A 55168-nucleotide genomic window follows, 5' to 3' on the forward strand; every position below is an offset into this window, starting at 1 on the left:
GGTCACGCCGTCCTTGTCCTGAATGATCGACGAGACCGGGGAGCTGGTCTTGATGGTTTTCAGCTGTTTGACCAGGGCCTGGGCCAGCACCGGGCTGCCACCGACCAGGCGCGAAGCACGCAGGTCACGATCGGAGACGCCACGGTAGACGCGGCCCTGCTGCGCGAAGTACAGCAGCGACAAGCGCGAAGGCTCGTCGTAGCGGGTACGGATCTGCTGGTTGATCAACTGGCGGGCGGTGGCCGGCAGGTTCTGCTTGTCGAGCCAGCTCGACACGTTCATCTGGTCCAGCGCATGCAGCGTGTTGTTGGCGGCCGGGTTCTGCGGGTCGTCAATCGAGCGCGCCAGATCGTCCACGGTCTTGTCGAAACGCTTGAGCGCCTCGGCGGTGGCCGGCTGCTTGGTCGCCAGGTCGGCGGCGGAGAAATACTCGCCATCGATCAGGTAGCCTGGGGTCCGCACGAACTCAGGGGCTGGCGTGGTGCTCAGCTTGAAGGTCGATACGTACTTGTTCAGCACCGGCTGGACCTTGTCGTTGCCGATCCACTCGCTGGTGGCCATGCCGGAGCGACCGCCCAGGCTCGACTTGGCTTCCAGCAGGGTGACCTGCCAGCCCTTGTTCTGCAGCTCATACGCGGCAGTCAGGCCCGACAGGCCGCCGCCGATCACGATCGCGGTTTTATCCTTGGCCAGCGCAGACACGCTGAACAGCCCCAACATCACCAGCGCACAGGCGCGCAGCCAACCGACAGACATTCAGCGAACTCCGGAATCACACGAGGAAAACAGCAGTTTTTGCGAGCCAGACGGCTCAAGAACCGCGAAGGATACGTCAGCCTTCAGACGCCCGCCAGCAACGTCTATCGGCCTGTACAAAGTAGCTCATTCGACACAATGGGTTGTCCCCGTGGCACGCATTGCATAGGCTTGCGCGATTGTTTGTCCGCGCTTGTCTCGGACCGCCTCCAGGAGAGTGAAAATGGGCCTGAATAATCAGTGGATGCAACGCGATCTCGCCGTGTTGTGGCATCCCTGCACCCAGATGAAAGATCACGAACAACTGCCGCTGATCCCGATCAAGCGTGGGGAAGGCGTGTGGCTGGAAGACTTCGAAGGCAAGCGCTACCTCGATGCGGTCAGCTCCTGGTGGGTCAATGTGTTCGGCCACGCCAACCCGCGGATCAACCAGCGCATCAAGGACCAGGTCGACCAGCTCGAACATGTGATCCTTGCCGGCTTCAGTCATCAACCGGTGATCGAGTTGTCCGAGCGCCTGGTGAAGATGACGCCGGAAGGCCTGACCCGGTGCTTCTACGCCGATAACGGGTCGTCCTGCATCGAAGTCGCGCTGAAAATGAGCTTTCACTACTGGCTCAATCGCGATCAGCCGAACAAGAAGCGCTTCGTCACCCTGACCAACAGCTACCACGGCGAAACCATGGCGGCGATGTCTGTGGGTGACGTGCCGCTGTTCACCGAGACCTACAAAGCGCTGTTGATGGACACCATCAAGGTGCCGAGCCCGGACTGCTACCTGCGCCCCGACGGCATGAGCTGGGAAGAACACTCGCGCAACATGTTCGCCGCCATGGAGCAGACCCTGGCCGAAAACCACGACACGGTCGCGGCGGTGATCGTCGAGCCGCTGATCCAGGGCGCCGGTGGCATGCGCATGTACCACCCGGTGTACCTCAAGCTGCTGCGAGAAGCCTGTGACCGCTACGGCGTGCACCTGATCCACGACGAAATCGCCGTCGGCTTCGGCCGCACCGGGACGATGTTCGCCTGCGAACAGGCCGGCATCCGCCCTGATTTCCTGTGCCTGTCCAAGGCCCTGACCGGTGGCTATCTGCCGCTGGCGGCGTGCATGACCACCGATGAGGTCTACAGCGCCTTCTACGACGACTACCCGACCCTGCGCGCCTTCCTGCACTCCCACAGTTACACCGGCAACCCGCTGGCGTGCGCGGCGGCCCTGGCGACCCTGGATATTTTCGAAGAAGACAACGTCATCGAGAACAACAAGGCCCTGGCCCAGCGCATGGCTTCGTCGACGGCGCATCTGGTCAACCACCCGAACGTGTCCGAAGTGCGCCAGACCGGCATGGTGCTGGCCATCGAGATGGTCAAGGACAAGGCCAGCAAGGAAGCTTATCCGTGGCAGGAACGTCGCGGCCTGAAGGTGTTCCAGCACGCCCTGGAGCGCGGTGCTTTACTACGTCCGTTGGGCAGCGTGGTGTATTTCCTGCCGCCGTATGTGATTACCCCGGAGCAGATCGACTTCCTTGCCGAAGTGGCCAGCGAAGGGATCGACATTGCAACCCGTGACAGCGTCAGCGTGGCAGTGCCGAAGGACTTCCACCCGGGGTTCCGTGATCCGGGTTGATACCCGATACCGTTCCCTCGCCACAAATGCGATTCCGATCCAATTTTTAGAGACCCAGCATGAGACTGTCCCGCTTCTTTATCGACGCCCCCCTGAGCATCGGCGAGCACGAGTTGCCCGAAGCCCAGGCCCATTACATCAGCCGCGTGCTGCGCATGGCCGAGGGCGATGCGTTGCAGTTGTTCGACGGTTCGGGCCAGGAGTTTCGCGCCAGGCTGGTCGACGTCGGCAAAAAACGCGTCGTGGTGCAGATCGATGAAAGCTTCGCCGGGCAGGTCGAGTCGCCGCTGCAAATCCACCTCGGCCAGGGCCTGTCCCGGGGCGAGCGCATGGACTGGGCGATCCAGAAAGCCACGGAACTGGGCGCCACTGAAATCACCCCGATCTTCACCGAGCGCTGCGAAGTCCGGCTCAAGGACGAGCGCGCCGACAAACGCCTGCTGCACTGGCGCCAGGTGGCGATCAGCGCATGCGAACAGTGCGGTCGCTCGCAAGTGCCGGTGATTCATCCGCCGCTGTTGCTGGCCGACTGGTTGAAGCAGACGCAGGCTGAGTTGAAGCTGGTGCTGCATCCGGTGGCTGAGCCGCTGGTGAGCCATGCCAAACCTTCAAGTCTGGCATTCCTGATCGGTCCGGAGGGTGGTTTGTCCGATGCCGAAGTCGATCAGGCCAAGGCCGGCGGCTTCCATGCCGCCCGCCTCGGTCCACGTGTATTGCGCACTGAGACTGCGCCGGTAGTGGCATTGGCGGTGGCCCAGCAGCTTTGGGGTGATTTCTAAGGCCTCATCGCGAGCAGGCTCGCTCCCACATTGAAATGCATTTTCCTGTTCGCGATGGCAGCACCCAGGTCTGGCGCTACTGCACCGGATCACTCACCGGCTTGGCAATGATCGCCTTGAGTTCGCTGGTCATCGGGAACTCAAGGTTCAAACCCTTCGGCGGGATCGGCTGCTCGAACCAGCGCTTGTAGATGCCATTGATCTCGCCCGAGCTGTACAGATCCGCCAACGCGCCGTTGACCAGCGCCAGGAACTGCGGGTCGTCCTTGCGCACCATGCAACTGTAGATCTCCCGCGATTGCTCCTCCCCGACCACCACCCACTTGTGCGGGTCATTGGCCTTGGCACGCTCACCGTAGAGCAGCGCGTCGTCCATGTAGAACGCCACCGCCCGGCCTGATTGCAGCATCTGGAAGGCTTCGCCGTGGTCCTTGGCGCTGATCACGAACATGTCGATCTTGTGATCGACGTTGTAGCTTTTCAGGAAGCGCTCGTTGGTGGTGCCGGCGGTGGTCACCACGTTCTTGCCGCGCAGGTCGGCGAAGCTCTTGATCCCGCTGTCCTTCGCCGTCAGCAACTGGCCTTTGACGTAGATGAAGCCATAGGAGAAAGCCACCTGTTTCTGCCGTTCGGCGGTTACGCCGGTGGAGCCGCACTCCAGGTCCACGGTGCCGTTCTGCACCAGTGGAATGCGGGTCTGCGAGGTCACCAGGTTGTAGTTCACCTTCAAGTCCGGCAGCGCCAGTTGTTGCTGGATGCGCTCGACGATCTTGCCCGCCAGATCCACCGAGTAACCCATCGGCTTGCCGCTATGATCACCCACGTAGGAGAACGGCACCGAAGCATCGCGATAGCCCAGGGTGATGCTGTTGGCGCTGGCGATCTTGCTCAGGGTGCCGGTCAGCGGCGCTTCATTGGCCTGAACCTGACTGCCGAGCAACAGGCCAAGCGTACAAGCGAGCAACGTGATTTTTTGCATTGTTATTCTCCGTTGTGGGTGTTGGTTTATCAGACGCGTGCAGCGATGACGGTGATTTCCACCAGCACCTGCGGTCGGGCCAGTTCGGCCTGCACGGTGGTGCGGCTCGGTGCCTGTCCCGGCGATAGCCAGGCCGACCAGACCTCGTTCATCGCGGCGAAATCCTCGGTGATGTTCTTCAGGTAAATGGTCGCGCTGAGCAGATGATCCTTGTCGCTGCCCGCCTCGGCCAGCAAGGTATCGATTTTCGCCAGCACTTCACGGGTCTGGCCGCCAGCATCCCGGGCATCGCCCGGCACCTGCCCGGAGAGAAACACCAGGTCGCCAAAGGTAACGGCGCCAGACAGACGCGGGTTGCTGTGCAGTCGGGTAATGGTCATTGCAATGTCCTCTTCAGAAATCAGTATTCAGGCGGCCCGGTGGTTGAAACCACGCAGGTCGATGGAAGGCCGGCGCTCGCCGATCAGCTCGCTGAGCAAGCGCCCGCTGCCGCATGCCAGGGTGAAACCCAGTGCGCCGTGGCCGAGGTTGAGCCACAGGTTGCGATACACCGTCGCGCCCAGTAGCGGCACGCCGCTGGGAGTGGCCGGGCGCATGCCGGCCCACTCGACGGCTTCGTCATAGGCGCCGGCATTTGGAAAGGTGTCATGGGCCTGACGTTTGATCAGCGCCAGGCGCTTGGGGTCCAGCGCAGGGTCGAAGCCGACGATGTCGACCATCGCCGCCACTCGCAATTGCTTGCCGATGCGGGCATAGACGATCTTGCGGTCGTAGTCGGTGATGCTCACGTCCGGCGCCCGGTGACCGGCGCCGATCGGCACGGTCAGGCTGTAGCCCTTGAGTGGATAAAGCGGCAGTTGCAGCCCGGGCAGCGCCAACAGCGGACTGCGGTGACCGGCGGCGATCACCAGTTGATCGACCGGTAGCACGTGTTCGCCCAGTTCGATGGCGTTGACGCTGCCGTTGCTGTGGCGAATGCCGGTCACCGCTTGCCCGAGACGAAACTCGCAACGGCCGGACGCTTGCAGCCGGGCGGCCAGTTGCCGGCAAAAGCCATGGCAGTCGCCCACCTCTTCGTCCGGGGTGTAGATCGCCCCGACAAAGGGCGCATCGATCAGCGCCGGTTCCAACTGCGCACATTCGGCCGACGACAACACCTGCTGTAGCTGCGGGTCGGCCAGGCCCTGGCGTGCATGCTCGAAGCTGCTGATCTGGCGGAAAGTCACCAGTTTGCCATTGCGCCGCCACTGGAATCCCGCCAGTCCATCGTCCTCGCGCCAGGATTTCAATGTGTCCTGGCTCAACAGCGCCAGGCGCAGCAAGTGCGCGGCGTTCTCGCGGTTGACCGAGCGGCGGCAGGCGCCGAGGAACGACGCCATCCAGCGCCACTGGGCCGGGTCGAAGCGCGGGCGCAGCTTCAACGGTGAGTCGCCGCGCAGCATCCAGCCGATGGCTTGTAAAGGCACACCAGCGTCGGCCAGGGGCGCGACATAGCGATAGGACAACTGGCCGCCGTTGGCGAAGCTGGTTTCGCTGCCCAGCGAGTCCCGAGCCTCGACCACCGTCACCTCGAAGCCGTCGCGCACCAGCGCATAGGCCGTTGCAAGGCCAATCACGCCGCCACCGATGATGCACACATGCTGAGCCATGTCCGTCCTTAAAACCGTTGTGAAGACAAGGCCAAGGTTAGAGCCAGGTGACAGACGTTGAACAATGCATAAAGATGGCAAACACATAAACAAAGGTTATGGACTTGCCATGCGCCTTCGCCATATCGAAATTTTCCAGGCCATCCGCCAGACCGGTTCGATCAGCGCTGCAGCACAATTGCTGCACGTCTCGCAGCCCGCGGTGAGCAAGGTGTTGCAGCACGCCGAGCAACAATTGGGTTTTCCGCTGTTCCTGCGGGTGCGCGGCAAGTTGCAGGCGACGCCGGAAGCGCTGGAACTGGAGCGCGAAGTGGACAAGGTCAGCGAAAGCCTGAAAGGCGTGCGACGCCTGGCGCAGAGCCTGCGCCGCGAGCCCGGCCACAGTCTGCGTATCGGTGCCACCCCGGCGCTGGCCCTGTCATTGCTGCCGCCGGCCATTCACGAATGGACCGGGCGTTACCCGGACATCGTTTGCGAACTCTCCAGCGCCCACAGTCGCGAACTGGTGCAGAACCTGTTGATGCGCGAGGTGGATGTCGCCCTGACCCTGCAACGCCCGGATCACCCGGGGCTCAAGGCCCAGGCGCTGGCGTCCGGCGTGCTGGTGGCGCTGGCGCCGAGTGGTTACTGGCCTCAGGAAGACGTGGGTAAACCGTTGCCGCTGATGGCGCTGGCGGATGCGCCGCTGATCGGTTTATCCAGCGCCGATCCACTGGCCGCGCGGCTCGACAGTTACCTGGAAGCGGTCGAACCGCCGCCCCGGGTGCACATCGCCGTGCAAACCTACTCACTGGCACGGGCGATGGTGGAATCCGGCGCGGGCCTGGCGGTGATCGATCCGTTCACCGCCCTTGGCGCTTCTCCCGCCACCACAGCGATCCGCCCACTGGCACCACCACTACCCATCACCCTGTACGCAGTGACCCGCGCCGCCGAACCACCGCCCCACACCTTGAACGACCTGTTGCAGGTATTCAGCCGTCGAGCCCGGGAGCAGCTGGATCGCCTGGTCCCGGTACAGTCTTAAAGGACATAAAAGAAAATCGCCACAAAGTGCAGCAAACTCCCGGCGATCACGAACAGATGCCAGATCCCGTGGGCATGGCGCAGGCGATGATCGAGGGCAAAAAAGATAATCCCCACGGTGTACAGCACCCCGCCTGATGCCAGCCAGGCAAACCCGGCACCGCCCAGCGCCGCGAGCAGCGGCTTGACCGCCACCAGCACAACCCAGCCCATCACCGCATAAATCACGATCGACAGAATCCGCGCTTCCGAGCGCGGCTTGATCTCCTGCAGGATGCCGATCAGCGCCAGCCCCCAGACAATCCCGAACAAGGTCCAGCCCCACGGCCCGCGCAGGGTCACCAGGCAGAACGGCGTGTAGCTGCCGGCGATCAACAGGTAGATCGAAAAGTGATCGACCTTTTGCATGATCGCTTTCTTGCGCCCGCGCACGCTGTGGTACACGGTCGATGCGCTGTAGAGCACCAGCAAGGTAAAGGCGTAGATCGCCATGCTGACGATCTTCCACGGGCTGCCGTCGAGACTGGCCAGCACAATCAGCCACACCCCGCCGATAAACGCCGCCACGGCCCCGAGCAGATGCGTCCAGGCGTTAAGTCTTTCCCCGTGATACATGCGTTGCTTACCTCGCATTTCATTGCCGCAGAGCGCAAGGCTCAGGCTTGGAGCGTAAAAGCGCAATGTTTCTGTACGACGGGCCCGGCGTAATTGGGCACAATCGAGTCATTCCAAAAAGAGTCCGCCCCATGCTGATCGATGAAGAGTTGACCCTGAAAAAACTCGAGGTGTTCCTGGCCTTCATGCGCACCGGCAACCTGGCGCGGGCCGCTGCCGAGCTGCAGACCAGTAACGTCAGCGTGCATCGGGCGATCCATTCCCTGGAAAGCGCCCTGCGCTGCCCCTTGTTCAAGCACGAAGGTCGCAGCCTGACGCCGCTGGAAAGCGCTTATGTGCTGGAGGAGCGGGCGCAGAAGCTGATTCAGGATGTCGTCGAAAGCGTGCGCCTGACCCGCGAAGCCGCCGGGTTCTCCGCCGAACGTTTCAAACTGGGCTCGTTGTATTCACTGACGGTGAAGACCGTACCGCAGCTGATCATGGGTTTGAAGATCCGCCGCAGCGAGCTCAACATCGACCTGATTCTGGGCTCCAATATCGACCTGCTCTACAAGCTCAAGAACATGGAAGTCGATGCGGCCCTGGTGTCGCTGGACGACAGTGTCAACGATCCGGATTGCGAGCATATCCCGCTGTTTTCCGACGACATCTTCCTCGCCACGCCCGCCGACTCCAAGTTTGCCCAGCGCACCGAAGTCGACCTGGCCGAGGTCCGCGACGAAACCTTCATCACCCTGACCCAGGGCTTCGCCACCCATCAGGACGGCAAGCGGGTATTCGAGCAGGCAGGGTTCGAACCGAAGGTGGCGATGCAGGTCAACGACATCTTCACCCTGCTGAGCATGGTCAGTTCGGGTGTGGGTTATGCGTTGCTGCCGGGGCGGATTGCGGCGGTGTACGAGAACCGGGTGAAGCTGATCCCGTTGCAGGAAAAGTACCGGTTGCAGCAGCACATTGGCGTGGTGTTCCTGAAGGCCAAGGAGCGTGATCCGAATCTGCTGGCGTTGCTGGCGGAGTGTCGGATGTATGCCAATCGGCAGGTTTGAAACCGTGTCGCGCCCTTCGCGAGCAGGCTCGCTCCCACAGGAGAATACATTCCAATGTGGGAGCGAGCTTGCTCGCGATGACGTCAGTACAGTCAGCGAAGATCCCGAGACTTAGCCGACAATCCCGCGAACAATGAAGAACAACAGCGAAGGCCCGAGCAGACAGCCAAGCCCGGTATGGAAGGTCGCAGTCAACGCACCATAAGGCACCAGGCGCCGATCCGTCGCCGCCAGCCCGGCGGTCACGCCACTGACAGTCCCGGCCAGCCCACCGAACACCATCGCCGAGCGCGGGTTATCCAGGCCCATCCAGCGAGCCGCCATCGGCGTGCCGACCATCACCAGAATCGCCTTGATCAGGCCGGTGGCAATCGACAGCGCCACCACATCGGAACTGGCGCCAATGGCCGCTCCGGTCACCGGCCCGACGATATAGGTCACCGCACCCGCGCCAATGGTGGTCATGCTCACCGCATCGCGGTAACCGAAGGCCCAGGCCATGCATGCGCCGACAATAAACGGCAGCACCGTGCCCAACAGCAGCGCGATAACGCCGATCAAGCCGGCCTTTTTCGCTTCTGTGGCCTGCACCTCAAATGCCGTGGCGACAATGGCGAAGTCCCGCAGCATGGCGCCGCCCATCAACCCGATGCCGGAAAACAGCGTCAGGTCCGCCAGGCCTTTTTGCCCGCCGGTCATCGTGCCGCCGACCCAGGCCAGTACCAGGCCGATGACGATGGCAATCGCCGAGCCGTGGATACGCCCGAAGGTCAGGCGTTTGGAGATCACCACTGACACCCACATGATCACGCCGACAAAGGCGAATGCGGTGACCAGACCGTTGTGCTCCAGACCGTTCTTGATGAGATCCCACATATCAGCGACCTCCTGCCGGTGCGCCAACCGGCGTTACATCCACCGGTTCATCGGGCAAGGGTTCGCCTTTGTGCGTCCGGCTGATCAGGGCAATGGTGCAGCCGCAGATCACCACCGAACCGATCGCCGCCAACACCGCCACCGGACCACCGTGCAGCGCCGTGACCACGTTTTGTTGCGCCGCCATCGCCACCACCACCGGGATGTACATCGCACCCCAGAAGCCGACGCCCAGCTCGCAATCCCTGGTCATGCCGCCACGCCTGTGCATCCACAACCGTGCGCAGATCAGCAGGATCATCGCGATCCCGACACCGCCGACGTTTGACTTCACGCCCAGCAACACACCGAGCATGTCACCCATGATCACCCCTGCCAGCGTACAGATCGCCAACAGCGCCACACCGTAAATAATCATTGTTGTAGTCCTCAATGTGCGTTTCGAATGTTGTTTTTGTTGTTCGAAGCCTGAGTCGGTTTTAGGAGTGGCGACTTCCCTCCTCACGCATCAGCGCCTGCAAGGTATCGAGCCGGGCACCGTCGAAGGCAATCACGGTGCCCTGCTCGAACACCCGGCGCGCCAGCCCGGTCAGCACCGCACCGGGCGGCAGTTCGATCTGTAGACGTACGCCGCGCTCGTAGGCACTTTGTACCGTGCCGCGCCAATCGACGATGCGACACATGTTGAAGGCCAGGTCGTCACGCAAGGCTTCAGGCTTGATCAGCGGACGCGCGCGACTGCCGCTCAGGTAACCGATCTTCGGGGTGTGCAGCGGTACCTTGGCGAAGGCTTCGGCCAACTGTTGCGCGGGCGCCTCAAGCAATGGGCAGTGGGATGGCACGCTCACTGCCAGACGCTTGGCCAGGCCAGCCCCGCAACCTTTCGCCAACTCGGCCACCGCTTTCATCGCCGCGTCGCTACCGGCAATCACCACCTGGTTATCGGCGTTGATGTTGGCCAGATATACAGGCATTTCTGCACTGTGCACCCGGGCCAGTAATCCTTCCACCGCGGCCAGGTCCAGGCCGATGATCGCGGTCATGCCGTAGCCCTGTGGATAAGCCTGCTGCATCAACTCACCGCGCAGGCTGACCAGATGCAATGCATCGCTGAAATCCAAGGCGCCAGCCACCACTGCTGCCGGGTAAGCGCCGATCGACAAGCCAGCCACGTAGTCCGGGGCCATGGCCAGCTGGCGTGAAGCGGCGACGCCGGCGATCAGCAGGCAAAGCTGCACCGCCCTCGTCGACTGCAACGCCTCGGCAGAGTCCAACTGCGTCACATCCTCACCGAGCAAGTCGCTCGCCTCGTTCAACGTTTCCCGAGGCAAACGCGCCAGCATCCCGGGTTGTTGCGCACCCTGACCGGGGAACACCAGCAAGCGGCTCATGCTGCTTGCTCCTGCGGATTCCACGGGTCGGTCACCAGAGTGGCTTGAATAGCATTTTTCAGCAGGACCCGCGACGAAGCACCGGCCCATTCGCGCAAGGCAACGGCGCCCGAAGGTGTCTGCAATTGCAGGTCCACGCGGCACACAGCTGCGTCGAGAACGGCCACCAGCGCCTGGGCGTCGACACGACTCAACGGATGTGGAGTACGCAGGATCAGATCGAGGTCGCTACCCTCATGCAAAGCGGCAAACCCACTGGCCAACTCGAACCCGGCGCTGCCGCTGACACCCCAGACCCAACCACTCTCATCGAGGTGCGAGCGCAGCTGCGCCAAGGCCCGCAGCGCCGGAAAATCACGCTGGCCTTGAACATGGCAAAGTTCTTCCGGCCGCACCCGCCGCGTGACGGCAGCGACTTCCATCACCGCTGCAAATCGCTGTTCGCGCAACGGCCCGCGCACTCCAACCGCCACCTGCCCCGCCGCGCTCAAGGCACGACGGACCACCACCGGCTGACCGGCACTGATCGACTCGATCACCCAGGCAGGCGCATCCATAGGCAACTGCTGCGGGGTCATGCCCCACAGCAGGTCGTGAGCCAACAGCGTGCTCACCACTGCGCTCTCAGCAGTTGGCGAACCTTGCTCGACGCCGCCCGATTGGCCGCACCCAGGCGACCGCTCAGATCACGGCCAGCGGCGACCACATCGCCAATCGCCTGATGCAGGCACTCGGTCACCCGCGCCAGATCCGCCGCAGTCGGCTGATCGATCTTCTCCACCGACAAGGTTTCCCACAGCAGCCCGAGGCTGGCATAGCTGTCGATGTCATAGGCCATCGGCGGCACGCTGGCAGCCAGGGCTTCAAGCTCTTCGACGCTGCGCAAAGTCACCCGCGCCGCCGACGCCTTGCCCATGGCATGCACCATTACCCCCGGATCGCGCAGGGCGATCAAGCGGTTGGCCTGATAGCCGTGGGCCAGAAACGCCCCGGACATCGCCTTGCCCACCAACAAGCCGATCACCGCATGACCGGCCAGACGGGCACGGGCATAACTGCCCGCCGCAGCGGCAAGCGCCTGATGAATGCCGAGGGCTTCCTCCCGTCGACCGTAAGCCTGGCTCGGCACGTCGACGATGGCGATCAGGGCGCGTTTGTGTGCCTTGTCCTGATCGGCAGCGATGACTTCATCCACGGCCTTGGCCAGGCCCCAGCCTTCGAGCAAACCCACCTCGCCGTTGCGGGCACGGACGAAGCGGTTTTCCGGGTCGGCCACCACCGCGATGAAACGCACGGGCTGATCGCCCAGCGAACCGTCGGCGACCTTCAGCGAAGCCGGCAAACCCTCGACCGCTTTCGCCCCGGCACTCAAGGCGTTGAACCAGTTCAAGCCTCGCAGGGAATACGAACTCATGGGCGTTCTCCTTGGTACAGATCGCGAACCACAGACGGCTCGATTTGCGGTTCGGCGTCCAGACGCGCCAGGCGTTGCAGGAACAACTCGGCCTGACGACTGCGTGATTGCGCCGGCAAACCTTGCTGGAGTAACTCACCCACCTGTTGGCGGATCTGCGCCACATCGTCATCGACATAACGGTCCACCAGACCACTGGCGAAACGCTGCTCGCCACCGGTCAGGCTCCAAATGAAGGGCCGGTCGCGGGAGTCGTATTCCTCGAGTCCGGCTTCCTGTTCGATCACCTGCGGACCGTTCAGGCCGAGTCGCGCCTCCTGGGTCACCAACAGATAGCTGCACAACCCGGCGGCAATCGACATGCCGCCAAAGCAACCGACGCTGCCCGCCACCACACCGACCACGGGTTGGTACTGCTGCAAGTCGACAATCGCTGCGTGGATATCGGCAATGGCCGCCAGGCCGAGGTTGGCTTCCTGCAAGCGCACGCCGCCGGTTTCCAGCAGCAGCACGGCGCGGGTCGGGATGCCGTTGCGGTTGTCTTCGGCGGCCAGTTCCAGTGCACCGGCAATTTTTGCTCCGCCGACTTCACCGAGGCTGCCACCCTGGAACGCCCCTTCGATGGCCGCGATCACCACCGGCAAACCATCGAGATTGCCCTTGGCGATCACCACGCCGTCGTCGGCTTGTGGCACCACGCCCTGGCGCGACAGCCACGGCGACATGATCCGTTGAAAGGGGTCGAGCAGTTCGCGGAAGGTGCCGGCGTCGAGCAACGCCTTGGCCCGGTGCCGCGCACCGAGCTCGACAAAGCTGTGCTTGTTGAGCAAGGCTGCACTGTCAGTCATGGCCGATCTCCTCGAAGCCCTGTTCCAGACGCAAGCGCACCACGCCGGGTGTCGCGCCGAAATCGTGGATATCAATGTCCATCGCCGGCGGCGTCTGGCCGTCGAACATCCGTGCGAACAAATGCTGCCAGCGTTGTTCGCTGCCATTGACCGAGGTCTGCACATTGATCGTCAGCTTGCCGGCCTGGCCCGGTTCGATCAGCACTTCCAGATCGCCAGAGCCAACACAACCCACCAGGGTACGACCGCGTGGCGGCTGCCCGGCGGGGAATTCAAAGGATAAGGTTTCCATCAAAACACTTCCCTTCTTGAATGGCAGAGGATAAGGCCGTCGCCAGACCCGATACGGTCGATGAACAGGCAGGCTGCGAGCAGGTCGGCAGCACCACCGGGCGAGGCATTCAACGCGATGAGTTGTTGGTCCAGCTCATGCAGGCGGCGACGTCCGCCGAGGCTGGCACTGCCACCCGCATCGAGCACCGCCCGGGCGCCCAGTTGCATGGTGTTCAGGCCTTCTTCACCGGCGCGATAAAGCACACAGGTGTCGGCCAGATTGGTCATGATCGCCAGCAGCGCATCGAGCCGGGCGTTCTGTTCGCCATGACCGGCGGCGCGGCTGCGCAGCAGTTGTGGCAGTGCACGTTGGGTCACCGCCGGAAAACCCAGTTGCGCTTCTTCACGGGCACCGCGAGCGCCGTAGCGTTGGGCGACTTGCGCTCCGTGACTGAGCGGACGTGGTGCAAATCGGTCGTCGAGCAAGGCCAACCGCGCAGCCCGTAACGCCACGCTATTGGCGCTGCAGGATTGAGGTTCCAGTGCAGCGGCAGTGATCAACAAGCCCAAGGCCCAGATCGCCCCGCGATGGGTGTTCACCCCGCCGGTGGTGTCGAGCATCGCTTGCTCGCCTTCGCGACCGATGCGGCCCACGGCTTCGCGCAGGGGCAAGCCGATCTCGCCGAACTCGATGGCGGCTTCAGCCATTTCCTTAAAGGCCGACCACAAGGACAGCGCCGATGCGTGCATCAGCCCCAGGTGCAAATCGGTGTGGGCGCCATTGCCGCGACGGTCGACCAGTGCCGGTTTTGGCGACAGATCAGCCTCGTCGATCAGCGCGTCCACCGCCAGATCCGCCAGCCGTTCGGCCAGGCTCAGGTTCTTGGGTTGCAGGTTAAGTGCGTGCATTACCAGCTCCTGAACTTGGCGGGCGGGTTGTAGAGGCCACCGGACCACTCCACCAGATCGGCCACGCTTTTCGCCGCGAGCAGTTCGCGGGTGGCGTCGGTGCGGCGGATGCCGAGATCTTCGGGCAAAGCGATCAAGCCTTCGCGACGCATGCGCGCGGTGTCTTTGGGGTTGTGGCGCAGGCCGATGGCGGTCACCCCGGCGACGGCGGCGATCATCGCCTGGCGTTCTTCCAGCGAGCGCGCCTTGTACAGGTAGGCGATGCCTTCTTCGGTCAACAGGTGGGTCACGTCGTCGCCGTAGACCATGATCGGCGCCAACGGCATGCCGCTTTTCTTCGCCACTTCGACCGCATCGAGGGTTTCCACGAAAGTCGGTTTGCCGCCCTCCTGGAAGGTTTCGACCATCTGCACCACGAGCTTTTTACCGCGCTCGAGCATCGGCTCGGCCACATCGGTATTACGCATGTCGAGCCAGGCCGGTGTGCTGTGGCGACGACCGCGCGGGTCGTGGCCCATGTTCGGTGCCCCGCCGAAACCGGCCAGGCGCCCGCGGGTCACGGTGGAAGAGTGACCATCGCCATCGACTTGCAAAGTCGCGCCGATGAACAAGTCCACGGCGTATTGCCCGGCCAGTTGGCTGAACATCCGATTGGAACGCAGAGAGCCGTCGCGCCCGGTAAAGAACACATCCGGCCGCGCCGCAATGTAGTTTTCCATCCCCAGTTCGGTGCCGAAGCAATGCACGCTTTCGACCCAGCCGCTTTCAATCGCCGGAATCAACGTCGGGTGCGGGTTGAGCGTCCAGTTGCGGCAGATCTTGCCTTTGAGGCCGAGGGACTCGCCATAGGTCGGCAGGATCAGCTCGATGGCAGCGGTATTGAAACCGATACCGTGGTTGAGGGACTGCACGTTGTGTTTTTCGTAGATCCCGCGAATCGCCATCATCGCCATCAGCACGTGCACGGGCTTGATGTGCCGAGGGTCGCGGGTGAACAGCGGTTCGATATAGAACGGCTTGTCGGCCACCACCACGAAATCGACCCAGGAGGCGGGAATGTCGACGCGCGGCAGGTCGCTGACGTCGTCCACCAACTGGTTGACCTGGACGATGACGATGCCGTCGCTGAAGGCCGCCGGTTCGATCAGCGCCGGGGTGTCTTCGGTGCTCGGCCCGGTGTAGATGTTGCCGGCGCGGTCGGCCATGAACCCGGCCGAAAGCACGACGTTGGGAATCAGGTCCACCACCAGTCGTGCGTAGAGTTCGATGTAGGTGTGGATCGCGCCGATTTCCAGCAGGCCGTCTTCAAGCAACTGGCTGATGCGCAGGCTTTGGGTGCCGGCGAAGGAGAAGTCGAGCTTGCGGGCGATGCCGCGTTCGAACAGGTCCAGGTGCTCGGAGCGCCCGACGCTGGGCATGATCATGTGCAAGTCATGCAGCTTCGCGGGGTCGGCCTTGGCCAGGGAGCGGGAAAGGAAATCCGCCTGCTTCTGGTTGTTGCCTTCGAGCACCACGCGGTCGCCGGGCAGGATCAGCGCCTCCAGCGCCGCGACGATGTTGTCGGTGGGCAACACCACACCGTCGGCAAGACCTCGCACCAGCTCGAGGCGCCGCTGCTTTTCGCTGCGCCGCCGCGTCCATCGCGAGTCGGGGGATATTGTTGTTGTCATGACCACTCCACGGGTTCGCTGTCGTGGAGCTACCTTAGGAGTGTTGGGCTTAGCGTATCAATCAAGCAGAGTGGTGAATCGTTACGCTCAGGTTAATGGTTAGAGTTAAGATTTTCGTCGACGAGCAAGACGCCATCGCGAGCAAGCTCGCTCCCACAAGGGTTTTGTGTGCACAGCAGATCCACTGTGGGAGCGAGCTTGCTCGCGATGGGGCCCTTCAGGCGAGCCCCGCATCCACCAACAACGCCTCCAGCGCCAACAGATCCGGCACCTTGGCCACCTGCTCGCCCACCTGCACCGCTGCCTGTTCCAGCGAACACAACGGCACATCCACGTAACTCAACTGGCTATCAAGTTTGCAGGAGCGCGGAATTCCCTGCACCAGCAGGGCGATGAACTTCAGCTCGGGGCGCCCGCCCAGGGCATTGAGAATGACGATCCGCGCGCGTTCGCCGATAACGGTTTTCTGCGCGCATGCCGACTCGAAACTCAGCAGCGGAATCTGCCGGTCGCGCCACTTCACCAGGCCCAGGTACCACGGCGGTGTGTCGAGGTCGAACGTCCCTGGCTGCTGGTAATCGATCAGCTCGGCAACGGCGACGTTGGGCAGGATCAGGTTACGGTCGGCCAACGGCAGCAGCAGGCCGGTGAGGTTGCTGGTGCGGTGTTCAAGCATGGGTCTTGCTCCACAAGGCGATGCTTTCGAGCAGCACCGATTCCTGGTACGGCTTGCCCAGGTAGTCGTTGACGCCGATGGCCATGGCGCGGTCGCGGTGTTTCTGCCCGGTGCGGGAGGTGATCATGATGATCGGCAGGTGTTGCAGGCGTTCGTCGTTGCGCACCTGGGTCGCGACTTCGAAGCCATCCATGCGCGGCATCTCGATGTCCAGCAGCATCAGGTCGGGCATGTGCTCTTCCAGCAGCAGCATGGCATCGACCCCGTCCTTGGCGGTCAGCACGTTCATGCCGTGGCGTTCGAGCAAGCGGCTGGTGACCTTGCGCACGGTGACCGAGTCGTCGACCACCATCACCAGCAGCGGGCGCTGCGGTTCGGCCTCGATCTCTTGCCCCGCCGAGCGCTGGGGTACACTGGCCTGCATGGCGCGGATCGGCGCCAGCAAATCCAGAATCAGCACCACCCGGCCGTCCCCGAGAATCGTCGCCCCGGACACCCCTTGCACCGCCGCAAACTGCGGGCCCAGGCTCTTGACCACGATTTCGCGAGTACCGGCCATGGCGTCCACCAGCACCGCGATGTGCCGCTCGTTGCACTGCACCAGCAACACCGGCAATGGCAGGCTCTGGCCCAACAGCTTCGGACGCGGGCTGGTTTTCAGCAGCTCACCCAGGTAGCACAGCTCGTAACGTTGCCCGGCGTATTCGTAGGTCGGCGAATCGAAACGGAAATACCCTTCGAGTTCATTGGGCAGGACGCGCACGATGCCGTCGATGGTATTGAGCGGGATCGCGTATTGGTCCTCACCGCACTGCACCATCAGCGCCCGGTTGACCGATACGGTAAACGGCAGGCGAATGCGGAAATGCACGCCCTGCCCGGGCACCGAGTCGATGCTCATGGTGCCGCCCAGTTGCCGCACCTCTTCGTGCACCACGTCCATGCCGACGCCGCGCCCGGAGATCTGGGTGATTTTTTCGGCGGTGGAAAACCCCGGTTGCAGGATGAACTGCAACACGTCGTGATCACTGATGACGCTGTCCGGGGCGAGCAGGCCGCGCTTGATCGCCTTGCGCCGCACCGCGTCCAGCGGCACACCGGCGCCGTCGTCGCGGATGTCGAAAATGATGTCGCCGCCTTCGCGCAGCAGATCGAGGGTGATCTTGCCCTTGGCCGGTTTCCCCGCCGCCAGCCGCGCTTCGACGGACTCCAGGCCATGGTCGACGGCGTTGCGCAGCATGTGTTCCAGCGGCGCGGCCATGCGTTCGAGAACGTTGCGATCCATCTCGCCTTCGGCGTTGTCGACGATGAAATCCACGTCCTTGCCCAGTTCACTGGACACCTGCCGGACGATGCGCTGCAAACGCGGGAGCATGCGTTCGAAGGGCACCATGCGCGTGCGCATCAGGCCTTCCTGCAATTCGGTGTTGATGCGGCCCTGCTGTTGCAGCAGGTTTTCCGTGTCGTGATTGCGTCGCTCGAGGGTTTCCTTGAGGTCGAGCAAGTCGGAGGCCGATTCGAACAGCGCCCGGGACAATTGCTGCAATTGCGAATGGCGGTCCATTTCCAGCGGGTCGAATTCCTCGTAGCCCAGGCGTTCGGCGTCGACTTGCTGGCGGCTGAGGATCCGTCCCTGGGTTTCGGTGTCGAGGCGGCGCAACTGGTCGCGCATCCGCTCGATGGTGGTCTCCATCTCATTCAGGGCGATTTGCGCATCATTGACCTGCTGTTCGATCCGGCCACGGAAGATCGAGGTTTCACCGGCCAGGTTGACCAGATCGTCGAGCAGCTCTGCCGAGACTTTGACCATGTCTGCGCCGGCATCGGACGGCGGCGCCAGCGGCTCGGCCTTGGGCGTGGCCGGCGTCGCAACCGGCGCGGGCGCTTCAGGCACGGCCGGGTGGCTGAAGTTCTTGATCGCATCGATCAAGCGGTCCGCCGGTGGCATCGGCTCTCCGGCGCGGGCCGCATCGAGCATCTGCGCCAGGCGGTCATGGCTGCGCTGCAACAACGCGAACAACGGCTCCGTCGGTTGCAGCACGCCGCTGGACAGGCCTTCGTAGAGGAACTCCAGTTCATGGGCCAGATCGCCAATCGCGGCGATTTCCACCATGCGCGCGCCACCCTTTAAGGTGTGCAGGTCGCGCAGCAGGGTTTCCACTTCCTGACGACTCGAAGGCTGGGCCTGCCAGCGCTCCAGCGCCGCCCCGGAGCTTTCGATGATGTCGAAACCTTCCTCGAGGAAGATCTCCAGCAATTCCGGATCGTGCGCAGCCGAATCGTTGTCGGCTGCCTGTCGGGGTGCCTCAGAGAAACCCGCATGCCCTTGACGGTAGGCACGAATGGCTTCGATCAGCTCACGGGAATCGTCCAGTGGCTGGTTGAGCTGCAACTGTTCGAGGTACAACGCCAGTCGCTCATGGCTCTGTTTGAGCAACACCGCCAGTGAGTCGCTGAAGGCATAACGACGATCCACCAGGCCCTGGTAAAGGCTTTCCAGTTCATGGGCCAGATCGCCGACCGGCCCGACCTCGGCCATGCGCGCGCCGCCTTCGAGAGTGTGCAGATCCCGTTGCAGGGACGACAGCGGCGCGGCGTTGTCCGAGTCGCGCAACCAGCGCTGCAAGGCCTGGCCAGCGCTTTCGAGGATATCCACCGCTTCTTCAAGGAAGATCGCAACGATTTCATCGTCCAGCCCTGGCGCGGTCGCACTCTGCTCAAGCTCGGCGGTAGCCGTACCCAATTCACGGATGCTCAGGCTGCGGCTGCCATCGCTGCGGATCAGGCCCATGGCCGACGGGTCAAGGCTCTCATCGAGCAGCTCGCGCAGGGCCCTGATCCGTTGCGGTTGCGGGCTGACTTCCTGGCCGGCGGCCAGTTCGTCGAGCATGTTGATCAGCGCTTCGTGGGCACCCTGTGCTTCATGGAAAAACCGCTCGCTGACCGCCAGGCTGCTTTCTTCCACGGCACCGTACAGATCGAGCAACGCTTCGCACAATTCATCCACCGGGTGCAGGTCGGCCAGATGGGCGCCTTCGCCGAGGGTGGTCAACTCGTCCAGCAGCGCGCTGAGCTCCTGACGTTCGCCGGGGTGTTGCTGCCAACGCAGCAACAGGCTTTCGGCGTCCAGCAGGATGTCCATGCCCTGGGCGAGGAAGTTGTTGATCAGTTGCGGATCGCGCTTGATCCGCAGCCCGGTGTTCGGTGTGTTCAGGAGGTTTTCCAGGCGTTCGGCCAGCAGCGTTCTGGCGCGCTCGGTCAAACTCTGGGCACCGGGAATTTCCGCCAGCGGATCGCGTTTGAGCTGGCGCAAGCCGAGGCGAAACAGCCCTTCAGCTTCCAGCAGCAATTCGACTTCATCCAGATCCAGCGCGATCAGGTGCGCCTTGTATTCCCGGGCCAGTTGATCCAGCGGCGCGGCCAGCTCGGCAATCGGCAACACACCGGCCATATAGGCGCTGCCCTTGAGGGTGTGCAAGGCGCGCTGCAATTCGTCACTGGCCTGCAACGGCACATGTTCGGTGGCCTGATCAAGGAAGCGATTGAGGCTGCTCAAATGGGTTTCGGCCTCTTTGCGGAAGATCTCCAGCAACAGCGGGTCGAGGGCCGAGACATCTTGCGTATCCTCATCGGACACCGGTTCATCGCCCTTGGCCAGGGCATGGGCACGGGCGGCCAATTGATCGACATCGTTGCGCTGTCGCTGGGCATTGGCGGCGTATTCGGCCACCAACTCCGGCAGCAGATGCAGCACATCACCGATCAGTTGCTGCACCGTAGCGCCCGGCTCCACACTGTTTTCCAGTACACGGTTGAGCAGGTTTTCCACGGCCCAGGCCAGCTCGCCCAACACCAGGGCGCGCACCATGCGGCCACTGCCCTTGAGGGTATGGAAGGCGCGGCGCAGTTCGCTCAGGGCCGAGCGGTTGTCAGGGTTGACCGACCAGCGCGGCAAGTACTCGCGCAGGATCTCCAGGACTTCGTCGGTTTCTTCGAGGAACACTTCGCGCAGTTCCTCGTCCACCGGCTCTTCGCCTGCGGGCGGCGGCAGCAGGCTGCCCGGGGTGTTCTGCGCGGGCGGGTTCAGGCTCGAAACCGGGCTGGCGAGCACATCGGCCAGGGTCTGGACGACCTGTGGATCATCCAGCTCCTGCATCATCTGCATGACCTGCGCATCGCTCGGGTTGAGCACATCATCCAGCACGGGCACGTGCTGCTCACTGGGGAAAAATCCGAGGCTCGCCAGGCTTTTTTCCGCAACATCGAGCAGGTTTTCACCCTGGGCCTGCGGGTCATCGCCGAGGCGCTCGAGGTAGTACTCGATGCTGCTGATCACGTCGGCCAAGCTGTCCAGTTCCTGCCAGCCCGGTTGACCCGGCTCGAGCAGCAGGTGCTCGCGGATAAAGTGATTGCAGGTTTCGACCAGGCTCGCCGCCCGGCTCAACGGAATCATCGCCAGCGCGCCGCGCACCTGGGTCAGCAAGGCCGGCAGCGCCTGCAAATGCTGGCGATCCCAATCGGCGTCGATGTAGTCGACGATCATGTCCTTGGCCTGCTGCAAACAGATGCGGGCTTCCTTGATCACGATCTGATGGATCTGCGTCAGGTCGGTGGTCGGCAGGCGGTTGTCGTCCTGACTCTCCGGCTCCACGGTACCGACCATGCCGGCCAGCGTCGCTTCGACGTACAACAGGGCCCCGGCAACGTCCATGAGGATCGCATCGTTGGGTTCGCGCTGGCCCTGAGCGAGGCTGAGCACCACCGCCAGTTGATCGATGATCACCTTGCGCGGCTGGCCGAAACCTAGCACCGCCAGGGTGTCGGCGATTTGCCGCAGCGGCGCAAGCAGGCTGTCGAGGTCGGAGGTGTGCTGGCGGTCACTGCGCACGAACAGGTCCAGGCGCTCCTTGACCCGCACCAGCTCTTCGCACAGCGCCGCCAGCACCGAGCGCATGGCGTCACGGTCGGGACCGGCCAGCCGCGCGCGTTCTTCATCGACCATCGCGCTGTCGGGCAGCGCGTCGTCCAGTGAGTAGCGTTCTTTCATGGTCAGCATCTGCCCGGTGGGATGTTCGGCCTTGGCAATATAGAACAGCAAACTTTTGAGCAGCTCCGGCGGGGCCGGTTGATTGATGCCGGGCATGCCTTGTTCGAGCAGGCGCTTGAGTTCCTTGTCGGCCTCCTTGAACAGGCTGCGCAAGGCCGGGCTGTTGGCGATCGCACCGCGCTGCATGCCTTCGACCAGCGCCGATGCCACCTGCCATAACGGGCTCAGGGGGGCGTTGGCGCACAGTGCTTCGAGGCGGGTGAAGACCTTGGCCAGATAATCAAGATTGGTGTCGTTGTCCTGTTCACGCAGGAATCCGACCAGCGCCATTTGCAGCATCTGCCGCAGCTTACGCAGCACACCGGGCAACTCAGCCGGTTCCAGCTGCGCCAGCATTTGTGCGTCCAACGCTGGCAACTCGGGCAATTGCGGGCTGAACAGGCTGGTTTCCGACAGCAGGCTTTCACCCCGGGCGCTACGCAGGTCGTTGATCAGGGGCAACACCACCAGCGGCAAGTCGCGACGCGCACCTTGCACCCGGTCGAGGTAGATCGGCAGCTGCCCGAGGGCCTGCATCAACAGGTGCAACGCCTCGTCGCGATGGCTGACACGGTTGCCTTGCAAGGCCATGGCCAGGTGTTCCATTTCTTCGGCGAGCAACGCCGCGCCGTAGAACTCGACCATCTGCAAACTGCCATGGACCTGATGGATGCATGCCAGGCAATCATCCAGCGCTTGGGTCGCCTGCGGGTCATCGAGCAGGTTTTCAATCGCGTGATGAGCCTGTTTCAGCGTTTCGGCAATCTCGCCCTTGACCCACTCGAGGGCCACATAGTCGTGCCGATCACCCATAACCACTCCAATCACAATTCAGATACCCATGGGCGGTTCAAGCTTTGTCCACAACCTGCGCCTTGGCATCCGGCAAGGTGAAACCGGACACCGAGCGACGCAACTGACTGGCCATTTTCGCCAGGTTACCGATGCTGTCGGCCGTGGCGGTGGAACCCGACGACGTCTGCGAGGTGATCTGCTGGATCACGTTCATCGTCAGGGAAATCTGACCGGCCGACGACGTCTGCTGTTGCGCCGCATTGGAAATGCTCTGGATCAACGCCGCGAGCGTCTTGGAGACGCCTTCGATTTCTTCCAGGGCCACACCGGCATCCTGCGCCAGACGAGCGCCGCGCACCACTTCAGTCGTCGTCTGCTCCATGGAGATGACCGCTTCGTTGGTATCGGTCTGGATCGCCCGCACCAGGGTTTCGATCTGCCGGGTAGCGGCGGACGAGCGCTCGGCCAGACGCTGCACTTCATCGGCGACCACGGCGAAACCGCGGCCGGCGTCACCGGCCATGGACGCCTGGATGGCCGCGTTGAGGGCCAGGATGTTGGTCTGGTCGGCAATGTCATCGATCAGGCTGACAATGTCGCCGATTTCCTGTGAGGACTCGCCCAGGCGCTTGATGCGTTTGGCGGTGTCCTGAATCTGCTCGCGAATGTTGTCCATGCCGTGAATGGTGTTGTGCACCACCTCGTTGCCCTTGTTGGCGATTTCCACCGAGCGTTCGGCAACCGCCGAAGATTCCGCCGCGTTGGCTGACACCTGGTCGATGGACTCGGCCATGTCGTTGATCGCCATGGAGGCCTCGGAAATCTGCTGGGCCTGATGTTCCGACGCCTGGGCCAGGTGCATGGCGGTGGCCTGGGTTTCCTGCACGGCGGCGGCGACCTGGCCAGCGGTGAGGTTGATGGTCGCGACCAGATCGCGCAACTGGTCGACGGAGTAATTGATCGAGTCGGCGATGGTGCCGGTAAAGTCTTCGGTCACCGAGGCGGTCACCGTGAGGTCGCCGTCGGCCAGGTCTTCGATTTCGTCGAGCAAGCGCATGATCGCGTTCTGGTTACGCTCGTTTTTCTCGGCGGTTTCGCGCAACTGACGATTGGTTTCACGCACCATCACCATGCCGATCAGGATGATCGAAGCCAGCGCCAACAAGCCCAGCACATAGCCGCCTATGGTGTCGGTGGTGCGCCCGCCGACCATGTTTTCGAAACCGCTGGCCAGGTGTGAGGCTTCGTCGAGCAGGGTTTGCGACAGGCTGAAAATGTTCGAGGCCGATTCGCGAACCTTGAACAGTTCCGGCGAGGTTTCGAGGATCTCGTCCACCGAGCCCGAGACGAACTCGAACAGCTCGGAAATTTCCGCGAGTCGCGCACGGGCGTCGTGGTCTTCGACCTGGCTGACCTTGAGCGCCGGGTCGCCCTGGAGCATGCCGTTGAGCACCTTGCCGAACTGCGTCGCATCACGCCCGAACGCATCGGCGGCCTGCTGCGAATTTTCGTCGCCGGCCAACACCGTGTTGACCGCGCCGAGGATCCGTTCGGCCAGCAGCGACTGCCGCTGGGCCATGGCCACCTGGGCCGCCGGGGCGCCCCGCTGCAGGAGTATCTCGACGACTTTTTCGTACTCGACCTGCAACTGCGGCACGGTTTCGGCCAGGGTCGCAGCGACCTGATGCAGCGACAGTACGGTTTGTTCGCTGGAGAGAATCGCATCGGTGTTTTTCAGCAGGCGCTCCCAGTCCTGCTGCACCGCGCGCATCTCTGGACGCACGGTGGCAGGGGCTGGCGGCAGGCCAGTGGCCGGGTCACCCTTCTTCAGATAACCCCAACGCTGGGCAAAATCGTTGCGCGCATCACTGAGCAACTTGAACGCGGCAGCCTTGCCGGCGGCGGCTTCGGTGGCGTTCTTGGCAATACGCTGGGACAGCACGCGCAGTTCGCCGGCGTGGCCGATGTACTGTTTGTCGTAGATAGCCTGGGTGTTGAGGTACGCGAAGTTGGCGAACAGCAGCATGATGAAGACGATCAGCGCGATGAACAGCACGATAATCTGCGACCGGCTGCGCGACCCTTCCATTGGCTTGCCTGCTTTTGCTTTTATCATCGGTCCTCGCCTGTCAACCAACTTCTGCGCTTACCCAAGACCCACATTGGATCTCTGTTGTTGCGCTTACACCGCGACGTTCATGAACCCCTGGGACTGTGTCAACGCAAACGGGCTGAACACCTGCCAGCACTGCTCGCGCTGAAACCGGCCTTTGACGAACGCCGCCACCGGGCCCTTCAACTCGTCTGCCGGCACCGGCTCCAGGCTTTCCTGGGCAAAGTGCTGGAGGCCAAAGACTTCATCGACCAGCAACCCGGCAAACACCTCTTCATGTTCCACCACCAACACCCGTCGCTGTCGGCGCACCGCCGAAAGCTCGTGCCCGAAGAAGCCGCACAAATCCATGACTGGCAGCAAACGCCCGCGCAGGTTGGCGACACCCTTGACCCAGGGTTTGACTCCCGGTAGCTGAGTGGAGCGCGGCTCGTGCAAGACTTCGCTGATTTCGCTCATGGGTGCAACATACCAGTGCTCGCCCAGGCGAAAACCGATGCCGCTCCAGCTGTCCCGCCGGGTCGGCTGGGACGGCAAGTTCGCCGCCAGCAGACGACAGCGCTGGTCGATCTGCAGCAGAAGTTCGAAAGCCGTCAGCGCCTCGTTCATGGCCTGACGATCAACCGGCCAGCACGTTGTTCAGGGTTTTGATCAGGGTGTCTTCATCGACCGGCTTGGTCAGGTAGTCCTTGGCGCCCTGGCGCGTGCCCCAGACCTTGTCGGTTTCCTGATCCTTGGTGGTGATGATGATCACCGGGATGTGTCCGGTTTCCGGGTCTTTGGTCAGCTGGCGGGTCGCCTGGAAGCCGTTGAGGCCGGGCATGACGATGTCCATCAGGACCGCATCGGGCTTTTCCTGGCGGGCCAGGGCCACGCCGTCGGCGCCGTTTTCGGCTTTCAACACTTCATGACCGTGCTTTTCCAGCATGCCGGTCAGTTTGTACATTTCGGTCGGCGAATCATCGACGATCAGAATACGTGCCATGGTCTTCCCCATTCTTGTCGACGCCTGGCCCGATAGCCGAGCGTCACTGTGCGTGTCCTACTGCGGCAAAACGGCGGCGAAGCCAGGAACATGGGCCTGGATCGCATCAAGCAATTCTTCCTTGCTGAACGGCTTGGTCAAAAACTGGTCGGAGCCGACGATGCGCCCCTTGGCCTTGTCGAACAGCCCGTCCTTGGACGACAGCATAATCACCGGCGTGGACTTGAACGCGCTGTTGTTCTTGATCAGGGCGCAGGTCTGATAGCCATCCAGGCGCGGCATCATGATGTCGACAAAGATGATGCCGGGGTGGTTGTCGGCAATCTTGGCCAGGGCATCAAAACCGTCGATGGCCGTGATGACCTCACAACCCACGTTCTTGAGCAGCGTTTCGGCGGTGCGACGGATCGTCTTCGAATCGTCGATCACCATGACCTTCAAGGCGCTGGGGTGCTGTTCCATAAAATGCTCTACCGTCGCCTTTGCGAAACAAATTGTCCGTTTGCCGGTTAACGCGGCTCGAAACCCTTGAAGCTCAAGGGCCAGCACGACTTGGCAGTCTTTTTAGCACAGTCTCCAGAACCAATCTATCGGCCGACCCGCAAGGTGGTTTTTCCTTGACCGGGAACGCACTCAGAGCCACTCTGACGCCACTTTTTTCATACCGATCCGGTAGCCAATTTTCGAGGAAAACCCAATGAGCGTTCGCGTCGGGATTGTCATGGACCCTATCGCCAGCATTTCCTATAAAAAGGATAGCTCGCTGGCCATGCTGCTGGCCGCGCAGAAGCGTGGCTGGGAGCTGTTCTATATGGAACAGCGCGACCTGTATCAGGGCGAAGGCCAGGCTCGCGCCCGGATGCGTCCGCTGCAGGTTTTCGCCAACCCGGAAAAATGGTTCGAACTGGGCGCCGAAAGCGATGCGCTGCTGAGCGATCTGGATGTGATCCTGATGCGCAAGGATCCGCCGTTCGACATGGAGTTCGTCTACTCCACTTATTTGTTGGAACAGGCCGAGCGCGCTGGCGTGCTGGTGGTCAACAAGCCGCAAAGCCTGCGCGACTGCAACGAGAAGCTGTTCGCCACGCTGTTCCCGCAGTGCACGCCGCCGACCGTGGTCAGCCGCCGCGCCGACGTGTTGCGTGAGTTCGCCGCCAAACACGGCGACGTAATCCTCAAGCCGCTGGACGGCATGGGCGGCACGTCGATTTTCCGTCACCGTGCGGGCGATCCGAACCTGTCGGTGATCCTCGAAACCCTGACCGCCCTCGGCGCCCAGCAGATCATGGGCCAGGCCTACCTGCCGGCAATCAAGGACGGCGACAAGCGCATCCTGATGATCGATGGCGAGCCTGTGGATTATTGCCTGGCGCGGATTCCGGCCCAAGGCGAAACCCGCGGCAACCTGGCCGCCGGTGGCCGTGGCGAAGCCCGCCCGCTGACCGACAAGGACCGCTGGATCGCCGCGCAAGTCGGCCCGACCCTGCGTGAAAAAGGCCTGCTGTTCGTTGGCCTGGACGTGATCGGCGAGCACCTGACCGAAATCAACGTCACCAGCCCGACCTGCATTCGCGAAATCGATAACGCGTTTGGCACCGACATCGGCGGCCTACTGATGGACGCCATCGATCAGAAGCTCAAGGCACGTTGATTAGCCAAACCAACATTGCGTTATCATGCGCGGCCTGTGAAAACGCGATGTTGGTTTTTTTGTCATGACCCTCCCGTCCGATCTGCCTGTCGAACTCGCCCATCGTGGCGTGCGCCCGGCCGATCGCCTCGGTTTTACCCTGTTTCTGGCGGCGCTGATCCACCTGGCCTTGCTGTTGGGTGTCGGGTTTGCAGTGGTCGAGCCCAAGCAGATCAGCAAAACCCTGGAAATCACCCTCGCCACCTTCAAGAGCGAAAAAAAGCCCGAGAAAGCCGATTTCCTGGCCCAGGAGAATCAGCAAGGCAGCGGCACCCTGGATAAAAAGGCGATTCCCAAGACCACCGAGGTCGCGCCGTTCCAGGACAACAAGGTGCAAAAGGTCACGCCACCACCGGCCGCCAAGCCTGAAACTCAGGAAGCTCCGCCCAAGGCTGCCGTGACCACCGTGGCGCCGAAGCCGAAAAAAGCCCCCGCCAAGACCGAGGAGCCCAAGACCGAGATCAAGCCCCAGGTCCAGGCGCCGACGTTCGACAGTGAGCAACTGTCCAGCGACATCGCCAGCCTCGAAGCGGAACTGGCCGCCGAACAACAGCTGTACGCCAAGCGCCCGCGCATTCATCGCTTGAGCGCGGCCTCGACCATGCGCGACAAGGGCGCTTGGTACAAGGACGAATGGCGCAAGAAAGTCGAGCGCATCGGCAACCTCAACTACCCCGACGAAGCGCGGCGCAAACAGATCTACGGCAATTTGCGCCTGATGGTGTCGATCAACCGCGACGGTTCGCTGTATGAAGTGCTGGTGCTGGAGTCTTCCGGGCAACCGCTGCTGGATCAGGCGGCGCAACGGATCGTCCGGCTGGCGGCGCCGTTTGCACCGTTTACCGGGGATTTGTCGGATATCGACCGGCTGGAGATCATCCGCACCTGGAAGTTTGCCCGTGGGGATCGGTTGTCCAGTAATTAAAAGATCGCAGCCTTCGGCGGCTCCTACAGATCTACACATTCCCCTGTAGGAGCTGCCGAAGGCTGCGATCTTTTGGCTCGTTCAAGCTTGTCAGTTCGCCCCTCGAACGCCACACTAGCGGTCATGAAAAACGTCAGCCCCAGCTACCTCAAGCATCAATTCCTGATCGCCATGCCGCACATGGCCGACCCGAACTTTGCGCACACCTTGACCTACATCGTCGAGCACACGGCCAATGGCGCCATGGGGCTGGTGGTCAACCGTCCGCAAGATCTGAACCTGGCCGATATCCTTGAGCAATTGCGCCCGGAAATCGAACCGCCAGCGCTCTGCCAGCATGTCCCGATCTTCATCGGTGGCCCGGTGCAGACCGATCGCGGTTTCGTCCTTCACCCCAAGGGTCTGAGCTTCCAGGCGACCGTTGATCTGGAAGATGAGTTGGCCCTGTCGACCTCCCAGGACGTGCTGTTCGCCATCGCTGACGGCGTCGGCCCGGCGAAAAGCCTGATTGCCCTCGGCTACGCCGGTTGGGAAGCCGGGCAACTTGAAGCCGAACTGGCGCAGAACGCCTGGCTGAACTGCCCGTTCGACGCCGACATCCTGTTCAACACCAGCAGCGAACTGCGCCTGGAAGCGGCAGCCAAGCACCTGGGCGTCAACCTCAGCCTGCTGACCAGCCAGGCGGGGCACGCCTGATGGCCCTGAAGCTGATCCTGGGTTTTGACTACGGCACCAAACAGATCGGTGTTGCGGTCGGCCAGGTGATTACTGGCCAGGCTCGCGAGCTGTGCACCCTGAAGGCGCAGAACGGCATTCCCGACTGGAACCAGGTCGAAGCCCTCATCAAAGAGTGGAAACCCGATGCCGTGGTGGTCGGCCTGCCGTTGAACATGGACGGTACACCCAGCGACATGTGCGCCCGCGCGGAAAAGTTCGCCCGGCGCCTGAACGGCCGCTTCAACCTGCCCTTCTATACCCACGATGAACGCCTGACCACCTTTGAAGCCAAAGGCGAGCGACGTGATCGCGGCGGACAAAAGGGCAGTTACCGCGACAACCCGGTCGACGCCATCGCCGCCGCCCTGCTGCTGCAAGGCTGGCTCGACGAAAACACCGCACTGTTTGAATCCTGAAGAGCCGCTGTGCGTCTCTCTTAGCTACAACCCGAGCCACTTCCCGCACAGGCTGGCTCGGACCCAAGAAGGAGCAACCATGAGCCTGCCCAATCCCGTCGAACTGATCAGCCAGATGGCGACCCGACTTGACGCCTATCTGGCCAAACGAGGCATCAGCGACCCGCGCTTCATCGGCATCCGTACCGGCGGCGTATGGGTGGCCCAGGCCCTGCTCAAGGAGCTGGGCAGCAATGAGCCCCTCGGCACCCTGGACGTGTCCTTCTACCGCGACGATTTCAGCCAGAACGGCCTGCACCCACAGGTTCGCCCTTCGGCGCTGCCGTTCGAGATCGAAGGCCAGCACCTCGTGCTGATCGACGACGTGCTGATGAGCGGCCGGACCATCCGCGCCGCCATGAACGAACTGTTCGACTACGGCCGCCCGGCCAGCGTGACGCTGGTGTGCCTGCTGGACCTGGACGCCGGCGAACTGCCGATCCGCCCGAACGTGGTTGGCGCGACCCTGTCGCTGGCGGCCCACGAACGGGTGAAGCTGTCCGGCCCGGAGCTTGCACTCGAACTGCAAGACCTCGCCCTTTAATTCGCCCTATTGAGAGTCCCCCTCGCGATGACGCCTCTAGAAACCAAGCGCCCGCTGCAGCTCAATGATCAGGGCCAGCTGCGCCATTTCCTCTCGCTCGACGGTTTGCGCCGGGAGCTGCTGACGGAAATCCTCGACACCGCCGACTCCTTCCTTGAAGTCGGCGCCCGGGCCGTGAAGAAAGTCCCGCTGCTGCGCGGCAAGACCGTGTGCAACGTGTTCTTCGAGAACTCGACCCGCACCCGCACCACCTTCGAGCTGGCGGCCCAGCGGCTCTCGGCGGACGTGATCACCCTCAACGTGTCCACGTCGTCGGCGAGCAAGGGCGAAACCCTGCTCGACACCCTGCGCAACCTGGAAGCCATGGCCGCCGACATGTTCGTCGTGCGCCACGGTGATTCGGGTGCCGCGCACTTCATCGCCGAACATGTCTGCCCACAAGTGGCGATCATCAACGGCGGCGACGGCCGGCACGCACACCCGACCCAGGGCATGCTCGACATGCTGACCATTCGCCGGCACAAGGGCGGTTTCGAAAACCTTTCGGTGGCCATCGTCGGCGATATCCTGCACTCGCGGGTCGCGCGCTCGAACATGCTGGCCCTGAAAACCCTCGGTTGCCCGGATATCCGCGTGATTGCGCCGAAAACCCTGCTGCCGATCGGCATCGAGCAATACGGCGTGAAGGTCTACACCGACATGACCGAAGGCCTGAAGGACGTCGACGTGGTGATCATGTTGCGCCTGCAGCGTGAACGCATGACCGGCGGCCTGTTACCGAGCGAGGGCGAGTTCTATCGCTTGTTCGGCCTGACCACCGCGCGCCTTGCCGGCGCCAAACCCGATGCCATCGTGATGCACCCGGGGCCGATCAACCGTGGCGTGGAAATCGAGTCGGCGGTGGCCGACGGCCCGCACTCGGTGATCCTCAACCAGGTGACCTACGGGATCGCCATTCGTATGGCGGTACTGTCCATGGCCATGAGCGGGCAGACTGCGCAACGCCAATTCGAGCAGGAGAACGCCCAGTGAAGCTCAGCATTCTCGGTGCCCGCGTGATCGATCCGGCCACTGGCCTGGATCAAGTGACCGATATCCACATTGAAGCCTGCAAAGTCGTCGCCCTTGGCGCTGCGCCAGCCGGTTTTGTCGCCGTCGACACCATCGACGCCAAAGGCCTGGTGGCCGCTCCCGGCCTGGTCGACCTCAATGTTGCCCTGCGCGAGCCGGGTTACAGCCGCAAAGGCTCGATTGTCAGCGAAACCCGCGCGGCAGCGGCTGGCGGCGTGACCAGCCTGTGCTGCCCGCCAAAGACCAAACCGGTGCTGGACACCTCGGCGGTGGCCGAACTGATCCTCGACCGCGCCCGTGAGGCCGGCAACACCAAAGTCTTCCCGATTGGCGCCCTGAGCAAAGGCCTGGAAGGTGAACAGTTGGCCGAGCTCGTGGCACTGCGCGATGCCGGTTGCGTGGCCTTCGGCAACGGCCTGGAGAGTTTCCGCAACACCCGCACCCTGTGCCGGGCACTGGACTACGCAGCGACTTTCGACCTGACGGTGATTTTCAACTCCCAGGATTACGACCTGGCCGAAGGTGGCCTGGCTCACGAAGGGCCGACCGCCAGCTTCCTGGGCTTGCCGGGCATTCCGGAAAGCGCCGAGACCGTCGCCCTGGCCCGGGATCTGTTGCTGGTTGAACAGACCGGCGTGCGCGCGCACTTCAGCCAGCTCACCAGCGCACGCGGCGTGGAGCTGATCGCCCAGGCCCAGGCCCGGGGCTTGAAGGTGACCGCGGATGTCGCCCTGTACCAGTTGATCCTGACCGACGAAGCCCTGATCGGCTTCAGCAGCCTGTATCACGTCCAGCCGCCGCTACGCACCCGCGCCGACCGCGAGGGCCTGCGCGCAGCGGTGAAATCCGGCGTGATCTCGGCCATCTCCAGCCATCACCAACCCCATGAGCGTGACGCCAAACTGGCACCGTTCGGCGCGACCGAGCCGGGCATCAGCAGCGTTGAACTGCTGCTGCCACTGGCAATGACCCTGGTCGAAGACGGCTTGCTGGACCTGCCGACACTGCTCAAGCGCCTGAGCGCCGGCCCTGCCGAAGCCTTGCGCCTGCCGGCAGGAAAACTGGCGGTGGGTGGCGCGGCGGACATCGTACTGTTCGACCCGGCGGCCTCGACCGTGGCAGGTGAAACCTGGCTGTCCAAGGGCGAAAACTGCCCGTTCATTGGCCACAGCCTGCCGGGGGTGGTGCGTTACACCCTGGTGGATGGACGCATTAGCCACCAGGCTTAAAAACAAAAGATCGCAGCCTGCGGCAGCTCCTACAGGGAAATGCATATTCCCGTGTAGGAGCTGCCGCAGGCTGCGATCTTTCGCTCTTCGCTTATCGACTCTGCGCGTTACGCACAGAAACCTGGTCATTCAACGTCCAGAAGTCATACAGCACGCCAATAAAGAACAACCCGCCCGTCAGCAGGTACAACAACCCACTGATCCATTTCCCCTGATACATCCGGTGCACACCGAACACCCCGAGAAACGTCAGCAGGATCCACGCCACGTTGTATTCGATCGGGCCCGCGGTAAACCGCAGGTCAGCCTCGCGATCCATTGCCGGGATCAGGAAAAGGTCGATCAGCCAACCGATCCCCAGCAAGCCGAAGGTGAAGAACCAGATCGTCCCGGTCACCGGCTTGCCGTAATAGAAGCGGTGAGCGCCGGTAAAACCGAAAATCCACAGCAGGTAACCGATTACTTTGCTGTGGGTGTCTTGTTGCTGGACAGCCTGTTGATAGGGGTTCATGAATGACCTCGATTCACGCGATAGATAAATATTCTTTAATTCTTTGTGACTTTTTTACAGGCACCCGACGTATGGCAAGTGCTACCTTCACACCTGTCAAAGCCTTGTAACACAAGACTCCTGTCCGACAATTGCGCCATTTTGCCGCTTTTTTGCCACCATTGCCCCCCGGATTGAATCGACCAACGGCCTCGGAAGCGGCAAAAAAGCTGTTATAAAGTTGCGCGCTAACTTATTAAGAGCCTTGCCTAATGCGTTCATTTTTCAAGACATGGCTAACCATTTGCCTTTTGATGCCACTGGCCGCCCACGCCACCAATCGTGAGCAACGTCTTCCAAACGTTAATGGTTACACCCCGAAATCCCATGCCTCTGCTCCTTCGAGCAAAGACAATAAATCCGCTAAATATGCTCCAAGCCTGGCCAGCAGCAAAAACGGCCTGGTTCCACCGATGGGCACCAAGGAAAGCAGCGACGTGCTGAGCCGCGCCGTGAACGTCCTTGGCACTCCCTATCGTTGGGGCGGCAGCAGCCCAAGCAAAGGCTTCGATTGCAGCGGCCTGGTGAAATACGCGTTCAACGACGCCACGTTCGACCTGCCACGCACCTCCAACGCCATGGCCAGCGGTCATGGGGAGAAAGTCGATCGCGACGACCTGAAGCCGGGCGACCTGATTTTCTTCAACATCAAGAGCCGTCGGGTCAATCACGTTGCCATTTACTTGGGCAACGACCGTTTCATCCACGCGCCACGCCGCGGCAAATCGGTGTCCATCGATACCTTGAAGAAACCGTACTGGGAAAACCACTACGTGGTTGCCAAGCGGGTTCTGCCGAAAGAGCCGAATCAGTTGCGGGTTGTTCAGCGCTGATTGAAGCAAGATCAAAGGATCGCAGCCTTCGGCAGCGCCTACATGGAATCGCATATTCCTGTGTAGGCGCTGCCGAAGGCTGCGATCTTTTGCTTTCAAGGCCATCAAAAACCATCCGGTGACCGCGCCTTCTCCCGCGCATGGTCACGACTGACCAACCCCTTGGTCACCAGGTCCTTCAAGCTCATATCCAGCGTCTGCATCCCCAACGACCCTCCCGACTGAATCGCCGAGTACATCTGCGCCACCTTGTCCTCGCGGATCAGGTTACGGATCGCCGATGTCCCCAGCATGATCTCGTGGGCCGCGATGCGTCCGCCGCCGATTTTCTTCACCAGGGTCTGGGATACCACCGCCAGCAGCGACTCGGAGAGCATCGAGCGCACCATCGACTTCTCGTCCCCCGGAAACACGTCGACCACCCGGTCGATGGTTTTCGCCGCCGATGTGGTGTGCAGTGTGCCGAACACCAGATGGCCGGTTTCGGCGGCGGTCAATGCCAGGCGAATGGTCTCCAGGTCGCGCAGCTCCCCCACCAGGATCACATCCGGGTCTTCCCGCAGTGCCGAACGCAAGGCGGTGGCGAAACTTCGGGTATCGCGATGGACTTCACGCTGATTGATCAGGCATTTGCGCGACTCGTGAACGAACTCGATGGGGTCTTCGATGGTGAGGATGTGGTGATGGCGATGGGTGTTCAGGTAATCGATCATCGCCGCCAGCGTGGTGGATTTGCCGGAACCGGTCGGGCCGGTCACCAGCACCAGGCCACGGGGAGCGTCGGTCATCTTGCGGAACACGTCGCCCATGCCCAGTTCTTCCATGCTCTGCACTTTTGCCGGGATGGTGCGAAACACCGCACCCGCGCCACGGTTCTGATTGAACACATTGACTCGAAAGCGCGCCAAGCCGGGCACTTCAAAGGAAAAGTCGGTTTCCAGATGCTTTTCGAAATCCACCCGCTGGGCGTCATTCATGATGGCATGGATCAGCGCCTGCACCTGCTGGTGATCCAGGGCCGGCAGATTGATGCGCCGCACATCACCGTCGACGCGAATCATCGGCGGCAGGCCGGCGGACAGGTGCAGGTCGGATGCCCCCTGTTTGGCGCTGAATGCCAGCAGTTCAGTGATATCCATAGCGCCTCTCAATTCCAGTAGAATGCCGCGAACCTTCAGACCGCTGGCGCCTCTTGATGTCCACCATAGCAGACAACATTCTTCAGGTTAGTTCGCGCATAAACGCCGCAACACTCGCCGCGAACCGCGCCGAAAACAGCGTCCGGTTGCTGGCTGTGAGCAAGACCAAACCCGCTCAGGACCTGCGTGAAGCCTACGCCGCCGGCCTGCGCGACTTTGGCGAGAACTACCTGCAGGAAGCGCTGGGCAAGCAACTGGAACTGGCCGACCTGCCCTTGATCTGGCACTTCATCGGCCCCATTCAATCGAACAAGACTCGTGCTATCGCCGAGCACTTCGACTGGGTGCATTCCGTGGATCGCCTGAAAATCGCACAACGCCTGTCCGAGCAACGTCCCGCCGATTTGCCGCCCCTGAACATCTGCATTCAGGTCAATGTCAGCGGTGAAGCCAGCAAATCCGGCTGCGCCCCGGCCGACCTGCCAGCCCTGGCCAACGCCATCAGCGACCTGCCGCGCCTGAAACTGCGCGGGCTGATGGCAATCCCGGAGCCTACGGAAGATCGCGCCGCCCAGGATGCCGCTTTCGCTGCCGTGCAAAGCCTGCAAGCCAGCCTGAACCTGCCGCTCGACACACTTTCCATGGGCATGAGCCACGATCTCGAATCGGCCATCGCCCAAGGCGCCACTTGGGTGCGTATTGGTACGGCCCTGTTCGGCGCTCGCGGCTCTTCACAAATGCATGGCCAGCCATGAGGCATGGCTGACTCTTCTCTTTATAAGGACCTGACATGAGCAAGACGCGTATTGCCTTTATCGGTGCCGGCAACATGGCCGCCAGCCTGATCGGCGGCCTGCGGGCCAAGGGTCTGGAAGCGGCGCAGATCTGCGCCAGCGATCCGGGCGAAGAAACCCGCGCCCGCGTGAGTGCTGAACATGGCATCGAAACCTTTGCCGACAACGCCCAGGCCATCGACGGTGCCGACGTGGTAGTGCTGGCAGTCAAACCCCAGGCGATGAAAGCCGTGTGCGAAGCCATTCGCCCAAGCCTCAAGCCCGATCAACTGGTGGTTTCGATTGCCGCGGGCATCACCTGCGCCAGCATGAACAACTGGCTCGGCGCCCAGCCGATCGTGCGCTGCATGCCCAACACCCCGGCGTTGGTGCGTCAGGGTGCGAGCGGCCTGTTCGCAACAGCCGAAGTGTCAGCCGAACAGCGTCAGCAGGCCCAGGAGCTGCTGTCCGCGGTCGGCATCGCCCTTTGGCTGAATGAAGAGCAGCAACTGGATGCCGTCACCGCCGTTTCCGGCTCGGGACCGGCGTATTTCTTCCTGCTGATCGAAGCCATGACCGCCGCCGGCGTGAAGCTCGGCTTGCCGGCGGACATCGCCGCACAACTGACCTTGCAAACCGCACTGGGCGCCGCCCACATGGCGGTCTCCAGCGACGTCGACGCCGCCGAGTTGCGCCGCCGCGTCACTTCGCCTGCGGGCACCACGGAAGCTGCAATCAAGTCGTTCCAGGCCAATGACTTCGAAGTCCTGGTCGAAAAGGCACTCGGCGCTGCCGCGCATCGCTCGGCCGAGATGGCTGAGCAACTTGGCCGCTAATCAGCTCTTAAAAAGGACTCAATAATGCTAGGACTCAACGATGCTGCCGTTTTCATCATTAAAACCTTGGGCAGCCTTTATCTGCTGATTGTACTGTTGCGCTTCATCCTGCAACTGGTTCGGGCGAATTTTTACAACCCGCTCTGCCAGTTCATCGTCAAAGCCACCCAACCTCTGCTCAAGCCACTGCGCCGGGTCATCCCGAGCATGTTCGGGCTAGACATGTCGTCGCTGGTGCTGGCACTGATCGTGCAGATACTGCTGATGGCGGTCATCCTCACGCTCAAAGGCTTCGAGGTTAACTGGTTGCTGATGGTGCCATGGGCGGTGATCGCCCTATTCTCGTTGTTTTTGAATGTGCTGTTCTACGCGATGATCATCAGCGTGATTCTCTCCTGGGTTGCCCCGGGCAGCCACAACCCGGGGGCTGAGCTGGTCGCGCAGATTACTGAACCGGTACTCGCCCCGTTCCGCCGCATCATCCCGAACCTGGGCGGCCTCGATATTTCGCCGATCTTCGCGTTCATCGTGATCCAGTTGCTGCAAAGCTGGCTGATCCCGCGCCTTGCGTACTATGCCTTCATGCCACAGGGTCTGCTCGGCCTGATCTGATGAGCTACTTCCGCTGGGACGGTGACGACCTGATTCTGGAGTGTCACCTGCAACCGGCAGCCCGCAGTGATGATTTCTGCGGGCTGCACGGCGATCGCCTGAAGATCCGCCTGACCGCGCCGCCGGTCGAGGGCAAGGCCAACGCGTATTTGATGGCGTTTCTGGCCAAGGCCTTTGGCGTGTCCAAGAGCCAGGTCAGCCTGATCAGCGGCGAGTTGAACCGGCAGAAACGGGTGCGAATCTGTTCGCCGAAGAAGTTGCCGGACTTGCCTGGATTGACGCGACAAAACTGATATACCGAGGCGCTGCCTTCGCGAGCAAGCCCGCTCCCACAGAGGAACGCATTCCAATGTGGGAGCGGGCTTGCTCGCGAATGGCATACCGCAATCTTAGTGAATGAAATCAGGCCCGGCCTTTGCTTGCCGCTAACCCCAGCGGTCTTTAGACTTACGCCTCATTTCAATGAGAGCAGGGTCGATGCCAGCTGCCTTTCCCCCCGATTCTGTTGGTCTGGTGACGCCGCAAGTGGCGCACTTCAGCGAACCCCTGGCGTTGGCCTGCGGACGTTCGCTCCCGGCCTATGACCTGATTTACGAAACCTACGGCACGCTCAACGCCACGGCGAGCAACGCCGTGCTGATCTGCCACGCCCTGTCCGGTCACCACCACGCCGCCGGCTACCACAGCGCCGACGACCGCAAACCCGGTTGGTGGGACAGCTGCATCGGTCCCGGCAAGCCGATCGACACCAGCAAGTTCTTCGTGGTCAGCCTGAACAACCTCGGCGGCTGCAACGGTTCCACCGGCCCGAGCAGCATCAACCCGGACACTGGCAAGCCGTTCGGCGCCGACTTTCCGGTATTGACCGTCGAAGACTGGGTGCACAGCCAGGCACGCCTGGCGGATCGCCTCGGTATCGCCCAGTTCGCGGCCGTGATCGGCGGCAGCCTCGGCGGCATGCAGGCGATGCAATGGAGCATCACCTACCCAGACCGCATTCGTCACTGTCTGGCCATCGCCTCGGCACCCAAGCTGTCGGCACAGAACATCGCGTTCAACGAAGTGGCGCGCCAGGCGATCCTCACCGACCCGGAATTCCACGGTGGTTCGTTCCAGGAACACAACGTGATCCCCAAGCGCGGCCTGATGCTGGCGCGGATGGTCGGGCACATCACCTACCTGTCCGACGATTCCATGGGCGAGAAATTCGGCCGCGGGCTCAAGAGCGAGAAGCTCAACTACGACTTCCACAGCGTCGAGTTCCAGGTGGAAAGCTACCTGCGCTATCAGGGCGAAGAGTTCTCCGGGCGCTTCGACGCCAACACGTACCTGTTGATGACCAAAGCGCTCGATTACTTCGATCCGGCGGCGAACTTCGACGATAACCTGGCCAAAACCTTTGAAGGTGCAAAAGCCAAGTTCTGCGTGATGTCGTTCACCACCGACTGGCGCTTCTCCCCTGCCCGCTCGCGGGAGCTGGTGGACGCGCTTATGGCCGCGCGCAAGGACGTCTGCTACCTCGAGATCGACGCTCCGCAAGGCCACGACGCCTTCCTGATTCCGATCCCGCGCTACCTGCAGGCATTCGGCAATTACATGAACCGCATTACGTTGTGAGAAAGCCATGAGAGCTGATCTGGAAATCATCCAGGAATGGATCCCCGCCGGCAGCCGCGTGCTCGACCTCGGGTGCGGCGATGGCGAACTGCTGACCTGGCTGCGCGACAACAAGCAAGTCACCGGCTATGGCCTGGAAAACGACGCCGACAACATCGCCGAGTGCGTGGCCAAGGGCATCAATGTCATCGAACAGGACCTGGACAAAGGCCTGGGCAACTTTGCCAGCAACAGTTTCGACGTCGTGGTCATGACCCAGGCGCTGCAAGCGGTGCACTACCCGGACAGGATCCTCGAGGAAATGCTGCGGGTCGGCCGTCAGTGCATCATCACTTTCCCGAATTTCGGTCACTGGCGCTGCCGCTGGTACCTGGCGAGCAAGGGCCGCATGCCGGTTTCCGAGTTCCTGCCCTACACCTGGTACAACACGCCGAACATTCACTTCTGCACCTTCGCCGACTTTGAAGCCTTGTGTCGCGAACGTGAAGCGAAGGTCATTGATCGGCTGGCCGTGGATCAACAGCATCGGCACGGGTGGGCCAGCAAGCTATGGCCTAATCTGTTAGGTGAGATCGGAATCTACCGCGTCAGCAGTCCGGGACTTTCCGACCATAAAGTCGCAGTCTGATCCACCCTATTTCAAGGAGAACGATCATGGGTCGTCTAGCGTTGTTTCTACTCACTGCCTGCCTAAGCGTCACCGCCATGGCCGCCGACGCCATCAAGAGCGAACGCAAGGAAACCTTCGGTGACGTGACGGTGCACTACAACACCTTCAACTCCACCTACCTGCTACCGGACGTTGCCAAGGCCGCCCAACTGACCCGTAGCAAGGATCAGGGCGTGATCAACATTACGGTGATCAAGGCCGGCACGCCGATGACGGCCGAGGTCAGTGGCACCGTCAAAGACCTGACCAGCCAAAGCTACACACTGAACTTCAAGCAGGTCACCGAGCAAGGAGCGATCTACTACATCGCCCAATACCCGGTACCCCAGCAGGAAGTCCGCACCTTCGACATCAAGGTGCAGACCGGCGACAAGATCAACTCCATCAATTTCAACCAAGAGCTCTTCCCTGGCCAATGATCAATTTCACGCAACTCGTACTGGCCAGCCATAACGCCGGCAAACTCAAGGAACTCCAGGCCATGCTCGGCGAGTCGGTGCACCTGCGCTCGATCGGCGAGTTCAGCAGTGTCGAACCTGAAGAGACTGGTTTGTCGTTCGTCGAGAACGCCATCCTCAAGGCCCGCAATGCCGCGCGCATTTCCGGTCTGCCGGCGCTGGCCGACGATTCCGGGCTGGCGGTGGATTTCCTCGGCGGCGCGCCAGGTATCTACTCGGCGCGTTATGCCGACGGCAAGGGCGATGCGGCGAACAACGCCAAGCTGCTCGACGTGTTGAAAGACGTGCCTGAAGTCGAACGCGGTGCGCAGTTCGTGTGCGTGCTGGCACTGGTGCGCCACGCCGATGATCCGTTGCCGATCCTCTGCGAAGGTTTGTGGCACGGGCGCATCCTGACCCAGGCCAGCGGCGAACACGGTTTTGGCTACGATCCGCTGTTCTGGGTGCCGGAGCGCGATTGCTCCAGCGCCGAGCTGAGCCCTGGCGACAAGAACCAGATCAGCCACCGCGCCCGCGCAATGGATCTGCTGCGCCAGCGTCTGGGCCTGAAATGACCCGTGAATCATCCGCGTCGCCGCTGATCTTCGGCGGCGATGCTCAATCGCCTCGGGCCGCCCTGCCTGTGCTGCCGCCTCTGGCGCTGTATATCCACATCCCGTGGTGCGTGCGCAAATGCCCCTATTGCGACTTCAACTCCCACACCGCCAGCCCCGTGCTGCCGGAAGAAGAGTACGTCGACGCATTGCTCGCCGATCTCGATCAGGACCTGCACGCCGTTTACGGTCGTGAGCTGAGCTCGATTTTCTTTGGTGGCGGCACGCCAAGCCTGTTCAGCGCTGAATCGCTGGGTCGCTTGCTCAAAGGCGTCGAACAGCGCATCCCGTTTGCCAGCGACATCGAAATCACGCTGGAAGCCAATCCGGGGACGTTCGAGCAAGACAAGTTCGTCGCGTACCGGAAACTTGGGATCAATCGCCTGTCGATCGGCATCCAGAGTTTTCAGCAAGAAAAGCTCGAGGCCCTGGGGCGGATTCACAACGGTGACGAAGCCGTACGTGCCGCCGGCATGGCGCGGCAGGCCGGGTTCGACAACTTCAACCTGGACTTGATGCATGGCTTGCCGAATCAGTCCCTGGACGATGCCTTGGCGGACCTGCGCACAGCCATCGCCCTGAAACCGACACACCTGTCGTGGTATCAACTGACCCTGGAACCGAACACCGTGTTCTGGAACCAGCCGCCGACGCTGCCAGAAGACGACACCCTGTGGGACATCCAGGAAGCCGGGCAAGCGCTGCTGGCTGAACATGGTTACGCGCAATACGAAGTCTCGGCCTACGCCCTGCCCGGTCGCCCGGCGCGCCACAACCTCAATTACTGGAGTTTTGGCGACTTCATTGGCATCGGTGCCGGCGCCCATGGCAAGCTCAGCCATCCGGACGGGCGCATCATTCGCACCTGGAAGACCCGCCTGCCGAAGGATTACCTGAATCCGGCGAAGAGCTTCCTGGCTGGCGAGAAAGCGCTGGGCAACGATGAAATGCCGTTCGAATTCCTGATGAACGCGCTGCGCCTGACTGAAGGCGTCGAATCGCGGCTGTACCCGGAACGTACCGGCATGACGCTGGAAAGCCTTGCTGAAGGCCGCCGTGAAGCCGAACAAAGCGGCCTGTTGCAGGTCGAACCGTCACGTCTGGTAGCCACCGAGCGCGGACAACTCTTCCTCAACGACTTGCTGCAGAAATTTCTGACATAAGGAAATCGAATGGATTTGGTACTCGACCTGCTTGCCACCGTGTCTCGCTGGAGCCGCAGCAACCTCTCGGAAATCGCCCTGGCCCTGGTGGGCTGCCTGCTGGTGCTGTTCGGTGCGGATTTCAAAGGCTGGGTCGAGCAGCGCCTGGGCAGCATCGCCGGCGCCTTGCGCGTGCCGCTGATGTCCCTGCTGTGCATGATCGGCAGCGGCGCGGCACTGATCTACGCCACACCGTGGGTCGTGCGCGGCTTGAGCCAGTTCAACAACTACAGCCTGGCACCGGTGTTGCTGGTGGTGCTGGTGTTGATTGGCGTAGTCGCTGACCGCCGCTAAAGTTGCGGCAACTTGCGCTCCATCGCTTTGATCAACGACGTGTGAGTTGCAGCCAATGGTGCAAAGCGGCTCAGCAGTTCATCAAGATGGTCGACTGAGCGCAGATACATCACACACACAAAATCATCATCCCCCGTCACCTTGTAAAAGGTGACGCACTCCCCCGTGTCCCTCAGTAGCTGCTCAACCATTGGCATCTGACCGGGATTGGAGCGCATTCGAACAATCGTCTGCAGAAGGTACCCGACCACCTCGGGATCGACATCGACGCAGTAACCCTTGATTACCGTCCTCTCCAAATGTCTGAGCCGCTCTCCACAACTGGGTGCCGAAAGGCCGACCTGTCGGCTCAACGCCTTCACCGACAGCCTGGCGTTAACGTTCAGTGCGGTGATGATGGTCTTGTCGAGTGGGTCAAGCACAGAGCCTTTTTTAATAAGGTTTTTCACATTATTGGCCTTCTGAAAACAGGTCTACGAAGGGGTAATCGTTAATCTTGTCGCCCGACAATCAAACTCATAGCACGTCGACGACTCTACTCATACACTTACAAAACAGGCAATCGACTTAATAGAATTCAACCACACAAACAGAAAATCAAGTAATAAAATGTAATAACTAAAATTAAAATTACAAAAATCTACACACCTATAGTCTCCAAAGTTCGCCTCGGAATCGCCATAAAACATTAAAACACTTAGACAATCATGACGCTGGGCTTTGAAACCCACAATGCAAATTCAAAACTTATTAGCTTCTCGATCCGCAAATCACGAAACAAACTTATCAAATACTACCCTAGTTACTTTTAGCTGAAAAAACACACGCACCACACTGTAGAGATTTTATCAAACAGGAATTACTCCCATGGAAAAAATTAGCACTCTTGAAGTTATTTCGCTTATCTCGGCCGGCGCAAATATAAGCCTTAACTCTTTAAATTTCGAGTCATCCGATCGTAAGGGTTTCGCACGCCTCGCAGCTCGCGCAAAGACTCGCATTACCTTCGCAAAAGCAGAAATGATCGAGCACCCAGAGCGACTGACGCTGATTAAGAGCGCACCTGGCCTTGTTCATTTTGATTTTTCCTGACTGAGTACGATCTCACGCTCTGAAACAGCGATAGCATTACTACTGTAGCGAGCGAGTTCATTAGCGACGATAACAGACTTAGTTAAAGATACTATGAATCGCAATTACTGCTGACTCGACCATCAATACGTCAACCTTATTTCCCCGATGCTTACTACAGCCACCCAAGATGGGGTCAAGTTTATGAAAGACTTCCGAACACTATATTTCTGCCACGACGCAGACACTCATTGAAGCCGTCACAAAGGTTTTCCTCATGAGTTTTTTGACAGATTCAGCAGTTTCTTTTTTGATAACAGCCTCTGCCTTGCTTGCAAGCCCAGGCCCCGCGACAATGGCTCTGGCGGCCAGTGGCGCAGCTTACGGACTCAAGCGATCGCTCATGTTTTATTCCGGAATCATGGCAGGGCTCGCGATTTCAATTAGTTTGGTGGCGTCAGGGATCTTTCTACTGATTCAGAAGATTCCAATCCTTGCTGCGGGGCTGGGACTGATATCGGCTGCTTACATTGTGCTGCTCGCGTGGTCGATTGCTCGAACACCACCTATCACCAGCACAACAACGGTCGCAGCACCACGATGGAATGCGGGATTTATTATTGGCGTTACCAATATAAAAGCATATGCAGTCTTTGCAGCACTGCTGGGAGGATTCCCGCTGGGACTACCACAATCATGGGATTTGGCATTCAAGATTGCTGGCTGTCTGGGGATCTGTATTACGTTTGATTTTCTTTGGCTTTGTTCCGGCAATCATTTAAGGCGATTTTTTATCCGGCCACGCTGGAATCGAGCACTCAACATTAGCTTTGCCATGTTGATGATATCCAGCGTTGCCTGGTCTCTGTTGCTCTGAGATTCAAACAGCTCGGGAGCGAACAAGCCGCTCCCGAACATTAAGACTGCTTCTCGAACTTCAAATCCCACACGCCATGCCCAAGACGTTCGCCACGGCGCTCGAACTTGGTGATCGGGCGCTCGGCCGGGCGCGGCACGCACTTACCGTCTTCGGCGAGGTTGCGGTAACCCGGCGCAACGTTCATCACTTCCAGCATGTACTCGGCGTACGGTTCCCAGTCAGTGGCCATGTGCAGAATGCCGCCGACCTTCAACTTGCTGCGCACCAGCTCAGCGAAGGACGCCTGAACGATACGACGCTTGTGGTGACGGCTCTTGTGCCACGGATCCGGGAAAAACAGCATCAGGCGATCAAGGCTGTTATCGGCCACGCAGCGGTTGAGCACTTCGATTGCGTCGCAATCGTAGACCCGCAGGTTGGTCAGGCCTTGCGTCAACACGCCATTGAGCAGCGCGCCGACACCCGGACGGTGAACCTCGACGCCAATGAAATCCTGCTCCGGCGAAGCTGCGGCCATTTCCAACAGCGAGTGGCCCATGCCGAAACCGATTTCCAGCGAGCGCGGTGCCGAGCGACCGAACACCTGGTCGAAGTCCACCGGCGCGTCGGCCAGCGGCAGCACGAACAGCGGAGTGCCCTGCTCCAGGCCCTTTTGCTGGCCTTCGGTCATGCGCCCGGCGCGCATCACGAAACTCTTGATGCGGCGGTGTTGGCGCTCGTCGCCTTCTTCCGTCTGGATTGGCGTGTCGTTCGATTCAGTCATCAATGGCTCTTACTTGATCAGACCATCCAGCGGCGAAGAGGCGCTGGCATAGAGTTTTTTCGGCATGCGGCCGGCGAGGTAGGCCAGGCGACCTGCGACGATCGCATGTTTCATGGCTTCAGCCATCATGACCGGTTGTTGGGCATGGGCGATGGCCGAGTTCATCAGCACCGCATCACAACCCAATTCCATGGCGATGGTGGCGTCGGAAGCAGTACCGACACCAGCATCCACCAGCACCGGGATTTTGGCTTCTTCGAGGATGATCTGCAGGTTGTACGGATTGCAGATCCCCAGGCCGGAGCCGATCAGACCGGCCAGCGGCATCACCGCGATACAGCCGATTTCTGCCAGTTGCCGGGCGATGATCGGGTCATCACTGGTGTAGACCATCACGTCGAAGCCTTCCTTGACCAGCGTTTCAGCGGCCTTGAGGGTTTCGATCACGTTGGGGAACAGGGTTTTCTGGTCGGCCAGCACTTCCAGCTTCACCAGGTTGTGGCCATCGAGCAGCTCACGGGCCAGGCGGCAGGTGCGCACGGCTTCGATGGCGTCGTAGCAACCGGCGGTGTTCGGCAGGAAAGTGTAGCGATCCGGCGACAGCACATCGAGCAGGTTCGGCTCGCCCTCGATCTGGCCAAGGTTGGTGCGGCGTACGGCGAAAGTGACGATCTCGGCACCCGAGGCTTCGATGGCCAGGCGGGTTTCTTCCATGTCACGGTACTTGCCGGTACCGACCAGCAAACGCGACTGGTAAGTACGACCGGCCAGGACGAAAGGCTTGTCGCTGCGAACGATGCTCATGGGAAATCCTCTGTAGGGGTGAGGTACTTGCAGAATTCTGTGGCCACTGGGCCGAGGCTGCTAGCCGCCGCCGATGGCGTGCACGACTTCGACGTTGTCGCCGTCGTTCAACGCGGTGTCTGCATGCTGACTGCGCGGGACGATATCCAGATTGAGTTCGACCGCCACCCGGCGTCCGGTCAGGTCCAGACGGGTCAGCAGGGCCGCAACGGTTTCACCGTCGGGCAGTTCAAGGGATTCGCCGTTCAACTGAATGCGCATGCCGGATGCCGCCATCATTTTTAGGGGCTGGCATTCTAGCCCGATCAGTCAGGCTGACCCAAGCCATTCGTCATGAAATGGACCGTTAAGTCAGCTCAGGCGCCAAGCGGCAAGTCCGAGGCAAAACCAGCCTACCAGGAAGGCCAGGCCACCGAACGGGGTGATGATGCCGAGCTTGCTGATGCCCGTCAGCGTCAACACATACAGGCTGCCGGAAAACAGCAGGATACCGATGGCAAACGACGCAGCAGCCCAGGTGGCAAGTCGACCGGGAATTTGCGTGGCCAGCGCTGCGATACCGAGCAACGCCAGGGCGTGAACCAATTGATAGGTGACGCCGGTGTGGAAGATCGTCAGGTACTCGGCGCTCAGGCGGTCCTTCAGGCCATGGGCGGCGAAGGCCCCGAGGCCGACACCGGTGAAGCCGAAAAAAGCGGCCAGCATCAGAAAGCCACGCAGCATGCAGAACTCCAGTCAGTTTCGATCCAAAGGGTCTGTATAATGGCCCGCTCAACGGGTTCGGCCAAGCCATCTCTATGCTGCGTATCTATTTCCGTCATTTCTCCAAGGCCGTGCTCTGGTTCATGGGTGGCAGCATATTGCTGGTGCTGATCTTTCGCGTGGTGCCGCCGCCGGGGACGACGCTGATGGTCGAGCGCAAGATCGAATCCTGGTTTGACGGCGAACCCATCGACCTGCAACGGACCTGGAAACCCTGGGACGAGATCTCCGACGACCTGAAAGTCGCGGTGATTGCCGGCGAAGACCAGAAATTCCCGGAGCACTGGGGCTTCGATATCGGCGCGATTCAGGCGGCGTTTGCCCATAACGAACGCGGAGGTTCGATCCGTGGCGCCAGCACCCTGAGCCAGCAAGTCTCGAAAAACCTGTTCCTGTGGTCTGGCCGCAGTTGGCTACGCAAAGGCCTGGAAGCCTGGTTCACCGGACTGATCGAAGTATTCTGGCCCAAGCAGCGGATTCTTGAGGTGTACCTCAACAGTGTCGAATGGGATGACGGTGTGTTTGGCGCTGAAGCGGCGGCCCGGCATCACTTTGGCGTGAGCGCCAAGAACCTCAGCCGTCAGCAATCGAGCTTGTTGGCCGCCGTACTGCCCAATCCTCGTGTGTGGAGTGCGAGCCATCCGACCGCCTACGTGGCGCGACGTGCAGGCTGGATTCGGCGACAGATGAGCCAACTGGGTGGCGACAGCTATCTGGTCGGGCTGAACGATTCGCGCCGGGCACCCTGGGCCGAATAAGACTGAAGATCCCCTGTGATGCACAAGGATCATCGACACAAACAAAAACGCCCCGATCAATGACCGGGGCGTTTTTTATTGCCTGCTCGCCAGTTACGCAGCGATCGACAACTTGAGCTTGTTCATCGCGCTCTTCTCGAGCTGGCGAATACGCTCGGCCGACACGTTGTACTTCTGCGCCAGGTCGTGCAGCGTGGCTTTTTCTTCCGCCAGCCAGCGCTGGTAGAGGATGTCACGGCTGCGGTCGTCCAGCACTTCCAGCGCTTCGTGCAGGTTGTGGTTGGAGTTGTCGCTCCAGTCCGCATCTTCCAGCTGACGGGCCGGGTCGTACCGGTGGTCTTCCAGATAGTTGGCCGGCGACTGGAATGCACTGTCGTCGTCCGCTTCGGCAGCCGGGTCGAAGGCCATGTCATGGCCAGTCAGGCGGCTTTCCATCTCGCGCACTTCCCGAGGCTCTACACCGAGGCTTTCCGCCACACGGTGGACTTCCTCGTTGTTCAGCCAGGCCAGACGCTTCTTCTGGCTGCGCAGGTTGAAGAACAACTTGCGCTGGGCCTTGGTGGTCGCGACTTTCACGATGCGCCAGTTGCGCAGGATGAACTCGTGGATTTCCGCCTTGATCCAGTGCACGGCAAAGGACACCAGGCGCACGCCCATTTCCGGGTTGAAGCGCTTCACGGCCTTCATCAGGCCGACATTGCCTTCCTGGATCAGGTCAGCCTGAGCCAGGCCGTAGCCGGAATAGCTACGGGCGATATGTACGACAAAACGCAGGTGGGCGAGCACCATCTGCCGAGCCGCCCCCAAATCCTGCTCATAATAGAGACTCTCGGCCAGTTCACGCTCCTGCTCCGGCGACAGCAATGGAATGCTGTTGACGGTGTGCACATAGGCCTCCAGGTTCGCACCCGGGACCAGAGCATATGCAGGTTGCAAAGAATTGGTCATACGAAAAAACCTCCGACTTACAAACTCGTGCAGTTCAGCACTGCGAAAATTGACCGGAAACCGAAAGACAAGTTCCCTAAAACCCAAAAACGCTGAAAGGTCAATACGAGCAAAATGATACTACTTAGGCGCAAGCTCCCTCAGGTGGCGTGCGACTGCAATCCATGCACCGATATACCCCAACAGCACCGCGCCAAGCAAGAGAGACAGACCGTCGGCAACTGGCACTCCAGCCAGCGCAAAATCACTGCCGTACAAACCGGCCAGCCCTACCACCGCGTCATTCAGCCAATCAAGGCCGAACGCCAGTACACCCCAGGACAGAATCCCCGCACCGAAGCCATACAGCGCACCCATATACAGAAAGGGCCTGCGTACATAGCTGTCAGTGCCGCCGACCAGTTTAATCACTTCTATCTCTGTGCGGCGGTTTTCAATATGAAGACGAATGGTATTGCCTATCACCAAAAGTAATGCAGAAACCAGAAGCACGGTCAGACCGAAGACAAAACGGTCACCCAGCTTGAGGATGGCCGCCAGACGCTCAACCCAGACTAAATCAAGTTGCGCCTGTTGTACCTTCGGCAGCTCGGATAGTTTTTGTCTTAATGCTTCAAGGGCCGGCTTGTCGACCTCGTTCGGCGTCACCAGGACCACGCCCGGCAGCGGGTTCTCCGGCAACTCCTTGAGCGCCTCGCCCAGCCCGGACTGCTGCTGGAACTCTTCAAGCGCCTGCTCGCGGCCAACGTATTCGGCATCAGCGACGCCAGGCATGCCCTTGATCTGATCGCGCAGCGCTTCGCCTTCGGCCGGTTTGGCCTCAAGGTCCAGATACAGGGAAATCTGCGCCGCACGCTGCCAGGAACCACCCAAACGCTCGACGTTACTTAGCAAAAGTGACAGCCCCATGGGCAAACTCAGGGCCACCGCCATCACCATGCAGGTGAAAAAACTGCCGATGGGCTGCTTGCCCAGGCGACGCAGGCTGTCCACCAGACTGGCGCGATGACTTTCGATCCAGGCGCGGAACAACGTGGCAAAGTCCGGCCCGTCGTCATCGTCGTGTTTTTTCTTTTGCGGCTGCGGATCGGCGGCCTTCGGGGCCACACGCTCGGAAACCTTGGGGCTACGTGTTGCACTCATACCGCGGCCTCCCCGTCACCGATCAATCGACCGCGTTGCAGCGTCAGCATGCGATGGCGCATACGGGCGATCAGGGCCAGGTCGTGACTGGCGATCAGCACGCTGGTACCCAGGCGATTGATGTCTTCGAACACACCCATGATCTCGGCGGCCAGACGCGGGTCGAGGTTACCGGTCGGTTCATCCGCCAGCAGCAAGGCCGGACGATGAACGATGGCGCGGGCGATGCCGACGCGCTGCTGCTGACCGGTGGACAGGTCGCCCGGGTACAAATCGGTTTTATCCGACAGCGCCACGCGCTCCAGTGCCGAGTCTACGCGCTTGGCGATCTCGGCCTTGGACAGACCCAGGATCTGTAAAGGCAACGCGACGTTATTGAACACCGTGCGATCGAACAGCAACTGGTGATTCTGGAACACCACACCGATCTGCCGACGCAAGAAAGGAATCTGCGCGTTGCTGATGGTGCTCAGGTCTTGCCCGGCGAGCAGCAACTTGCCGCTGGTCGGACGCTCCATCGCCAGCAACAGGCGCAACAGCGTGGATTTACCGGCGCCGGAATGGCCGGTAACAAACAAGAACTCGCCACGACGGACTCGAAAGCTCAGCTCATGCAAGCCGACGTGACCGTTCGGGTAGCGCTTACCGACCTGTTCGAAACGAATCATGAACGCTCCCGCTCGGCAAACAATGCCTGGACAAAGGGTTCTGCTTCAAAGGTACGCAAATCGTCGATGCCTTCGCCGACGCCAATGTAGCGGATCGGCAGACCGAATTGCTTGGCCAGGGCGAAAATCACCCCGCCCTTGGCGGTGCCGTCGAGCTTGGTCAGCGCCAGGCCGGTCAGTTCGACGGTCTGGTTGAATTGCTTGGCCTGGTTGATGGCGTTCTGGCCGGTGCCGGCGTCAAGCACCAACAGCACTTCGTGTGGTGCGTCGGCGTCGAGCTTGCCGATCACCCGGCGAACTTTTTTCAGCTCTTCCATCAGGTTGTCTTTGGTGTGCAGACGCCCGGCGGTGTCGGCGATCAGCACATCGATGCCACGGGCCTTGGCGGCCTGCACGGCGTCGAAGATCACCGAAGCCGAGTCGGCGCCAGTGTGCTGTGCGATCACCGGGATCTTGTTGCGCTCACCCCAGACCTGCAATTGCTCCACCGCCGCGGCACGGAAAGTGTCGCCGGCGGCGAGCATGACTTTCTTGCCTTCCAGCTGCAGTTTCTTCGCCAGCTTGCCAATGGTGGTGGTCTTGCCGGCACCGTTGACGCCGACGACCAGAATCACGAACGGCTTGTTCTGCGAGGTGATTTTCAGCGGCTGCTCGACCGGCTTGAGCATGGCGGCCAGTTCGGTTTGCAGGGACTTGTACAGGGCATCGGAGTCGGCCAGCTCTTTGCGCGCGACCTTCTGCGTCAGGCGCTGAATGATCAACGAAGTGGCTTCGACACCAACGTCGGCGGTCAGCAAGCGGGTTTCCAGGTCCTCGAACAGTTCGTCATCAATGACCTTTTTGCCCAGGAACAGGCTGGCCATGCCTTCGCCGATACTGGCGCTGGTCTTGGACAGGCCCTGCTTGAGGCGGGCGAAGAAACCGGCTTTGGTTTCTTCGGTGCGTACGGGCTCTGCCGGGGTTTCGGCGGGCGCCGCGATCGGCTCAGGAATCGAAGCGGGTGCAGGTGCTTGAGCAACCGGAGCAACGAACACCGGAACCTCTGGCTGGCTGACAACGGGCACAGTCTCGGCCACGACGACAGGTTCAACAATCGCTTCGACCACAGGCACATGAGCCGGTGCAGGCGTAAACGCTGCCGGAGCCGGAATCGGCGGGGTCACGTGGGGGGCCAGGTCATTTTCGACCAATGCCACCGGCTCCTCCGCCACGGGCAAGGTCAGCCATGGCTCGGCAGTCGGGGTCAGCGGCGCTTCGATAACTTCGCTGACAGGCTCAACAACGGTTTCAGCCTGCGATTGCAGTACCGGCTCGGCAATCGGCAGAACAACCGGCGCGGGCGCTTCTTCTATTACCGGGACCGGCGTCGGTACTTGATCAGGAATGGCTTGTGGCTGTTCGACGACGGGTTCCTGCGGCTTTTTGCGCAGCCATCCGAACAGGCTTTTTTTCTCGCCAGCCGCAGCTGGGGTCTTCTTGTCGTCGTTGGAACCAAACATGGAGGACGGCTATCTCACGGTAGCGACGCGCCAATGGCGCCCCGGCAAATAAATATTCGATGCAGAACAGACTGCGATTGACCCAGCTTGTTCACGCGCAACATTTTGTCGAGGTGCCAACGGCGCCTCAAAGCTCGACTAATACGAAGGACTGGAACGGCATCGTCGGCGAAAACGCTGAGTTTAGCTGACAAACTCAAAGTTTCTGCCGGTAACCCATGCAACCCGCAGGCCGGTCAAAGGCCTGATAGGCGTGGCCGCCAGTAAAACGGATCAGTATCCTAGCACCCTCTCGCCCGCTGACGCTAAGAACAAGCGGGCAGCCCCAAAGGTTTGAAAACGAATGAATGCTCTTGCCCGCCGCGCCGCAGGCCTGCTGCTCAGCACAGTTTGCCTGCCCCTTTCGGCCCTGGCTGCCGACCCGCAACCCACCCACGAATTCACCCTCGACAACGGTCTGAAGGTGGTCGTGCGTGAAGACCACCGTGCGCCAGTGGTGGTTTCCCAGGTCTGGTACAAGGTCGGCTCCAGCTACGAGACGCCGGGTAATACCGGCCTGTCCCACGCTTTGGAACACATGATGTTCAAGGGCAGCGAAAAAGTCGGCCCCGGTGAAGCCTCGCTGATCCTGCGCGACCTCGGCGCCGAAGAGAACGCATTCACCAGCGATGATTTCACCGCGTACTACCAGGTGCTGGCCCGGGATCGCCTGGGCGTGGCCTTCGAACTGGAAGCCGACCGCATGGCCAGCCTGCGCCTGCCACCTGATGAGTTCGCCAAGGAAATCGAGGTCATCAAGGAAGAACGTCGCCTGCGCACCGACGACAAGCCAATGGCCAAAGCCTACGAGCGCTTCAAGGCCATGGCCTACCCGGCCAGCGGCTATCACACGCCGACCATCGGCTGGATGGCCGACCTTGAGCGGATGAAAGTCGAAGAGCTGCGCCACTGGTACGAAACCTGGTACGTGCCCAACAACGCCACGCTGGTGGTGGTTGGCGATGTCACCCCGGACGAAGTCAAAACCCTGGCCCAACGCTATTTCGGCCCGATCGCCAAGCGTGATGTACCCGCCGCGAAAAAGCCGCTGGAACTGGCCGAACCGGGCGAGCGCCAGATCACTCTGCACGTGCAGACCCAACTGCCTAGCCTGATGCTGGCCTTCAACGTGCCGAGCATCGCCACCGCCGAAGACAAGCGCCTGGTCAATGCCCTGCGCCTGATCTCGGCACTGCTCGACGGCGGCTACAGCGGGCGCATCCCGACGCAACTGGAGCGCGGGGAAGAACTGGTGTCCGGCGGCTCGTCGAGCTACGACGCCTACACCCGCGGCGACAGCCTCTTCACCCTGTCGGCATCGCCAAACTCGCAGAAACACAAGACCATCGCCCAAGCGCATGCTGGTTTGTGGAAGCTGCTCGACCAGCTGAAAACCACGGCGCCAACCGCTGAAGAGCTGGAACGCGTACGCGCACAAGTCATCGCCGGCCTGGTCTTCGAGCGCGACTCGATCACCAGTCAGGCCACGGCCATCGGCCAACTGGAAACCGTCGGCCTGTCATGGAAACTGATGGACACCGAACTGGCCGATCTGGAAAGCGTCACGCCGGAAGATATCCAAAAAGCCGCCAAGCTGTTTTTCACCCGCGAACGTCTCAGCGTCGCCCATGTACTGCCCCTGGAGACGACTCATGAGTGAGCGTAAACCCTCCCGCCTGGCCCTGATCGGCCTGGTCGCCGTCGCCGTTATCGGCTCCGCCGCGTTCTATCTGTCGCGCCCTGACCAAACCAACGCCAGCGAAGCCCTGGACAAGGCCAAGGCCAGCCAGAAACTGCAATCGCTGACCGAGCTCAACGGCAAGGCACCGGCCCACCGCAAGCTGGACGTGCAGACCTGGAACACCGCCGAAGGCACCAAGGTGCTGTTTGTCGAAGCCCATGAGCTGCCGATGTTCGACATGCGCCTGATCTTCGCTGCCGGCAGCAGCCAGGACCGCGATGCACCGGGCGTGGCGGTGTTGACCAACGCCATGCTCAACGAAGGCGTTGCCGGAAAAGACGTCGGTGCCATTGCCCAGGGCTTCGAAGGCCTGGGCGCCGACTTCGGCAACGGCGCTTATAAGGACATGGCAATCGCTTCGCTGCGCAGCCTGAGTGCCAAGGACAAGCGCGAGCCGGCCCTGAAACTGTTCGCCGAAGTCGTCGGCAAACCGACCTTCCCCGCCGACTCGTTTGCCCGCATCAAGAACCAGATGCTCGCCGGTTTCGAATACCAGAAACAGAACCCCGGCAAACTGGCGAGCCTGGAACTGATGAACCGCTTGTACGGCGATCACCCGTACGCGCATTCCAGCGACGGCACGGCGCAAACCGTCCCGGCAATCACCGTGGCCCAACTGCGTGCTTTCCACGAGAAAGCCTACTCAGCCGGTAACGTGGTGATCGCGCTGGTCGGCGACCTGTCCCGCGCGGAAGCCGAAGCGATTGCCGCCCAGGTGTCCGGCGCCCTGCCAAAAGGACCGGCCTTGCCGAAAGTCGCGCAACCGGTCGAGCCCAAGGCCAGCGTCGGCCATATCGAGTTCCCGTCCAAGCAGACCAACCTGATGCTCGCGCAACTGGGCATCGACCGCGACGACCCGGACTACGCAGCGTTGTCCATGGGTAACCAGATTCTCGGTGGCGGCGGCTTCGGCACCCGCCTGATGAGCGAAGTGCGCGAGAAGCGTGGCCTGACTTACGGCGTGTATTCGGGCTTCACCCCGATGCAGGCGCGTGGCCCGTTCATGATCAACCTGCAAACCCGCGCCGAGATGAGTGAAGGCACCCTGAAACTGGTGCAGGATGTACTGGCCGACTACCTTAAAACCGGCCCGACCGAAAAAGAGCTGGACGACGCCAAACGCGAACTGGCCGGCAGCTTCCCGCTGTCTACCGCCAGCAACGCCGATATCGTCGGTCAGTTGGGCGCCATCGGTTTTTACAACTTGCCGTTGAGTCACCTGGAAGACTTCATGCAACAGTCCCAGGCCTTGACCGTCGAGCAGGTCAAAGCCGCCATGAACAAACACCTGAGCACGGACAAGATGGTCATCGTCAGCGCTGGCCCGACCGTGCCGCAAAAGCCGTTACCGGCCCCTACTGATAAACCTTCCGAGCAACCGCTCGGGGTTCCGGAGCATTAATGGCCCATCCTAAAAAACCCGCCAAAAACGTCCATAACGGCGTGAACCAGCTGCGCATCATCGGCGGGGAGTGGCGCAGCCGGAAGCTGAGCTTCCCCGACGCCCCCGGCCTGCGCCCGACGCCGGACCGCGTGCGTGAAACCCTGTTCAACTGGCTCGCGCCTTACGTGCCGGGCGCCAAGGTGCTCGACCCGTTCACCGGCAGCGGCGCGCTGTTCCTCGAAGCCCTGTCCCGTGGCGCGGCCATGGGTCAGGCACTGGATGCCAGCAGCATCGCGGTGTCCAGCCTGAAGGAACACCTGGGCACGCTGCGGTGCACCAACGGCCAGGTCCAGACCGCCGATGCCCTGCGCTACCTGGAAACCCAGAACCCAACGGCCTACGACCTGGTGTTCCTCGATCCGCCGTTCAACCAGAACCTGCTGCCCGTCGTCTGCAAGTTGCTCGAAGAGCGCCAATGGCTGGCCGAAGATGCCTGGGTGTACACCGAAAGCGAGTCGGCGCCGTCGACCCTTGGCCTGCCGGAGAACTGGCGCCTGCACCGAGAGCAGAAATCCGGGCGTGTGCATTACTCGTTGTGGCAGCGCAACACTATACCGTCCACATAACCAAGTTCGGGTGGGCATCCCCCACCCGACACCTTCACAGCAGTCTTAGCAGGAAATATATTTACCCTGGATAGAATTAATACTTGTGAGCATTGTAGGCGAGCGAAATGACTCGCATAACTGCAAATGGACTCGCAAACTATGCAGACAAAATATCCAACTACTCCAACAAAAGAACTCACTCTCGACAACGGCATGAAAGTCATTGTTGCCGAACTCAGTGGCACCACTGAGGCACGCATCGAACTCAACTACAAAGTTAGCCACTGTAACGAACCGCCGGAAAGCGCGGGGATCAACCTCATGCTGGCGTGTGTATTACTCCAAGACAATCAAGACAATCAAGACAATCAAGACA

The 55168-nt window shown here is 61.2% G+C and carries 60 protein-coding genes (2 of these 60 only partly in view); 29 read left to right on the top strand and 31 right to left on the bottom strand.

Translation table 11 applies throughout. The annotated features are described in order from the left end of the window. Positions 1-756, bottom strand: partial view of a flavin monoamine oxidase family protein gene (locus AABM52_RS28600; RefSeq protein WP_347909550.1) — the start only. The gene continues 981 nt to the left of window position 1, outside the view; 756 of the gene's 1737 nt are visible here — the first part of the coding sequence; it begins with the start codon at positions 754-756; its stop codon lies off the left edge, out of view. A 223-nt stretch (positions 757-979) separates the two neighbouring features. Between AABM52_RS28600 and AABM52_RS28605 the strand changes: the two genes are divergently transcribed. Continuing rightward, complete coding sequence (locus AABM52_RS28605; protein ID WP_347909551.1) at positions 980-2386, top strand: adenosylmethionine--8-amino-7-oxononanoate transaminase; 1407 nt, start codon at positions 980-982, stop codon at positions 2384-2386. Positions 2387-2445: 59 nt separating this feature from the next. Then, positions 2446-3165 (top strand): 16S rRNA (uracil(1498)-N(3))-methyltransferase, encoded by a 720-nt coding sequence (locus tag AABM52_RS28610; protein WP_347909552.1) that lies wholly within the window; start codon positions 2446-2448, stop codon positions 3163-3165. Between the two features lie 76 nt (positions 3166-3241). Here AABM52_RS28610 and AABM52_RS28615 read toward each other — a convergent pair whose 3' ends face one another. The 3 genes from AABM52_RS28615 to AABM52_RS28625 are packed head-to-tail and all read right to left on the bottom strand — an operon-like array spanning position 3242 to position 5793. After that, positions 3242-4144: a transporter substrate-binding domain-containing protein gene (locus tag AABM52_RS28615; protein ID WP_347909553.1), complete on the bottom strand. Its 903-nt coding sequence runs from the start codon at positions 4142-4144 to the stop codon at positions 3242-3244. A 29-nt stretch (positions 4145-4173) separates the two neighbouring features. Next, on the bottom strand, positions 4174-4524 hold the full coding sequence (locus AABM52_RS28620) for a RidA family protein (protein ID WP_223456736.1): 351 nt from the start codon (positions 4522-4524) through the stop codon (positions 4174-4176). A gap of 27 nt (positions 4525-4551) precedes the next feature. Beyond that, entirely contained in the window at positions 4552-5793 is a 1242-nt protein-coding gene (locus AABM52_RS28625) for a D-amino acid dehydrogenase (protein WP_347909554.1), read from the bottom strand. Positions 5794-5902: 109 nt separating this feature from the next. Here AABM52_RS28625 and AABM52_RS28630 point away from each other — a divergent pair, with 109 nt between their 5' ends. Further along, positions 5903-6820: a LysR substrate-binding domain-containing protein gene (locus AABM52_RS28630; RefSeq protein ID WP_347909555.1), complete on the top strand. Its 918-nt coding sequence runs from the start codon at positions 5903-5905 to the stop codon at positions 6818-6820. On the opposite strand, the gene AABM52_RS28635 is transcribed toward AABM52_RS28630, so the two are convergent. Next, a complete protein-coding gene (locus AABM52_RS28635) occupies positions 6817-7434 on the bottom strand; it encodes a hemolysin III family protein (RefSeq protein WP_347909556.1) in 618 nt (205 codons plus the stop codon). The genes AABM52_RS28630 and AABM52_RS28635 overlap by 4 nt on opposite strands. Before the next feature lie 131 nt (positions 7435-7565). On the opposite strand from AABM52_RS28635, the gene AABM52_RS28640 reads away from it, so the two are divergent. Beyond that, entirely contained in the window at positions 7566-8480 is a 915-nt protein-coding gene (locus tag AABM52_RS28640; protein ID WP_347909557.1) for a LysR substrate-binding domain-containing protein, read from the top strand. A 111-nt stretch (positions 8481-8591) separates the two neighbouring features. On the opposite strand, the gene madM is transcribed toward AABM52_RS28640, so the two are convergent. The 15 genes from madM to pilG all read right to left on the bottom strand — a co-directional run bounded on the left by madM (position 8592) and on the right by pilG (position 25978). Next, positions 8592-9356 (bottom strand): malonate transporter subunit MadM, encoded by a 765-nt coding sequence (madM, locus tag AABM52_RS28645; RefSeq protein WP_103396750.1) that lies wholly within the window; start codon positions 9354-9356, stop codon positions 8592-8594. 1 nt (position 9357) lies between these two features. Next, positions 9358-9774 (bottom strand): malonate transporter subunit MadL, encoded by a 417-nt coding sequence (gene madL, locus AABM52_RS28650; RefSeq protein ID WP_347909558.1) that lies wholly within the window; start codon positions 9772-9774, stop codon positions 9358-9360. 61 nt (positions 9775-9835) lie between these two features. Continuing rightward, positions 9836-10747 (bottom strand): malonate decarboxylase subunit epsilon, encoded by a 912-nt coding sequence (gene mdcH, locus AABM52_RS28655; protein ID WP_347909559.1) that lies wholly within the window; start codon positions 10745-10747, stop codon positions 9836-9838. Next, positions 10744-11364, bottom strand: coding sequence for a malonate decarboxylase holo-ACP synthase (locus AABM52_RS28660; protein WP_347909560.1), 621 nt, complete (start codon positions 11362-11364; stop codon positions 10744-10746). Before AABM52_RS28660 ends, mdcH begins: the two co-directional genes overlap by 4 nt. Further along, entirely contained in the window at positions 11358-12161 is an 804-nt protein-coding gene (gene mdcE / locus AABM52_RS28665) for a biotin-independent malonate decarboxylase subunit gamma (RefSeq protein WP_347909561.1), read from the bottom strand. The genes AABM52_RS28660 and mdcE overlap by 7 nt, the downstream gene beginning before the upstream one ends. Next, on the bottom strand, positions 12158-13009 hold the full coding sequence (locus tag AABM52_RS28670) for a biotin-independent malonate decarboxylase subunit beta (protein WP_347909562.1): 852 nt from the start codon (positions 13007-13009) through the stop codon (positions 12158-12160). Before AABM52_RS28670 ends, mdcE begins: the two co-directional genes overlap by 4 nt. Further along, positions 13002-13301 (bottom strand): malonate decarboxylase subunit delta, encoded by a 300-nt coding sequence (locus tag AABM52_RS28675; RefSeq protein WP_007975424.1) that lies wholly within the window; start codon positions 13299-13301, stop codon positions 13002-13004. The genes AABM52_RS28670 and AABM52_RS28675 overlap by 8 nt, the downstream gene beginning before the upstream one ends. Beyond that, positions 13301-14191 carry a triphosphoribosyl-dephospho-CoA synthase gene (locus AABM52_RS28680; RefSeq protein ID WP_347909563.1) on the bottom strand — a complete coding sequence of 297 codons (891 nt, stop codon included), beginning with the start codon at positions 14189-14191 and terminating at the stop codon, positions 13301-13303. Before AABM52_RS28680 ends, AABM52_RS28675 begins: the two co-directional genes overlap by 1 nt. Next, on the bottom strand, positions 14191-15861 hold the full coding sequence (mdcA, locus tag AABM52_RS28685; RefSeq protein ID WP_347909565.1) for a malonate decarboxylase subunit alpha: 1671 nt from the start codon (positions 15859-15861) through the stop codon (positions 14191-14193). Before mdcA ends, AABM52_RS28680 begins: the two co-directional genes overlap by 1 nt. Positions 15862-16078: 217 nt before the next feature. Then, positions 16079-16537, bottom strand: coding sequence for a chemotaxis protein CheW (locus AABM52_RS28690; protein WP_347909566.1), 459 nt, complete (start codon positions 16535-16537; stop codon positions 16079-16081). Then, positions 16530-22436, bottom strand: coding sequence for an Hpt domain-containing protein (locus AABM52_RS28695; protein WP_347909567.1), 5907 nt, complete (start codon positions 22434-22436; stop codon positions 16530-16532). Before AABM52_RS28695 ends, AABM52_RS28690 begins: the two co-directional genes overlap by 8 nt. Positions 22437-22473: 37 nt before the next feature. Further along, the gene (locus AABM52_RS28700) at positions 22474-24507 is read right to left on the bottom strand and encodes a methyl-accepting chemotaxis protein (protein ID WP_347912702.1); all 2034 of its coding nucleotides are present in this window, start codon (positions 24505-24507) and stop codon (positions 22474-22476) included. Between the two features lie 93 nt (positions 24508-24600). Further along, complete coding sequence (locus AABM52_RS28705) at positions 24601-25140, bottom strand: chemotaxis protein CheW (RefSeq protein WP_347909568.1); 540 nt, start codon at positions 25138-25140, stop codon at positions 24601-24603. 10 nt (positions 25141-25150) lie between these two features. After that, positions 25151-25516 (bottom strand): twitching motility response regulator PilH, encoded by a 366-nt coding sequence (gene pilH, locus AABM52_RS28710; protein ID WP_007897961.1) that lies wholly within the window; start codon positions 25514-25516, stop codon positions 25151-25153. A gap of 57 nt (positions 25517-25573) precedes the next feature. After that, positions 25574-25978, bottom strand: a complete 405-nt coding sequence (gene pilG, locus AABM52_RS28715) for a twitching motility response regulator PilG (RefSeq protein WP_007987791.1) — start codon at positions 25976-25978, stop codon at positions 25574-25576. Between the two features lie 235 nt (positions 25979-26213). Between pilG and gshB the strand changes: the two genes are divergently transcribed. From gshB to AABM52_RS28750, 7 genes are all read left to right on the top strand, one after another. After that, a complete protein-coding gene (gene gshB, locus AABM52_RS28720; RefSeq protein WP_347909569.1) occupies positions 26214-27167 on the top strand; it encodes a glutathione synthase in 954 nt (317 codons plus the stop codon). A 64-nt stretch (positions 27168-27231) separates the two neighbouring features. After that, positions 27232-28131 carry an energy transducer TonB gene (locus AABM52_RS28725; RefSeq protein WP_347909570.1) on the top strand — a complete coding sequence of 300 codons (900 nt, stop codon included), beginning with the start codon at positions 27232-27234 and terminating at the stop codon, positions 28129-28131. A 123-nt stretch (positions 28132-28254) separates the two neighbouring features. After that, positions 28255-28827 carry a YqgE/AlgH family protein gene (locus AABM52_RS28730; protein ID WP_046039260.1) on the top strand — a complete coding sequence of 191 codons (573 nt, stop codon included), beginning with the start codon at positions 28255-28257 and terminating at the stop codon, positions 28825-28827. Next, complete coding sequence (gene ruvX, locus AABM52_RS28735; RefSeq protein WP_347909571.1) at positions 28827-29264, top strand: Holliday junction resolvase RuvX; 438 nt, start codon at positions 28827-28829, stop codon at positions 29262-29264. The genes AABM52_RS28730 and ruvX overlap by 1 nt, the downstream gene beginning before the upstream one ends. 79 nt (positions 29265-29343) lie before the next feature. Further along, positions 29344-29847 (top strand): bifunctional pyr operon transcriptional regulator/uracil phosphoribosyltransferase PyrR, encoded by a 504-nt coding sequence (gene pyrR, locus AABM52_RS28740; protein ID WP_347909572.1) that lies wholly within the window; start codon positions 29344-29346, stop codon positions 29845-29847. 27 nt (positions 29848-29874) lie between these two features. Next, positions 29875-30879: an aspartate carbamoyltransferase catalytic subunit gene (locus AABM52_RS28745; protein ID WP_007939362.1), complete on the top strand. Its 1005-nt coding sequence runs from the start codon at positions 29875-29877 to the stop codon at positions 30877-30879. Next, positions 30876-32147 (top strand): dihydroorotase, encoded by a 1272-nt coding sequence (locus AABM52_RS28750; protein WP_347909574.1) that lies wholly within the window; start codon positions 30876-30878, stop codon positions 32145-32147. The genes AABM52_RS28745 and AABM52_RS28750 overlap by 4 nt, the downstream gene beginning before the upstream one ends. 91 nt (positions 32148-32238) lie before the next feature. Here the strand turns inward: AABM52_RS28750 and AABM52_RS28755 are convergent, their stop codons facing one another. Beyond that, positions 32239-32658, bottom strand: coding sequence for an NINE protein (locus tag AABM52_RS28755; protein WP_347909576.1), 420 nt, complete (start codon positions 32656-32658; stop codon positions 32239-32241). A 251-nt stretch (positions 32659-32909) separates the two neighbouring features. On the opposite strand from AABM52_RS28755, the gene AABM52_RS28760 reads away from it, so the two are divergent. Beyond that, a complete protein-coding gene (locus AABM52_RS28760; protein ID WP_347909577.1) occupies positions 32910-33530 on the top strand; it encodes a C40 family peptidase in 621 nt (206 codons plus the stop codon). 104 nt (positions 33531-33634) lie between these two features. Here AABM52_RS28760 and AABM52_RS28765 read toward each other — a convergent pair whose 3' ends face one another. Continuing rightward, positions 33635-34669, bottom strand: a complete 1035-nt coding sequence (locus AABM52_RS28765; protein WP_347909578.1) for a type IV pilus twitching motility protein PilT — start codon at positions 34667-34669, stop codon at positions 33635-33637. 56 nt (positions 34670-34725) lie between these two features. Here AABM52_RS28765 and AABM52_RS28770 point away from each other — a divergent pair, with 56 nt between their 5' ends. From AABM52_RS28770 to AABM52_RS28815, 10 genes are all read left to right on the top strand, one after another. After that, positions 34726-35424 (top strand): YggS family pyridoxal phosphate-dependent enzyme, encoded by a 699-nt coding sequence (locus AABM52_RS28770; RefSeq protein WP_347909579.1) that lies wholly within the window; start codon positions 34726-34728, stop codon positions 35422-35424. 35 nt (positions 35425-35459) lie between these two features. Continuing rightward, the gene (gene proC, locus AABM52_RS28775) at positions 35460-36278 is read left to right on the top strand and encodes a pyrroline-5-carboxylate reductase (protein ID WP_347909580.1); all 819 of its coding nucleotides are present in this window, start codon (positions 35460-35462) and stop codon (positions 36276-36278) included. A 24-nt stretch (positions 36279-36302) separates the two neighbouring features. Continuing rightward, positions 36303-36890, top strand: coding sequence for a YggT family protein (locus tag AABM52_RS28780; protein ID WP_347909581.1), 588 nt, complete (start codon positions 36303-36305; stop codon positions 36888-36890). After that, positions 36890-37183 carry a DUF167 domain-containing protein gene (locus tag AABM52_RS28785; protein ID WP_223460576.1) on the top strand — a complete coding sequence of 98 codons (294 nt, stop codon included), beginning with the start codon at positions 36890-36892 and terminating at the stop codon, positions 37181-37183. The genes AABM52_RS28780 and AABM52_RS28785 overlap by 1 nt, the downstream gene beginning before the upstream one ends. Positions 37184-37367: 184 nt before the next feature. Next, the gene (locus AABM52_RS28790; RefSeq protein ID WP_008046479.1) at positions 37368-38507 is read left to right on the top strand and encodes a homoserine O-acetyltransferase; all 1140 of its coding nucleotides are present in this window, start codon (positions 37368-37370) and stop codon (positions 38505-38507) included. Positions 38508-38514: 7 nt separating this feature from the next. Continuing rightward, positions 38515-39135 carry a methionine biosynthesis protein MetW gene (gene metW, locus AABM52_RS28795; protein WP_056726485.1) on the top strand — a complete coding sequence of 207 codons (621 nt, stop codon included), beginning with the start codon at positions 38515-38517 and terminating at the stop codon, positions 39133-39135. Positions 39136-39161: 26 nt separating this feature from the next. Continuing rightward, positions 39162-39596: a DUF4426 domain-containing protein gene (locus tag AABM52_RS28800; protein ID WP_347909582.1), complete on the top strand. Its 435-nt coding sequence runs from the start codon at positions 39162-39164 to the stop codon at positions 39594-39596. Continuing rightward, positions 39593-40189, top strand: a complete 597-nt coding sequence (gene rdgB / locus AABM52_RS28805) for an RdgB/HAM1 family non-canonical purine NTP pyrophosphatase (RefSeq protein ID WP_347909583.1) — start codon at positions 39593-39595, stop codon at positions 40187-40189. The genes AABM52_RS28800 and rdgB overlap by 4 nt, the downstream gene beginning before the upstream one ends. Further along, positions 40186-41391, top strand: a complete 1206-nt coding sequence (gene hemW, locus AABM52_RS28810; RefSeq protein WP_347909584.1) for a radical SAM family heme chaperone HemW — start codon at positions 40186-40188, stop codon at positions 41389-41391. Before rdgB ends, hemW begins: the two co-directional genes overlap by 4 nt. Positions 41392-41400: 9 nt before the next feature. Continuing rightward, entirely contained in the window at positions 41401-41724 is a 324-nt protein-coding gene (locus tag AABM52_RS28815; protein ID WP_007987827.1) for a DUF3392 domain-containing protein, read from the top strand. Here AABM52_RS28815 and AABM52_RS28820 read toward each other — a convergent pair. Continuing rightward, a complete protein-coding gene (locus AABM52_RS28820) occupies positions 41721-42173 on the bottom strand; it encodes an Lrp/AsnC family transcriptional regulator (RefSeq protein WP_347909585.1) in 453 nt (150 codons plus the stop codon). The two genes, AABM52_RS28815 and AABM52_RS28820, sit on opposite strands and share 4 nt — an antisense overlap. A gap of 418 nt (positions 42174-42591) precedes the next feature. On the opposite strand from AABM52_RS28820, the gene AABM52_RS28825 reads away from it, so the two are divergent. Both AABM52_RS28825 and AABM52_RS28830 read left to right on the top strand, forming a co-directional pair. Then, the gene (locus AABM52_RS28825; RefSeq protein ID WP_347909586.1) at positions 42592-42816 is read left to right on the top strand and encodes a hypothetical protein; all 225 of its coding nucleotides are present in this window, start codon (positions 42592-42594) and stop codon (positions 42814-42816) included. Between the two features lie 256 nt (positions 42817-43072). Beyond that, the gene (locus AABM52_RS28830) at positions 43073-43672 is read left to right on the top strand and encodes a LysE family translocator (RefSeq protein ID WP_347909587.1); all 600 of its coding nucleotides are present in this window, start codon (positions 43073-43075) and stop codon (positions 43670-43672) included. Positions 43673-43712: 40 nt separating this feature from the next. On the opposite strand, the gene trmB is transcribed toward AABM52_RS28830, so the two are convergent. The 4 genes from trmB to AABM52_RS28850 form a co-directional block, all read right to left on the bottom strand. Next, on the bottom strand, positions 43713-44438 hold the full coding sequence (trmB, locus tag AABM52_RS28835; RefSeq protein WP_008026161.1) for a tRNA (guanosine(46)-N7)-methyltransferase TrmB: 726 nt from the start codon (positions 44436-44438) through the stop codon (positions 43713-43715). A gap of 9 nt (positions 44439-44447) precedes the next feature. After that, on the bottom strand, positions 44448-45242 hold the full coding sequence (locus AABM52_RS28840; RefSeq protein ID WP_008051425.1) for a thiazole synthase: 795 nt from the start codon (positions 45240-45242) through the stop codon (positions 44448-44450). A gap of 60 nt (positions 45243-45302) precedes the next feature. Beyond that, positions 45303-45503 (bottom strand): sulfur carrier protein ThiS, encoded by a 201-nt coding sequence (thiS, locus tag AABM52_RS28845; protein ID WP_162184594.1) that lies wholly within the window; start codon positions 45501-45503, stop codon positions 45303-45305. 90 nt (positions 45504-45593) lie between these two features. Next, complete coding sequence (locus AABM52_RS28850) at positions 45594-45965, bottom strand: DUF423 domain-containing protein (RefSeq protein ID WP_347909588.1); 372 nt, start codon at positions 45963-45965, stop codon at positions 45594-45596. Between the two features lie 74 nt (positions 45966-46039). Between AABM52_RS28850 and mtgA the strand changes: the two genes are divergently transcribed. Then, entirely contained in the window at positions 46040-46762 is a 723-nt protein-coding gene (gene mtgA, locus AABM52_RS28855; RefSeq protein WP_347909589.1) for a monofunctional biosynthetic peptidoglycan transglycosylase, read from the top strand. A gap of 93 nt (positions 46763-46855) precedes the next feature. On the opposite strand, the gene rpoH is transcribed toward mtgA, so the two are convergent. The 4 genes from rpoH to ftsY all read right to left on the bottom strand — a co-directional run bounded on the left by rpoH (position 46856) and on the right by ftsY (position 51020). Continuing rightward, the gene (gene rpoH, locus AABM52_RS28860; protein ID WP_007975386.1) at positions 46856-47710 is read right to left on the bottom strand and encodes an RNA polymerase sigma factor RpoH; all 855 of its coding nucleotides are present in this window, start codon (positions 47708-47710) and stop codon (positions 46856-46858) included. 120 nt (positions 47711-47830) lie between these two features. Further along, on the bottom strand, positions 47831-48853 hold the full coding sequence (gene ftsX / locus AABM52_RS28865) for a permease-like cell division protein FtsX (protein ID WP_347909590.1): 1023 nt from the start codon (positions 48851-48853) through the stop codon (positions 47831-47833). Further along, positions 48850-49521, bottom strand: a complete 672-nt coding sequence (gene ftsE, locus AABM52_RS28870) for a cell division ATP-binding protein FtsE (RefSeq protein ID WP_007975383.1) — start codon at positions 49519-49521, stop codon at positions 48850-48852. The genes ftsX and ftsE overlap by 4 nt, the downstream gene beginning before the upstream one ends. Next, positions 49518-51020 carry a signal recognition particle-docking protein FtsY gene (ftsY, locus tag AABM52_RS28875; protein ID WP_347909592.1) on the bottom strand — a complete coding sequence of 501 codons (1503 nt, stop codon included), beginning with the start codon at positions 51018-51020 and terminating at the stop codon, positions 49518-49520. Before ftsY ends, ftsE begins: the two co-directional genes overlap by 4 nt. A gap of 343 nt (positions 51021-51363) precedes the next feature. Here ftsY and AABM52_RS28880 point away from each other — a divergent pair, with 343 nt between their 5' ends. The 4 genes from AABM52_RS28880 to AABM52_RS28895 all read left to right on the top strand — a co-directional run. After that, positions 51364-52719: a pitrilysin family protein gene (locus AABM52_RS28880; RefSeq protein ID WP_347909593.1), complete on the top strand. Its 1356-nt coding sequence runs from the start codon at positions 51364-51366 to the stop codon at positions 52717-52719. Then, positions 52712-54202, top strand: a complete 1491-nt coding sequence (locus AABM52_RS28885; RefSeq protein WP_347909595.1) for a pitrilysin family protein — start codon at positions 52712-52714, stop codon at positions 54200-54202. The genes AABM52_RS28880 and AABM52_RS28885 overlap by 8 nt, the downstream gene beginning before the upstream one ends. Continuing rightward, entirely contained in the window at positions 54202-54810 is a 609-nt protein-coding gene (gene rsmD / locus AABM52_RS28890) for a 16S rRNA (guanine(966)-N(2))-methyltransferase RsmD (RefSeq protein WP_347909596.1), read from the top strand. Before AABM52_RS28885 ends, rsmD begins: the two co-directional genes overlap by 1 nt. 141 nt (positions 54811-54951) lie before the next feature. After that, positions 54952-55168, top strand: partial view of an insulinase family protein gene (locus AABM52_RS28895; RefSeq protein WP_347909597.1) — the start only. Its footprint extends 1076 nt past the window's final position; only the first 217 of its 1293 coding nucleotides appear in the window; it begins with the start codon at positions 54952-54954; its stop codon lies beyond the right edge, outside the window.

The organism is Pseudomonas grandcourensis, from assembly GCF_039909015.1.
In the GTDB taxonomy this organism is placed as follows: domain Bacteria; phylum Pseudomonadota; class Gammaproteobacteria; order Pseudomonadales; family Pseudomonadaceae; genus Aquipseudomonas; species Aquipseudomonas grandcourensis.

Excerpts from the sequence above, each read along its gene's own strand:
- AABM52_RS28620 (WP_223456736.1), bottom strand. The coding sequence starts at position 4,524 with ATGACCATTACCCGACTGCACAGCAACCCGCGTCTGTCTGGCGCCGTT.
- pilG (WP_007987791.1), bottom strand. The coding sequence starts at position 25,978 with ATGGAACAGCACCCCAGCGCCTTGAAGGTCATGGTGATCGACGATTCG.
- AABM52_RS28700 (WP_347912702.1), bottom strand. The coding sequence starts at position 24,507 with ATGGAAGGGTCGCGCAGCCGGTCGCAGATTATCGTGCTGTTCATCGCG.
- AABM52_RS28760 (WP_347909577.1), top strand. The coding sequence starts at position 32,910 with ATGCGTTCATTTTTCAAGACATGGCTAACCATTTGCCTTTTGATGCCA.
- mdcH (WP_347909559.1), bottom strand. The coding sequence starts at position 10,747 with ATGAGCCGCTTGCTGGTGTTCCCCGGTCAGGGTGCGCAACAACCCGGG.
- AABM52_RS28610 (WP_347909552.1), top strand. The coding sequence starts at position 2,446 with ATGAGACTGTCCCGCTTCTTTATCGACGCCCCCCTGAGCATCGGCGAG.
- AABM52_RS28630 (WP_347909555.1), top strand. The coding sequence starts at position 5,903 with ATGCGCCTTCGCCATATCGAAATTTTCCAGGCCATCCGCCAGACCGGT.
- AABM52_RS28780 (WP_347909581.1), top strand. The coding sequence starts at position 36,303 with ATGCTAGGACTCAACGATGCTGCCGTTTTCATCATTAAAACCTTGGGC.
- mdcA (WP_347909565.1), bottom strand. The coding sequence starts at position 15,861 with ATGACAACAACAATATCCCCCGACTCGCGATGGACGCGGCGGCGCAGC.
- AABM52_RS28880 (WP_347909593.1), top strand. The coding sequence starts at position 51,364 with ATGAATGCTCTTGCCCGCCGCGCCGCAGGCCTGCTGCTCAGCACAGTT.
- trmB (WP_008026161.1), bottom strand. The coding sequence starts at position 44,438 with ATGACTGAATCGAACGACACGCCAATCCAGACGGAAGAAGGCGACGAG.
- madM (WP_103396750.1), bottom strand. The coding sequence starts at position 9,356 with ATGTGGGATCTCATCAAGAACGGTCTGGAGCACAACGGTCTGGTCACC.
- thiS (WP_162184594.1), bottom strand. The coding sequence starts at position 45,503 with ATGCGCATTCAGTTGAACGGCGAATCCCTTGAACTGCCCGACGGTGAA.
- AABM52_RS28815 (WP_007987827.1), top strand. The coding sequence starts at position 41,401 with ATGGATTTGGTACTCGACCTGCTTGCCACCGTGTCTCGCTGGAGCCGC.
- AABM52_RS28800 (WP_347909582.1), top strand. The coding sequence starts at position 39,162 with ATGGGTCGTCTAGCGTTGTTTCTACTCACTGCCTGCCTAAGCGTCACC.
- AABM52_RS28770 (WP_347909579.1), top strand. The coding sequence starts at position 34,726 with ATGTCCACCATAGCAGACAACATTCTTCAGGTTAGTTCGCGCATAAAC.
- rdgB (WP_347909583.1), top strand. The coding sequence starts at position 39,593 with ATGATCAATTTCACGCAACTCGTACTGGCCAGCCATAACGCCGGCAAA.
- mdcE (WP_347909561.1), bottom strand. The coding sequence starts at position 12,161 with ATGAGTTCGTATTCCCTGCGAGGCTTGAACTGGTTCAACGCCTTGAGT.
- AABM52_RS28785 (WP_223460576.1), top strand. The coding sequence starts at position 36,890 with ATGAGCTACTTCCGCTGGGACGGTGACGACCTGATTCTGGAGTGTCAC.
- AABM52_RS28765 (WP_347909578.1), bottom strand. The coding sequence starts at position 34,669 with ATGGATATCACTGAACTGCTGGCATTCAGCGCCAAACAGGGGGCATCC.
- AABM52_RS28825 (WP_347909586.1), top strand. The coding sequence starts at position 42,592 with ATGGAAAAAATTAGCACTCTTGAAGTTATTTCGCTTATCTCGGCCGGC.
- mtgA (WP_347909589.1), top strand. The coding sequence starts at position 46,040 with ATGCTGCGTATCTATTTCCGTCATTTCTCCAAGGCCGTGCTCTGGTTC.
- AABM52_RS28840 (WP_008051425.1), bottom strand. The coding sequence starts at position 45,242 with ATGAGCATCGTTCGCAGCGACAAGCCTTTCGTCCTGGCCGGTCGTACT.
- ftsY (WP_347909592.1), bottom strand. The coding sequence starts at position 51,020 with ATGTTTGGTTCCAACGACGACAAGAAGACCCCAGCTGCGGCTGGCGAG.
- AABM52_RS28705 (WP_347909568.1), bottom strand. The coding sequence starts at position 25,140 with ATGAACGAGGCGCTGACGGCTTTCGAACTTCTGCTGCAGATCGACCAG.
- ftsX (WP_347909590.1), bottom strand. The coding sequence starts at position 48,853 with ATGAGTGCAACACGTAGCCCCAAGGTTTCCGAGCGTGTGGCCCCGAAG.
- AABM52_RS28690 (WP_347909566.1), bottom strand. The coding sequence starts at position 16,537 with ATGCTTGAACACCGCACCAGCAACCTCACCGGCCTGCTGCTGCCGTTG.
- hemW (WP_347909584.1), top strand. The coding sequence starts at position 40,186 with ATGACCCGTGAATCATCCGCGTCGCCGCTGATCTTCGGCGGCGATGCT.
- madL (WP_347909558.1), bottom strand. The coding sequence starts at position 9,774 with ATGATTATTTACGGTGTGGCGCTGTTGGCGATCTGTACGCTGGCAGGG.
- AABM52_RS28830 (WP_347909587.1), top strand. The coding sequence starts at position 43,073 with ATGAGTTTTTTGACAGATTCAGCAGTTTCTTTTTTGATAACAGCCTCT.
- pilH (WP_007897961.1), bottom strand. The coding sequence starts at position 25,516 with ATGGCACGTATTCTGATCGTCGATGATTCGCCGACCGAAATGTACAAA.
- AABM52_RS28850 (WP_347909588.1), bottom strand. The coding sequence starts at position 45,965 with ATGCTGCGTGGCTTTCTGATGCTGGCCGCTTTTTTCGGCTTCACCGGT.
- rsmD (WP_347909596.1), top strand. The coding sequence starts at position 54,202 with ATGGCCCATCCTAAAAAACCCGCCAAAAACGTCCATAACGGCGTGAAC.
- gshB (WP_347909569.1), top strand. The coding sequence starts at position 26,214 with ATGAGCGTTCGCGTCGGGATTGTCATGGACCCTATCGCCAGCATTTCC.
- AABM52_RS28680 (WP_347909563.1), bottom strand. The coding sequence starts at position 14,191 with ATGCACGCACTTAACCTGCAACCCAAGAACCTGAGCCTGGCCGAACGG.
- ruvX (WP_347909571.1), top strand. The coding sequence starts at position 28,827 with ATGGCCCTGAAGCTGATCCTGGGTTTTGACTACGGCACCAAACAGATC.
- AABM52_RS28615 (WP_347909553.1), bottom strand. The coding sequence starts at position 4,144 with ATGCAAAAAATCACGTTGCTCGCTTGTACGCTTGGCCTGTTGCTCGGC.
- AABM52_RS28745 (WP_007939362.1), top strand. The coding sequence starts at position 29,875 with ATGACGCCTCTAGAAACCAAGCGCCCGCTGCAGCTCAATGATCAGGGC.
- pyrR (WP_347909572.1), top strand. The coding sequence starts at position 29,344 with ATGAGCCTGCCCAATCCCGTCGAACTGATCAGCCAGATGGCGACCCGA.
- AABM52_RS28635 (WP_347909556.1), bottom strand. The coding sequence starts at position 7,434 with ATGTATCACGGGGAAAGACTTAACGCCTGGACGCATCTGCTCGGGGCC.
- AABM52_RS28670 (WP_347909562.1), bottom strand. The coding sequence starts at position 13,009 with ATGACTGACAGTGCAGCCTTGCTCAACAAGCACAGCTTTGTCGAGCTC.
- AABM52_RS28885 (WP_347909595.1), top strand. The coding sequence starts at position 52,712 with ATGAGTGAGCGTAAACCCTCCCGCCTGGCCCTGATCGGCCTGGTCGCC.
- metW (WP_056726485.1), top strand. The coding sequence starts at position 38,515 with ATGAGAGCTGATCTGGAAATCATCCAGGAATGGATCCCCGCCGGCAGC.
- AABM52_RS28625 (WP_347909554.1), bottom strand. The coding sequence starts at position 5,793 with ATGGCTCAGCATGTGTGCATCATCGGTGGCGGCGTGATTGGCCTTGCA.
- AABM52_RS28675 (WP_007975424.1), bottom strand. The coding sequence starts at position 13,301 with ATGGAAACCTTATCCTTTGAATTCCCCGCCGGGCAGCCGCCACGCGGT.
- AABM52_RS28790 (WP_008046479.1), top strand. The coding sequence starts at position 37,368 with ATGCCAGCTGCCTTTCCCCCCGATTCTGTTGGTCTGGTGACGCCGCAA.
- AABM52_RS28640 (WP_347909557.1), top strand. The coding sequence starts at position 7,566 with ATGCTGATCGATGAAGAGTTGACCCTGAAAAAACTCGAGGTGTTCCTG.
- AABM52_RS28725 (WP_347909570.1), top strand. The coding sequence starts at position 27,232 with ATGACCCTCCCGTCCGATCTGCCTGTCGAACTCGCCCATCGTGGCGTG.
- AABM52_RS28695 (WP_347909567.1), bottom strand. The coding sequence starts at position 22,436 with ATGGGTGATCGGCACGACTATGTGGCCCTCGAGTGGGTCAAGGGCGAG.
- AABM52_RS28755 (WP_347909576.1), bottom strand. The coding sequence starts at position 32,658 with ATGAACCCCTATCAACAGGCTGTCCAGCAACAAGACACCCACAGCAAA.
- AABM52_RS28605 (WP_347909551.1), top strand. The coding sequence starts at position 980 with ATGGGCCTGAATAATCAGTGGATGCAACGCGATCTCGCCGTGTTGTGG.
- rpoH (WP_007975386.1), bottom strand. The coding sequence starts at position 47,710 with ATGACCAATTCTTTGCAACCTGCATATGCTCTGGTCCCGGGTGCGAAC.
- ftsE (WP_007975383.1), bottom strand. The coding sequence starts at position 49,521 with ATGATTCGTTTCGAACAGGTCGGTAAGCGCTACCCGAACGGTCACGTC.
- AABM52_RS28730 (WP_046039260.1), top strand. The coding sequence starts at position 28,255 with ATGAAAAACGTCAGCCCCAGCTACCTCAAGCATCAATTCCTGATCGCC.
- proC (WP_347909580.1), top strand. The coding sequence starts at position 35,460 with ATGAGCAAGACGCGTATTGCCTTTATCGGTGCCGGCAACATGGCCGCC.